Source organism: Litorivivens sp. (assembly GCF_057445395.1).
Map to the genome: position 1 here is coordinate 1 of NZ_JBVBUV010000022.1, position 53,338 is coordinate 53,338.

54 protein-coding genes are annotated in these 53,338 nt (G+C 54.0%); 44 read left to right on the forward strand and 10 right to left on the reverse strand.

The genetic code is table 11. The features are described from left to right. The coding region (gene icd / locus AC222A_RS08525) for an NADP-dependent isocitrate dehydrogenase (protein WP_486774853.1) at positions 1-1,236 on the forward strand (1,236 nt) is incomplete at its 5' end. Between the two features lie 81 nt (positions 1,237-1,317). On the opposite strand, the gene cspD is transcribed toward icd, so the two are convergent. Beyond that, a complete protein-coding gene (cspD, locus tag AC222A_RS08530) occupies positions 1,318-1,560 on the reverse strand; it encodes a cold shock domain-containing protein CspD (RefSeq protein ID WP_372749711.1) in 243 nt (80 codons plus the stop codon). A gap of 237 nt (positions 1,561-1,797) precedes the next feature. Between cspD and clpS the strand changes: the two genes are divergently transcribed. After that, the gene (clpS, locus tag AC222A_RS08535; RefSeq protein ID WP_372809856.1) at positions 1,798-2,133 is read left to right on the forward strand and encodes an ATP-dependent Clp protease adapter ClpS; all 336 of its coding nucleotides are present in this window, start codon (positions 1,798-1,800) and stop codon (positions 2,131-2,133) included. Between the two features lie 15 nt (positions 2,134-2,148). Continuing rightward, positions 2,149-4,422, forward strand: a complete 2,274-nt coding sequence (gene clpA / locus AC222A_RS08540; protein ID WP_372782777.1) for an ATP-dependent Clp protease ATP-binding subunit ClpA — start codon at positions 2,149-2,151, stop codon at positions 4,420-4,422. Here the strand turns inward: clpA and infA are convergent. From infA to trxB, 4 genes are all read right to left on the reverse strand, one after another. Beyond that, on the reverse strand, positions 4,419-4,637 hold the full coding sequence (gene infA, locus AC222A_RS08545) for a translation initiation factor IF-1 (protein WP_183409099.1): 219 nt from the start codon (positions 4,635-4,637) through the stop codon (positions 4,419-4,421). The genes clpA and infA overlap by 4 nt on opposite strands. Before the next feature lie 150 nt (positions 4,638-4,787). After that, positions 4,788-5,495, reverse strand: coding sequence for an arginyltransferase (locus tag AC222A_RS08550; protein WP_372749599.1), 708 nt, complete (start codon positions 5,493-5,495; stop codon positions 4,788-4,790). A 28-nt stretch (positions 5,496-5,523) separates the two neighbouring features. Further along, entirely contained in the window at positions 5,524-6,216 is a 693-nt protein-coding gene (aat, locus tag AC222A_RS08555) for a leucyl/phenylalanyl-tRNA--protein transferase (protein WP_372749598.1), read from the reverse strand. 21 nt (positions 6,217-6,237) lie between these two features. Beyond that, positions 6,238-7,185, reverse strand: a complete 948-nt coding sequence (gene trxB, locus AC222A_RS08560) for a thioredoxin-disulfide reductase (protein WP_372749597.1) — start codon at positions 7,183-7,185, stop codon at positions 6,238-6,240. Positions 7,186-7,348: 163 nt separating this feature from the next. On the opposite strand from trxB, the gene AC222A_RS08565 reads away from it, so the two are divergent. From AC222A_RS08565 to gorA, 7 genes are read left to right on the forward strand one after another with little or no spacing between them, the layout of a single operon-like run. Next, positions 7,349-9,673, forward strand: a complete 2,325-nt coding sequence (locus AC222A_RS08565) for a DNA translocase FtsK (protein ID WP_372782779.1) — start codon at positions 7,349-7,351, stop codon at positions 9,671-9,673. 13 nt (positions 9,674-9,686) lie between these two features. Further along, entirely contained in the window at positions 9,687-10,295 is a 609-nt protein-coding gene (gene lolA / locus AC222A_RS08570) for an outer membrane lipoprotein periplasmic chaperone LolA (protein WP_372758441.1), read from the forward strand. Positions 10,296-10,321: 26 nt separating this feature from the next. Continuing rightward, positions 10,322-11,584, forward strand: a complete 1,263-nt coding sequence (locus AC222A_RS08575) for a replication-associated recombination protein A (protein ID WP_372758444.1) — start codon at positions 10,322-10,324, stop codon at positions 11,582-11,584. After that, on the forward strand, positions 11,584-11,952 hold the full coding sequence (crcB, locus tag AC222A_RS08580) for a fluoride efflux transporter CrcB (RefSeq protein WP_372750054.1): 369 nt from the start codon (positions 11,584-11,586) through the stop codon (positions 11,950-11,952). Before AC222A_RS08575 ends, crcB begins: the two co-directional genes overlap by 1 nt. A 20-nt stretch (positions 11,953-11,972) precedes the next feature. Next, positions 11,973-13,268 (forward strand): serine--tRNA ligase, encoded by a 1,296-nt coding sequence (serS, locus tag AC222A_RS08585; protein WP_372750055.1) that lies wholly within the window; start codon positions 11,973-11,975, stop codon positions 13,266-13,268. A gap of 2 nt (positions 13,269-13,270) precedes the next feature. Continuing rightward, on the forward strand, positions 13,271-14,674 hold the full coding sequence (cysG, locus tag AC222A_RS08590) for a siroheme synthase CysG (RefSeq protein WP_486774854.1): 1,404 nt from the start codon (positions 13,271-13,273) through the stop codon (positions 14,672-14,674). Between the two features lie 39 nt (positions 14,675-14,713). After that, the gene (gene gorA / locus AC222A_RS08595) at positions 14,714-16,078 is read left to right on the forward strand and encodes a glutathione-disulfide reductase (protein WP_372750089.1); all 1,365 of its coding nucleotides are present in this window, start codon (positions 14,714-14,716) and stop codon (positions 16,076-16,078) included. Between the two features lie 36 nt (positions 16,079-16,114). Here gorA and AC222A_RS08600 read toward each other — a convergent pair whose 3' ends face one another. The 5 genes from AC222A_RS08600 to flgA form a co-directional block, all read right to left on the reverse strand. Then, complete coding sequence (locus AC222A_RS08600) at positions 16,115-18,217, reverse strand: carboxy terminal-processing peptidase (RefSeq protein ID WP_372781412.1); 2,103 nt, start codon at positions 18,215-18,217, stop codon at positions 16,115-16,117. A gap of 160 nt (positions 18,218-18,377) precedes the next feature. After that, positions 18,378-21,416 (reverse strand): ATP-binding protein, encoded by a 3,039-nt coding sequence (locus tag AC222A_RS08605; RefSeq protein WP_486774855.1) that lies wholly within the window; start codon positions 21,414-21,416, stop codon positions 18,378-18,380. Between the two features lie 62 nt (positions 21,417-21,478). Then, positions 21,479-21,952 carry a flagella synthesis protein FlgN gene (locus tag AC222A_RS08610; RefSeq protein WP_372749669.1) on the reverse strand — a complete coding sequence of 158 codons (474 nt, stop codon included), beginning with the start codon at positions 21,950-21,952 and terminating at the stop codon, positions 21,479-21,481. A gap of 35 nt (positions 21,953-21,987) precedes the next feature. Beyond that, a complete protein-coding gene (flgM, locus tag AC222A_RS08615; protein WP_372758757.1) occupies positions 21,988-22,302 on the reverse strand; it encodes a flagellar biosynthesis anti-sigma factor FlgM in 315 nt (104 codons plus the stop codon). Positions 22,303-22,381: 79 nt separating this feature from the next. Beyond that, positions 22,382-23,092 carry a flagellar basal body P-ring formation chaperone FlgA gene (gene flgA, locus AC222A_RS08620; protein ID WP_372799310.1) on the reverse strand — a complete coding sequence of 237 codons (711 nt, stop codon included), beginning with the start codon at positions 23,090-23,092 and terminating at the stop codon, positions 22,382-22,384. 256 nt (positions 23,093-23,348) lie between these two features. Between flgA and flgB the strand changes: the two genes are divergently transcribed. From flgB to AC222A_RS08790, 34 genes are all read left to right on the forward strand, one after another. Beyond that, positions 23,349-23,753 carry a flagellar basal body rod protein FlgB gene (gene flgB, locus AC222A_RS08625; protein ID WP_372747598.1) on the forward strand — a complete coding sequence of 135 codons (405 nt, stop codon included), beginning with the start codon at positions 23,349-23,351 and terminating at the stop codon, positions 23,751-23,753. Then, positions 23,750-24,151, forward strand: a complete 402-nt coding sequence (gene flgC / locus AC222A_RS08630; protein WP_372747599.1) for a flagellar basal body rod protein FlgC — start codon at positions 23,750-23,752, stop codon at positions 24,149-24,151. The genes flgB and flgC overlap by 4 nt, the downstream gene beginning before the upstream one ends. A gap of 12 nt (positions 24,152-24,163) precedes the next feature. Beyond that, entirely contained in the window at positions 24,164-24,823 is a 660-nt protein-coding gene (locus tag AC222A_RS08635; protein WP_372747600.1) for a flagellar hook assembly protein FlgD, read from the forward strand. A 35-nt stretch (positions 24,824-24,858) separates the two neighbouring features. Then, on the forward strand, positions 24,859-26,079 hold the full coding sequence (gene flgE / locus AC222A_RS08640) for a flagellar hook protein FlgE (RefSeq protein ID WP_372747601.1): 1,221 nt from the start codon (positions 24,859-24,861) through the stop codon (positions 26,077-26,079). Positions 26,080-26,099: 20 nt separating this feature from the next. Further along, positions 26,100-26,840 (forward strand): flagellar basal body rod protein FlgF, encoded by a 741-nt coding sequence (locus AC222A_RS08645; RefSeq protein WP_372747602.1) that lies wholly within the window; start codon positions 26,100-26,102, stop codon positions 26,838-26,840. Between the two features lie 24 nt (positions 26,841-26,864). Continuing rightward, positions 26,865-27,650: a flagellar basal-body rod protein FlgG gene (gene flgG, locus AC222A_RS08650; protein ID WP_372747603.1), complete on the forward strand. Its 786-nt coding sequence runs from the start codon at positions 26,865-26,867 to the stop codon at positions 27,648-27,650. An 8-nt stretch (positions 27,651-27,658) separates the two neighbouring features. Further along, positions 27,659-28,330: a flagellar basal body L-ring protein FlgH gene (gene flgH / locus AC222A_RS08655; protein WP_372747604.1), complete on the forward strand. Its 672-nt coding sequence runs from the start codon at positions 27,659-27,661 to the stop codon at positions 28,328-28,330. 9 nt (positions 28,331-28,339) lie between these two features. Next, on the forward strand, positions 28,340-29,437 hold the full coding sequence (locus AC222A_RS08660; RefSeq protein ID WP_372747605.1) for a flagellar basal body P-ring protein FlgI: 1,098 nt from the start codon (positions 28,340-28,342) through the stop codon (positions 29,435-29,437). Then, positions 29,437-29,796 carry a rod-binding protein gene (locus AC222A_RS08665; protein ID WP_372747606.1) on the forward strand — a complete coding sequence of 120 codons (360 nt, stop codon included), beginning with the start codon at positions 29,437-29,439 and terminating at the stop codon, positions 29,794-29,796. The genes AC222A_RS08660 and AC222A_RS08665 overlap by 1 nt, the downstream gene beginning before the upstream one ends. 46 nt (positions 29,797-29,842) lie before the next feature. Continuing rightward, the gene (gene flgK, locus AC222A_RS08670; protein WP_372747607.1) at positions 29,843-31,732 is read left to right on the forward strand and encodes a flagellar hook-associated protein FlgK; all 1,890 of its coding nucleotides are present in this window, start codon (positions 29,843-29,845) and stop codon (positions 31,730-31,732) included. A gap of 15 nt (positions 31,733-31,747) precedes the next feature. Next, positions 31,748-32,941 carry a flagellar hook-associated protein FlgL gene (gene flgL / locus AC222A_RS08675; protein WP_372747608.1) on the forward strand — a complete coding sequence of 398 codons (1,194 nt, stop codon included), beginning with the start codon at positions 31,748-31,750 and terminating at the stop codon, positions 32,939-32,941. Positions 32,942-33,131: 190 nt separating this feature from the next. Next, positions 33,132-34,604, forward strand: a complete 1,473-nt coding sequence (locus AC222A_RS08680; protein WP_372747609.1) for a flagellin N-terminal helical domain-containing protein — start codon at positions 33,132-33,134, stop codon at positions 34,602-34,604. Positions 34,605-34,735: 131 nt separating this feature from the next. Then, positions 34,736-35,116: a flagellar protein FlaG gene (locus AC222A_RS08685; RefSeq protein WP_372747610.1), complete on the forward strand. Its 381-nt coding sequence runs from the start codon at positions 34,736-34,738 to the stop codon at positions 35,114-35,116. Positions 35,117-35,236: 120 nt separating this feature from the next. Then, positions 35,237-36,640: a flagellar filament capping protein FliD gene (fliD, locus tag AC222A_RS08690; protein WP_486774856.1), complete on the forward strand. Its 1,404-nt coding sequence runs from the start codon at positions 35,237-35,239 to the stop codon at positions 36,638-36,640. Between the two features lie 70 nt (positions 36,641-36,710). Beyond that, the gene (gene fliS, locus AC222A_RS08695; RefSeq protein ID WP_372747612.1) at positions 36,711-37,133 is read left to right on the forward strand and encodes a flagellar export chaperone FliS; all 423 of its coding nucleotides are present in this window, start codon (positions 36,711-36,713) and stop codon (positions 37,131-37,133) included. Between the two features lie 9 nt (positions 37,134-37,142). Next, positions 37,143-37,511: a flagellar protein FliT gene (fliT, locus tag AC222A_RS08700; protein WP_372747613.1), complete on the forward strand. Its 369-nt coding sequence runs from the start codon at positions 37,143-37,145 to the stop codon at positions 37,509-37,511. 149 nt (positions 37,512-37,660) lie between these two features. Further along, entirely contained in the window at positions 37,661-38,782 is a 1,122-nt protein-coding gene (locus AC222A_RS08705) for a sigma-54 interaction domain-containing protein (RefSeq protein WP_486774857.1), read from the forward strand. 454 nt (positions 38,783-39,236) lie between these two features. Then, complete coding sequence (locus AC222A_RS08710) at positions 39,237-40,559, forward strand: sigma 54-interacting transcriptional regulator (protein ID WP_372809770.1); 1,323 nt, start codon at positions 39,237-39,239, stop codon at positions 40,557-40,559. Positions 40,560-40,561: 2 nt separating this feature from the next. Then, entirely contained in the window at positions 40,562-40,912 is a 351-nt protein-coding gene (gene fliE / locus AC222A_RS08715; protein WP_372758248.1) for a flagellar hook-basal body complex protein FliE, read from the forward strand. A 33-nt stretch (positions 40,913-40,945) separates the two neighbouring features. Then, positions 40,946-42,556: a flagellar basal-body MS-ring/collar protein FliF gene (gene fliF / locus AC222A_RS08720; RefSeq protein ID WP_372758247.1), complete on the forward strand. Its 1,611-nt coding sequence runs from the start codon at positions 40,946-40,948 to the stop codon at positions 42,554-42,556. Further along, positions 42,546-43,559, forward strand: coding sequence for a flagellar motor switch protein FliG (gene fliG / locus AC222A_RS08725; protein WP_372748073.1), 1,014 nt, complete (start codon positions 42,546-42,548; stop codon positions 43,557-43,559). The genes fliF and fliG overlap by 11 nt, the downstream gene beginning before the upstream one ends. Before the next feature lie 32 nt (positions 43,560-43,591). After that, the gene (locus tag AC222A_RS08730) at positions 43,592-44,257 is read left to right on the forward strand and encodes a FliH/SctL family protein (RefSeq protein WP_372748072.1); all 666 of its coding nucleotides are present in this window, start codon (positions 43,592-43,594) and stop codon (positions 44,255-44,257) included. Then, on the forward strand, positions 44,254-45,612 hold the full coding sequence (gene fliI, locus AC222A_RS08735) for a flagellar protein export ATPase FliI (RefSeq protein ID WP_486774858.1): 1,359 nt from the start codon (positions 44,254-44,256) through the stop codon (positions 45,610-45,612). The genes AC222A_RS08730 and fliI overlap by 4 nt, the downstream gene beginning before the upstream one ends. Then, positions 45,609-46,082, forward strand: a complete 474-nt coding sequence (gene fliJ / locus AC222A_RS08740) for a flagellar export protein FliJ (RefSeq protein WP_372748070.1) — start codon at positions 45,609-45,611, stop codon at positions 46,080-46,082. Before fliI ends, fliJ begins: the two co-directional genes overlap by 4 nt. A gap of 90 nt (positions 46,083-46,172) precedes the next feature. After that, a complete protein-coding gene (locus tag AC222A_RS08745; protein WP_372758245.1) occupies positions 46,173-47,381 on the forward strand; it encodes a flagellar hook-length control protein FliK in 1,209 nt (402 codons plus the stop codon). 144 nt (positions 47,382-47,525) lie between these two features. After that, positions 47,526-47,996, forward strand: a complete 471-nt coding sequence (locus AC222A_RS08750; RefSeq protein ID WP_372764021.1) for a flagellar basal body-associated FliL family protein — start codon at positions 47,526-47,528, stop codon at positions 47,994-47,996. 20 nt (positions 47,997-48,016) lie between these two features. Continuing rightward, positions 48,017-48,997 carry a flagellar motor switch protein FliM gene (locus AC222A_RS08755; RefSeq protein ID WP_372748067.1) on the forward strand — a complete coding sequence of 327 codons (981 nt, stop codon included), beginning with the start codon at positions 48,017-48,019 and terminating at the stop codon, positions 48,995-48,997. 13 nt (positions 48,998-49,010) lie between these two features. Next, positions 49,011-49,343: a flagellar motor switch protein FliN gene (gene fliN, locus AC222A_RS08760; protein WP_372758244.1), complete on the forward strand. Its 333-nt coding sequence runs from the start codon at positions 49,011-49,013 to the stop codon at positions 49,341-49,343. Next, positions 49,343-49,870, forward strand: coding sequence for a FliO/MopB family protein (locus AC222A_RS08765; RefSeq protein WP_372758243.1), 528 nt, complete (start codon positions 49,343-49,345; stop codon positions 49,868-49,870). The genes fliN and AC222A_RS08765 overlap by 1 nt, the downstream gene beginning before the upstream one ends. Further along, complete coding sequence (fliP, locus tag AC222A_RS08770) at positions 49,867-50,604, forward strand: flagellar type III secretion system pore protein FliP (protein WP_372748064.1); 738 nt, start codon at positions 49,867-49,869, stop codon at positions 50,602-50,604. The genes AC222A_RS08765 and fliP overlap by 4 nt, the downstream gene beginning before the upstream one ends. A gap of 7 nt (positions 50,605-50,611) precedes the next feature. Beyond that, the gene (gene fliQ / locus AC222A_RS08775) at positions 50,612-50,881 is read left to right on the forward strand and encodes a flagellar biosynthesis protein FliQ (RefSeq protein ID WP_372748063.1); all 270 of its coding nucleotides are present in this window, start codon (positions 50,612-50,614) and stop codon (positions 50,879-50,881) included. A 2-nt stretch (positions 50,882-50,883) separates the two neighbouring features. After that, positions 50,884-51,669 (forward strand): flagellar biosynthetic protein FliR, encoded by a 786-nt coding sequence (gene fliR, locus AC222A_RS08780; RefSeq protein WP_372748062.1) that lies wholly within the window; start codon positions 50,884-50,886, stop codon positions 51,667-51,669. Continuing rightward, positions 51,662-52,798 (forward strand): flagellar biosynthesis protein FlhB, encoded by a 1,137-nt coding sequence (gene flhB / locus AC222A_RS08785; protein WP_372748061.1) that lies wholly within the window; start codon positions 51,662-51,664, stop codon positions 52,796-52,798. Before fliR ends, flhB begins: the two co-directional genes overlap by 8 nt. A gap of 57 nt (positions 52,799-52,855) precedes the next feature. Further along, positions 52,856-53,338: FHIPEP family type III secretion protein (locus tag AC222A_RS08790; protein WP_486774859.1), on the forward strand; the 483-nt coding region annotated here is incomplete at its 3' end.

Consider the following 53,338-nt stretch of genomic DNA (forward strand, 5'->3'; position numbering starts at 1 on the left):
GTGCCTGCAGAGGGTGAGAAAATTTCCGTGAATGCGGATCTTTCCCTTAACGTCCCCGATCGGCCAATTATTCCTTTTATCGAAGGAGATGGCATCGGTGTCGATATCACTCCGGTCATGATCGATGTTGTCGATGCGGCGGTTGAAAAAGCCTACGGTGGCAGCAAGAAAATTAGCTGGATGGAAATCTACACAGGCGAAAAAGCCGCTGAGCTGTATGACGGCGACTGGTTTCCGGCCGAAACGCTGGACGCAATTAAAGAATATGTTGTCGCAATCAAGGGTCCCCTGACGACTCCAGTTGGTGGTGGTTTCCGCTCGCTGAACGTAGCGCTGCGCCAGGAACTCGATCTCTACGTTTGTCAGCGTCCGGTTCGCTGGTTTGAGGGTGTGCCTTCACCCGTTAAAGAGCCCGGCAAAACTAACATGGTTATCTTCCGTGAAAACTCCGAAGACATCTATGCTGGGATCGAGTGGCAAGCGGGCACGGATGAGGCCAATAAAGTTGTTAAATTCCTGCAGGAGGAGATGGGGGTTACCAAAATCCGCTTCCCGCAAGAAGTCGGTATTGGTGTGAAGCCTGTATCTGAGGAAGGAACCAAGCGTCTGGTGCGCAAGGCCATCCAGTACGCAGTTGATCAAGACCTGCCTTCAGTGACGCTGGTTCACAAAGGCAACATCATGAAGTTCACCGAAGGTGCCTTCAAAAACTGGGGCTACGAACTGGCCCAAAAAGAGTTTGGTGGTGAGCTGCTGGACGGCGGCCCTTGGGTAAAAATCAAGAACCCGAACACCGGCAAGGAAATCGTCATCAAGGACGTGATCGCCGATGCCATGCTGCAACAAGTTCTGCTGCGCCCTGACGAGTACAGTGTAATTGCCACGCTGAACCTGAATGGTGACTACCTCTCTGACGCCCTGGCCGCACAGGTTGGTGGTATCGGTATCGCACCGGGCGCCAACATGAGCGACAACGTTGCGCTGTTTGAGGCCACTCATGGCACTGCACCGAAGTACGCAGGCCAAGACAAGGTGAACCCCGGTTCGCTGGTGCTGTCAGCCGAAATGATGCTGCGTCACCTGGGTTGGAATGAAGCTGCCGACAAGATCATCGACGGTATGAATGGTGCGATTCAGGCGAAGACAGTCACATACGACTTCGAGCGTCTGATGGAAGGTGCCACTCTGCTGAAGTGTTCGGAGTTCGGTAAGGCTATCATCCAGAAAATGGATTGATTTAAGCCCTGGCGCAGTCTGGAAGGGCTGCGCTGAGAGGCTTTTTCGTAAAGCGGGTTGGGCTGTCAGTAGCGTGTTTATTCAGGCGCTGGCGGCTGATTCGCTTTTTTTATGGGCTTCTTCCACGCATTGAATGTTAGTGGCGTGAATGCCTTTTGGCCCTTGTTCAAGATCAAACTTAACGCTTTGTCCGGCTTTCAGCGTTTTATAACCATCCATGTCAATTGCGCTGTAGTGTACGAAGATATCTTCTTCTGAATCCTCGGTTACTACAAAGCCGTACCCCTTGGCATTATTGAACCACTTCACGACGCCAGTATTCATAATAGCTATTCCGAATTGCGTTTTTGATATACTGCTACTCCCTGTCACTGAGGCTCTGATAGTGTGATTTTGTTAGAACTTCCTTGGCTATCAATGCCTTAGTTAGGTTAAGTTATACAGGTAAACGCTGATCAGTCAATATACCCCTTACATCAGTAGTAAAATTCACGGATATCCAAACCACGTACGATGATGCAACGTAAGCTTGAAAACAGCGCCCTGTCAGGCATTCAGGCCATGGCAGGGGGATCTGATGAGGATGAAGACCGCTATGGAAGCGGCATTTCGGTTCAGGAATCTGAACCGGAGGTTAAATCGCCACCACTTTACCAAGTGGTATTGATAAACGACGACTATACCCCCATGGAGTTCGTTGTGGAGGTATTGGAAGTGTTCTTCAACAAAGACAGGCAAACCGCGACGCATATTATGTTGACGGTGCACACACAAGGCAAGGGCGTGTGTGGGATCTATACTCGTGATATAGCGGAAACTAAAGTGGCACAAGTGAATCAATATGCCAGGGAGCATCAACATCCGCTTCTGGCTGATATTGAAGAAAGCAGTGATTGAGAGGTAGCAGCGCTTATGCTCAGCAGAGATCTTGAAGCAACACTGGGTCAGGCTTTTAAAGAAGCCCGAACCAAGGGCCATGAATTCATGACGGTTGAGCATTTGCTTCTGGCCTTGCTCGATAACGATTCGGCAAACAAAGTGATGGTGTCGTGCGGTGCCGATATTGGTCAATTGCGCTTTGATCTAGTGGAATTTATAGAGGCAACCACGCCGCTGATTCCTGAAAATGATATGGAGCGAGAGACCCAGCCGACCCTGGGCTTTCAGCGGGTGCTGCAACGCGCGGTGTTCCATGTGCAGTCATCGGGCAAGCAGGAGGTGACTGGCGCAAACGTACTGGTGGCGATATTCAGTGAGCAGGAAAGCCAGGCTGTTTTCTTCCTAAAACAGCAGAATATCGCCCGGCTCGACGTCGTAAATTACCTATCACACGGCATTTCTCGGGTGGGCGATGACGAACATCGCAACACCGCTGAAAAAGTCGATGAGGAGGCTGCTGAAGGGGCGAGCGATCGGCCGCTGGATCAATTTGCCGTCAACTTAAATGATGAGGCACTGGCGGGGCGCATTGATCCGCTGGTAGGGCGCATCGACGAAGTGACGCGCGTGGCTCAGATATTGTCGCGCCGACGCAAGAATAACCCGCTGCTGGTTGGCGAAAGCGGCGTTGGCAAAACCGCTATTGCCGAAGGTCTCGCCAAACTTATCGTCGATGGCGAAGTGCCCGACATTCTCAAAGAAAGCGTGGTTTACTCGCTGGATCTGGGGGCGTTGCTGGCGGGCACCAAATATCGCGGCGATTTTGAAAAGCGGTTCAAGGGGTTGCTGGCCGATTTGAAAAAGCGCGAAGGCGCTATTCTGTTTATCGATGAGATCCACACCATTATCGGTGCAGGCGCCGCCTCTGGCGGTGTGATGGATGCCTCCAATCTGCTCAAGCCGCTACTGGCATCGGGCCAGATGCGCTGCATTGGTTCGACAACATTCCAGGAATACCGAGGTATTTTTGAAAAGGACAGGGCGTTGAGTCGTCGCTTCCAGAAAATCGATGTCCTCGAACCGACGGTAGAAGAAGCCCATGGTATTTTGAAGGGGCTGAAATCGCGCTTCGAGAAATTTCACGAGCTTGAATACACAGATGCTGCACTTAAGGCTGCCGCCGAGCTCTCACATCGGTATATCAACGACCGGTTCTTGCCAGACAAGGCGATTGATGTGATCGATGAGGCGGGCGCCTATCAGCGTTTGCAAAAGGGCGAGGCCCGAAAAAATCTGCTCGATGTGGGTGATATTGAGGAAATTGTATCCAAAATTGCGCGCATTCCGCCGAAGTCAGTGTCCTCTGATGATAAGGCGACACTGGCGAAGCTCGAAGACAATCTGCGCATGGTGGTGTTTGGACAGGATCGCGCCATCAGCACGCTGTCTTCTGCGATTAAGTTGGCGCGTGCAGGTCTGAAAGAGCCACAAAAGCCGATTGGTTCCTTCCTTCTGGCTGGGCCGACCGGTGTGGGTAAAACAGAAGTGTGCCGACAGCTGGCCAATTTGCTCGGCCTAGAACTGATTCGTTTTGATATGTCGGAATACATGGAGCGCCATACGGTGTCTCGTCTCATCGGTGCGCCTCCAGGCTACGTTGGCTTTGATCAGGGGGGGCTGCTCACTGACGCCGTAACGAAGGCGCCGCATTCTGTTGTGCTGCTGGACGAAATTGAGAAAGCCCACCCGGACCTGTTCAACCTGTTACTGCAGGTGATGGATCACGGTGCGTTGACCGACAACAATGGGCGTAAAGCCGACTTTCGCAACGTTATTCTGGTGATGACCACCAATGCTGGCGCTGAGTCCATGAGCAAGCGTTCGATCGGCTTTACCGAGCAGGACAACAGTACCGATTCGCTGGAAGCCATCAATCGTCTGTTTACACCGGAGTTTCGCAACCGGCTCGACAGTATCGTTCAGTTCGATCCACTCGACACCAGCGTGGTGCTGACGGTGGTCGACAAATTCCTGATCGAGTTGCAATCGCAGCTGGACGATAAGCAGGTTACCCTGCATATCGATGACGAAGCACGGGAGTGGCTGGTGGAACACGGCTACGACAAAACAATGGGGGCTCGCCCAATGTCGCGCATCATCCAGGAGAACATCAAAAAGCCGCTGGCGGAGATGGTTCTGTTTGGTGAGCTGGCCGAGAAGGGTGGTGTGGTGCAGGTGTCAGTGGAAGATGGCAAGTTAATCCTGACAGCCCAGCAGGACGCTGAGCTGGAGGCGCCCGTTCATTAACGGGCTCGGTAGGTTATGCGGCCTTTGGTCAGGTCGTAGGGCGTAAGCTCTACCTTGACCTTGTCGCCGGTCAGAATGCGGATGTAATGTTTGCGCATCTTGCCGGAGATATGGGCAGTTACTACGTGTCCATTTTCCAGCTTTACACGGAAAGTTGTGTTCGGCAGTGTGTCGATCACTTCACCTTCCATTTCAAATTGGTCTTCTTTCGCCATTCGGCGCTACCTCGAAATTTCTTCTGCTATGGGTTTGTGGCGTATCAAAATAAAGCGTACGCCATTTTGGCTGCGCGCATTTTGCCTTAAATCGGGGCGAAGCGCAAAGCGCCTTGCTTGCAATTAGCAGGAGGTTGGTCGACTAAGGGGCTATTTCAGCGTTAACCAGCGCTGCTCAATAAGTAGCTGCAATGGCCGGAATTTTATTTTGTAGTTCATTTTGCGACAGTTGCGTATCCAGTAGCCGAGATAGACGTAGCCCAGGCCCAGCTGTTGTGCGCGCCGGATCTGCCAGAGAATGGCAAAAGTGCCAAGGCTGCGCTTGTCGGCTGTAGGCTCAAAGTAGGTGTAAACCGCGGACAGAGCATCATCAAGCTCATCGTAGACGGCCACCGCCAGCAGCTGATCTTCGTCATACAGGCGGGCAAAACGGGTTACTCCCCATTCGGCGCTGAGAAAACTTTGAAATTGGTCTCGACTGGGCGGGTACATGTCGCCATCAACGTGGCGCTCGCGGATATAGCGTTCGTATAGCGGGTAATCTAGCTCGAAATCTGGGCTGTCACCAATCTCTACTCGCAGATCCTGATTACGTCGCTCAATACGCCGTTGGGAGCGGTTGGGTGTGAATGCGTTCACCGCTACGCGGGTTAGAATACATTGCTGGCAATGCTCGCAGCGCGGGCGGTAAAGGTGCTCGCCACTGCGGCGAAAGCCATTGCGAGAGAGTTGCGTATATAGGGTTTTGTCGACAGATGCTTCCGGATCAATAAATACGGTCGTTGCCTGCTGTTCGTCAAGGTAACTGCAGGGGTGCGGATGGGTTTGGTATAGCTTGAGGTCTTGAATGCTGGCCATGGAATCAGCATCGCATAACTGACGGGAGTTAGGAAAGTCCCCATTGCTGAGGTTTTGGCGTAGTGCCAATGAGGCGCTGCAGATGCTCGGCAAACAGCTGGCGAGAGATGTTTTCGGCACCCATGGAAAACAGGTGCGGATTGCCCACCTGGCAATCGATCAGCTCAACCCCCAGCGATTGCAGCTTCTCGCACAGCGCTACTAAAGCTATTTTTGAGGCGTTGCTTTCGCGGCTGAACATGGACTCACCAAAAAATACACGCCCGATGCCAATGCCATACAGGCCGCCAACCAGCGTTTGGTCGCGCCAGACCTCTACCGAATGCGCCCAGCCCAGTTCATGCATCTGGATATAGGCATTGAGCATTTCGCGGGTAATCCAGGTGCCGGTACGGCTTTGGTCAAGGGTCGAGCAACCACTGATGATGCGTCGAAAGGCCGTGTCGACGGTAACGCGCAATTCGCCGCGTTTGAGCACCTTGCGCAAGCTGCGCGAGACGTGGACCTTGTTTGGAAACAGCACGGCGCGTGGATCGGGTGACCACCAGAGCACAGGTTGGGGGTCTTCATACCAGGGGAAAATGCCGGATTGGTAGGCCGCCAGCAGGCGCTCTGGACTTAGGTCGCCACCGACTGCAAGCAGACCATTGGGTTCCTGCAGAGCTGCCGATAACGGCGGGAAATCGGGCTTGTCAGGATCGAGCCAGTAGACCGAACTCATCACAAGCCCTTGCGTAAGGTGTTAGAGGTTGTCGAGATACTTTTCGGCGTCCAGCGCGGCCATGCAGCCGAAACCTGCCGAAGTGACTGCCTGGCGGTATACGTGATCAGCGACATCGCCTGCAGCGAAAACGCCGCTGACACTTGTTGCAGTGGCATTGCCTTCAGTGCCTGAAGTGATTTTCAGGTAGCCGTCTTTCATGTCGAGCTGGCCCGCAAAAATGTCGGTATTGGGTTTGTGACCGATGGCGATGAACACACCCGCCAGGTCCAGCTCTTTGGTGTCGCCAGACTGCGTATTCTTGATTCGCAAGCCGGTTACGCCGCTATCGTCGCCGAGCACTTCATCCAGCGTGTGATTCCACTCAATGGTGATATTACCGTTCTTTTCCCGGTCAAACAGTTTGTCCTGCAGTATCTTCTCTGCCCGCAAGGCATCGCGACGGTGCACCAGGGTAACCTCGGAAGCGATGTTTGACAGGTATAGAGCTTCCTCCACCGCTGTGTTGCCGCCACCAATGACAGCAACTTTTTTGCCGCGATAGAAAAATCCGTCACAGGTTGCGCAGGCGCTAACACCCTTGCCCATGAACGCCTGTTCTGAAGGCAGCCCCAGGTACTGGGCTGATGCGCCAGTCGCAATAATCAGCGCGTCGCAGCTGTATTCACTGTTGCCGGTAAGGCGAAAAGGGCGGGACGACAGATCTACAGACTCAATGTGGTCAAACACGATTTCGGTTTCGAAGCGCTCGGCATGTTTTTGCATGCGCTGCATCAGTTCGGGTCCCTGAACGCCATCGTTGTCGCCGGGCCAATTGTCAACGTCAGTGGTGGTGGTTAACTGGCCGCCCTGTTCCAGGCCAGTGATGACAACCGGCGACAGGTTAGCGCGAGCAGCATAAACGGCGGCGGTGTAGCCGGCAGGGCCGGAGCCGAGAATGATTAATTGGTGGTGTTTGACATCTGACATGTGAACAAATCCTGAAAAACAAAGTGACTGTAACGGGCGCTGGGTCGCACATGATAGGGTAAAAGCGCGGTGCCAGCAAAAGCTATTCCACTGGCGCAAACTGGCCCCATGAATGATAAGATGGGGGCGTTTTTTGAAATCAAAAGAACAGGTTGAGAGACTTTTGAAGAATTCGGCACAACGTCGCGATGGTGAAACGCGGGAACAGCTGTCTACCCGCTTGCGAGAGGGCGCATTAATCGCTCTGGCGGCTATCAGTCTGTTCCTGTTTTTGGCCCTGGTTTCCTATAGCGCAGACGATCCAGGTTGGTCGCGTACCGGCACGGGCAGCGATATTGATAATGCAGTGGGGCCGGTCGGCGCTTGGGTTGCTGACGTGTTCTACGCTTTGTTTGGCTATATGGCCTACCTATTTCCGTTAATGCTGGCGTTTCAGGCCTGGCGTGTGTTTCGCGATCGCTTTTCTGCCGCAGGCGTAGACCCGGTCATTTTGGGGCTGCGACTGGTTGGTTTTTTGCTGGTCATGCTGGCGAGCACAGCGCTGGCCGCAATCGGCGCAAGCGTCGCAGAGATTCCATTCGGTGCTGGCGGGGTGCTGGGTGCCTCCGTTGGTGAGGCTTCAATAGAGGCCTTCAGTGTTATTGGTGCGCGTCTGATCCTGGTCGCCATTTTGCTGTTCGGCTTAACTATTTTTACGGATCTGTCGTGGATAGCCCTGATGGACAAAACTGGCGCTCTGGCCCTGAGCACGTTCGACAACGTGCGTGATCGCCTAGAGCAGTTTCAGCAGCGCCAGCGTGAACGAAAATCAGTCAAGCAAATGCAGACTCAACGCCGTGAAGCCGTAGTAAAACAGATCGCCCGGCAGAAAGATCGGGTGCCGCCCAAGATCGAGGCGCCTAAACCCAAGGCCCCGGCACCCAGTAAACGAGTTGAAAAGGAGCGGCAGAAATCACTGTTTGATACGCCCGTTACAGGCGATCTGCCTCCACTGGAAATACTCGATGAAGCAGACCACCACAACAAGAAAGGGTTCTCGCCCGAAACGCTTGAGGCGATGTCACGCCTGCTGGAACTGAAGCTGGCGGATTTCAATGTCATAGCCAAAGTGGTGGCGGTCTATCCCGGCCCGGTGATCACCCGGTTTGAAATCGAGCCAGACGCCGGTGTCAAGGTGAGCAAGATCAGCAACCTGGCTAAAGACCTGGCCCGCTCGCTGGCGGTAATCAGCGTTAGAGTGGTGGAGGTTATTCCCGGCAAACCCTATGTTGGTATCGAAATCCCAAATGAAGACCGGGAGGTGGTGAACTTCCGCGAAGTTCTCTCCTCAAAGGCGTATGAAGACAACAAATCTGCGCTGACCTTGGCGCTAGGACACGATATCTCCGGCGAGCCCGTGGTTGCCGATCTGGCGAAGATGCCTCATCTGCTTGTGGCCGGCACCACCGGTTCGGGCAAGTCGGTCGGTGTTAATGCCATGCTGTTAAGCCTGCTGTACAAGGCCGGTCCGGATAAAGTCCGCCTGATGCTGGTTGACCCGAAGATGCTTGAACTCTCGGTGTACGACGGTATTCCACATCTGCTGGCGCCGGTCATCACCGACATGAAGGATGCCGCAAATGGTCTGCGGTGGTGTGTCGGTGAGATGGAGCGCCGCTATAAGTTGATGGCATCGCTTGGCGTGCGAAATCTGGCTGGTTTTAACCGCAAGGTTCAGGAAGCCGCCGCCGCAGGCGAGCCGTTGAAGGATCCGCTCTGGGTTGCGGCAGAGGAATTTGTGCCCGGCGAGGAGGAAGCGACTGCACCAGATTTGCAGACGCTACCTGCCATCGTAGTGGTAATAGACGAATTTGCTGACATGATGATGATTGTCGGCAAAAAGGTGGAAGAGTTGATCGCGCGCATCGCGCAAAAGGCGAGGGCGGCGGGAATTCACCTGATACTTGCCACCCAGCGCCCCTCGGTCGACGTGATCACCGGGTTGATTAAGGCCAACGTACCAACCCGGATTGCCTTCCAGGTTTCGTCCAAGGTGGATTCACGCACCATCCTTGATCAGGGCGGTGCCGAGCAATTGCTGGGCCACGGTGACATGCTCTATCTGCCACCCGGCAGTGGTTTGCCGGTACGTGTCCATGGGGCCTTTGTCTCCGACGATGAGGTGCACCGGGTGGTGGCAGATTGGCAGCGTCGCGGACAGCCGGATTATATCGATGGCTTGCTGGAAGAAGGCAGTCAGATTGATGCGATTACCGGCGCCCCGTCCACGGGCGACGACGATAACGGAGAGGGCGATGAGCTATACGACGAAGCCGTGCGCTTTGTCACCCAAAGCCGGCGCGCATCCATTTCGTCGGTGCAGCGAAAGCTACGCATCGGCTATAACCGCGCCGCCAGGTTGATTGAAACCATGGAAGCCGCTGGTGTCGTCAGTGAAATGGGCACCAACGGGTCACGAGAAGTACTGGCGCCGCCGCCAGTTGAATAGAAGGTTCGACTTCATGATGCGAATGTTATTGCGAGTGTGTTTGGTGTCGCTGCTTCTGGTTTCTGGTGCTTTGCGCGCTGAAACCGCAGCGGACACGCTGTCAGCCACACTCGGTGAACTGAAAAACCTGGCCGCCACCTTTGAACAGACCGTACGTGATGACGAGGGTGAAATTCTCGAAACGTCATCCGGCACACTGCAATTTCAGCGGCCACACCACATGCGCTGGGAAGTTGCTGCGCCATATCGCTACCTCATTCTGACGAACGGTCAATCCCTGTGGCGTTATGATCCAGACTTTGAACAGCTCACCGAAGAACCCTTCAGTTCTGTTTCGCAGACACCGCTTATGATACTCGCTGCCACCGCAGATGAGCTGGCATCGCAGTACGACATCAGTCTGGTGAGTGGCAAGGAGACGCGCCAGTATGTGCTCAAGCCGCGCCAGAAACAGAGTGAATTCTCCAGGTTGGTGTTGACCTTTACCGAGGGCAAACTCGCGCGAATGACCCTGCGCGACAAGCTCGGACAGGAAACCAGTATTGCCCTGAAGAACGTGACGGCCAATCAGGCGCCGATAGCGGAAAGCCGATTTATCTTCACGCAGGAAGGGGCGTCGTGAGCGACTCCCAACCGCTCGCGGCGCGCATGCGTCCACTCGATCTGGCGGGCTTTCTCGGGCAGGAACACCTTATTGGCCCCAACAAGCCGCTGCGTGAAGCGCTCGATTCCGGGCAGCTGCACTCGATGATTTTCTGGGGGCCACCGGGAGTAGGGAAAACCACGCTGGCGAAATTGATTGCCCAGCTTTGTGATGCTCACTTTATCACCGTCTCAGCAGTGCTTGCTGGCGTGAAGGAAATCCGCGCCGCCATTGAAGATGCGAAAAATCAGCAGCTTTTGGGCCGGCAAACCGTTCTGTTTGTTGACGAAGTGCATCGCTTCAACAAAGCGCAGCAAGATGCCTTTTTACCCTTTGTCGAAGACGGCACAGTGATATTTGTAGGCGCGACAACAGAAAACCCCAGCTTTGAACTGAATAACGCACTCCTTTCACGCGCACGTGTTTACCGCCTCCAGTCGCTATCGACCGAAACCCTGCAGGCTATCCTGCGCAGCAGTCGCGACAGATTGAATGTCGCCTGCGACGACACCCTGTTGGAACGCCTGGCCCGTGCTGCCGACGGCGATGCTAGGCGCGCCCTGAATTTCCTTGAGCTGGCGATGGACATGGCTTATGCCGCCGGGCATCCAGAGCAGCTGACCGACGCAATTATTGAGGAAATTCTTAGTGGCCAGCCACGTCGCTTCGACAAGCAAGGGGATGATTTTTACGACCAGATATCGGCTCTGCACAAGGCTGTTCGTGGCAGCTCTCCCGATGCGGCACTGTACTGGTTTGCCCGCATGATCGATGGTGGCTGTGATCCACTATACGTCGGACGCAGAGTGGTGAGAATGGCCAGTGAAGATGTTGGCAATGCCGACCCCCGCGCGCTGCAGATTGCACTGAATGCGTGGGACGTACAGGAACGCCTCGGCAGTCCCGAAGGGGAATTGGCTCTGGCGCAAGCCGTGGTGTATATGGCGTGCGCACCGAAAAGTAACGCTGTTTATAAAGCGTACAAAGCAGTGCTGAAAGACATCCAGCAACAGGGTAGCGAGCCCGTGCCGCTGCATTTGCGCAATGCGCCCACCCGCCTGATGAAAGAGCAGGGTTATGGTGAAGAGTATCGCTACGCCCACGATTATCCCGATGCCTACGCCGCTGGAGAGAATTATTTCCCCGAAACGCTTAAGAATACGCGCTATTACGAACCGGTTGGACGGGGCCTTGAAAAGAAAATTGCCGACAAGTTGGAGTATCTTCGGCAATTGGATAACGGCAGTAACTGGAAGCGTTACTCCTGATGTTACAATACCTGCTGGTGGCATTGGGTGGCGCGCTGGGCGCAGTCAGCCGCTTCGCCATCGGTCGTGCCAGTTTTAGCTGGTATAGTCACGACTGGCCATGGGCAACCTTTGGGGTTAATACCTTGGGGTCGTTTGCCATTGGTTTGCTCTATGTACTGATCGCAGAGCGTGGCGCCGTGCATGCAGACAACCGCTATCTACTGATGGTGGGTTTTCTGGGTGCGTTTACAACATTCTCAACCTTTGCCCTGGAAACCGTCGCCATGCTTGAGGGCGGGCGTTGGGTACTGGCGGTAGCTTATGTGACCGCCACCATAGCAAGCTGTGTTCTTGGCTGCGGCTTGGGCATTTTACTGATGCGCTGATTAACGGAGATTCTTTTTCGATGCTCGACCTGAAACTGGTAAGGCAAAACCCACAGGCAATTGCCGACCAACTGTCCAAACGCAATTTCCAGTTTGACGTTGCCGCGTTTGAAGCACTGGATCAAGCCCGGAAACAGGCCGATATCGACAGTCAAAACCTTCTGGCTGAACGCAAACAGGCCTCGAAAAAAATCGGAGAGCTGGTTAAAAGCGGGGTTGCTATTGATGAGGCAAAAGCCACAGTCAATGCGACGCTTGAGAAAATCGAAACCCAGCTGGGTGAACTGACTGCCAAAGCCAAAACGGCCCAGGACGAGCTCGATAATCTGATGCTCGGTGTCCCCAATATCCCGCACGCGGATGTGCCCGAAGGGGCTAGCGAAGAAGACAATCTTGAGATAGCGCGCTGGGGCGAACCAAGGAGCTTTGACTTCGAGGTCAGGGACCATGTCGACGTGGGTGAAAATCTCGGCGGGCTTGATTTTGATGTTGCTGCCAAACTTACTGGCAGCCGTTTCAGTGTAATGCGTGGTGACATTGCCCGCATGCACCGGGCGCTAATACAGTTTATGCTCAACACCCATATCGGCCAGCATGGCTACACTGAAGTTTATGTGCCTTATATGGTGAACAAGGATTCGCTGCGCGGCACCGGCCAGCTCCCTAAATTTGAAGAGGACCTGTTCAAGCTACAGGGCGATCAGGAGTACTACCTGATTCCAACCGCCGAAGTGCCCGTTACCAATCTATTGCGTGACACCATCGTCGACGCTGCGGATCTTGAGCAGGGCTTACGCTTTACCTGCCATACCCCATGTTTTCGCAGTGAGGCGGGTTCCTACGGTCGCGATACCCGCGGGATGATTCGCCAGCACCAGTTTGAAAAGGTCGAGCTGGTGCAGCTGGTGAAACCCTCAGAGTCCGATGCCGCGTTGGAGACCCTCACTGGGCACGCTGAAGCCATATTGCAGGCCCTTGAATTACCTTATCGCAAAGTGTTGTTATGCGGCGGAGATATCGGCTTTTCAGCGCAAAAAACTTATGACTTGGAAGTGTGGTTGCCCGCGCAAAATCAATACCGTGAGATTTCTTCCTGCAGCAACTTTGGCGATTTCCAGGCGCGGCGGATGCTGGCGCGCTGGCGTAATCCGGAGACAGGTAAACCTGAATACCTTCACACACTAAACGGTTCTGCGCTGGCAGTAGGGCGCACGCTGGTCGCGATCCTCGAAAACTATCAGCAGGGGGACGGCAGTGTTGTGGTACCTGAGGCACTACGCGCGTTCATGCAATGTGATGTGATCAAGGCGGGCTAGCCATGGACTATTTGCCACTCTTTACACGTATTGCCCAGACTCACTGTCTGGTGGTAGGGGGTGGCACGGTCGCTCTGCGCAAGGCCGGCGCGCTAACGCGGGCAGGCGCCAGGGTCACGGCGGTGGCGCCGAGCATTGAGGCGCAGCTCAAAACCCTGTGCCGCGACAGTGGCGGTGCGTTTCATGAGCGCGAGTTCGCAGAGAGCGACCTTGAAAACGCCATGCTCGTGATTGCCGCTACTGACGATGTTGACATAAACCGGGTGGTGTCAGAGGCTGCGAAAGCGCGCAATGTGCTGGTAAATGTAGTGGATCAGCCTGAGCTGTGCACTGTGATACTGCCTTCCATTGTCGATCGCTCACCGCTAATTATCGCTGTTAGCAGCGGTGGCCGCAGCCCGGTGCTGGCGCGGTTGCTGCGGGCTCGGCTCGAATCCACCATACCAGCGAGTTACGGCCGCCTGACCGAGCTCGTGGGAAAGTTTCGCGACAGGGTTCGTCGACGTATTCCTGACTTCGATCTACGGCGCGATTTTTGGGAGCACATTCTGCAGGGGCCAGTTGCTGAGTTAATGTTCGCCGGTCGTCGGCAAGCTGCGGAAGATATGCTGGAAAGCGAGCTGCGTGATGCCAAGCCAGCGCCGCGCGGTGAAGTCTACCTGGTGGGGGCCGGTCCCGGTGATCCTGATCTGCTGACCTTCAAGGCGCTGCGCTTGATGCAGAAAGCCGACGTTGTCTTGTATGACCGTCTCGTGGCGGACGAAATCGTCGATCTGTGTCGCAAGGATGCGGAGCGCGTTTACGTTGGAAAGGCCCGCTCCCAGCACACCATGCCTCAGGAAGACATCAATCAGCTGCTTATCCGTCTGGCAAAAGAAGGCAAGCGAGTATTGCGCCTGAAAGGCGGCGATCCGTTTATTTTTGGTCGCGGCGGCGAGGAACTAGCCGGTCTGGCGCAGGAGCGCATCCCATTTCAGGTTGTGCCGGGTATCACAGCTGCTGCCGGTTGTGCCAGTTATTCCGGGATTCCACTGACCCATCGAGATTATGCCCAGTCCGTGCGTTTCGTTACGGGTCATCTAAAAGATAACACCATGGACTTGCCCTGGCAGGAGCTGGTTCATACCCAGCAGACAGTGGTGTTTTATATGGGCCTGCAAGGCCTGGCCATCATCTGCCGAGAGATGATCGCCCACGGGCGACATGCGGACACGCCGATGGCGCTGATCCAACAAGGAACAACTCCCAATCACAAGGTCTTGGTGGGCACTCTGGCCACCATGCCGGAACTGGTGACACGCGAGGAGGTTGTTGCGCCAACGCTTATTATCGTCGGTGAAGTGGTGAGATTGCGTGAGCAGTTGGCCTGGTATGAGTCGCCGGCTCAGCTCGCACAGGATCCGTAAGCGCCGCGCTCGTCTGCAAAAGGAAATACAGGAAACACCATGGATTTTGACTACGATCTTTTTGTTATCGGCGCCGGCTCCGGCGGGGTGAGAGCGGCGCGCATGGCCGCTGGTTTTGGCGCCAGAGTCGCTATCGCTGAAGAGCGCTATTTGGGCGGCACCTGCGTGAACGTGGGTTGTGTTCCCAAAAAGTTGTTCAGCTATGCTGCACATGTGGCTGGTGATATTCGCAATGCGGGCTCTTTTGGCTTCACCGCAGACAATCTGCGGTTTGACTGGCCGACCTTGAGGGACAACAAAACCCGTGAAATAGAGCGCTTGAATGGTGTATACGGCAACATACTCAGCGGCGCTAACGTAGAAATCATACGCGGCCATGCCGCACTTAGCGGTCCACACCAGGTTGTGATCAACCAGCAGACCTTTCGCTGCAAGCATATCTTGCTTGCGGTCGGGGGCTGGCCTTTCATCCCCGAGATACCCGGCCGAGAGCACGCCATCTCATCGAATGAGATTTTTTATCTCGACAAACTGCCAGAAACTGCGGTTGTTGTTGGTGGCGGCTATATCGCCTGTGAGTTTGCCAGCATCCTCAATGGTCTCGGCGTGAAAACTACCCAGCTGTACCGCCGACAATTGTTTTTGCGTGGCTTCGACGAAGAGGTACGACAGATTCTGGCGGAAGAGATGCAACGTGAAGGGGTTGATATCCGGTTTGAGTCCAATGTTAGCCGGATCGATTCAGAGGGTGACGGCTATCGCTTGACGCTTGATGATGGCTCGACAATTGAGACCGGTTTGGTGCTGTACGCCACGGGTCGTAAGCCGCTGCTAGAAGGGCTGGGGCTGGATACAGTGAATGTGGCGCTTGATGACAAGGGCTTTATCGCGGTGAACGACAAATTCGAAACCAGCGAGCCCGGCATCTATGCACTGGGCGATGTAACCGGTGGTATTGAATTAACACCGGTGGCCCTGGCCGAAGGTATGACGCTGGCAGCGAACCTCTACAACGGTGAACAGCGCAGCGTAGATTACAGTAATATCGCAACCGCGATCTTCAGCCACCCCAATGTAGCCACCGTTGGTTTGTCAGAAGAAGAAGCACTTTCACGCTATAGCAAAATCAAGGTTTTCACCTCGCGTTTTCGCCACCTTAAACACACGCTGGGCGATCATCAGGGCAAGGTCTTTCTCAAGCTCCTGGTAGACGCGCAAAGCGATCGCGTGGTTGGTGCACACATGCTGGGCGATGAAGCCGCTGAAGTGATTCAGGGGATTGCTATCGCTATAAAAATGGGGGCGACTAAGGCTGACTTTGACGCCACCATAGGCATTCATCCATCAGTGGCAGAAGAGTTTGTCACCATGCGTTCGGTCACGCGGGAGAGGGTAGAAGCTTAACCTCAGTACGGCCCGCGCGGCGGGCCGTTTGCGAGGTTACTTGATCGCTTCCGCCATCTGCGGTCTGGCAAAAATCGGCATGCTATCCACCAGTATATGGCTGGCTTCAATCAGCAGTGGGTCAGGTGTTTCTTCCTTTTCTTTGCCGTCAGGGGCTGTTTCTTCAGGCTCTTCGGTGTCATCGTCCGTGAGTGAGGCGAGGGGTTCTTCGCCCTTTGCGACACGACGCTTGTTTTCCATCATCAGCTGCAATTTGCGCCGTTCATCACGCTGTTTTCGACGCACCTCTTCGTTTAAAGACAGCGTTTTGACATTGCGGAATTCTTCCATCTGATCCAGCTGAGAACTCATAAACTGGAAGTCGGGATCTTTCGCGGCGCGTTTGCGGTGGCGTTCACGCAGCTCGGGCAATTCGGCCTGCAGGTCAAAATAGGTATTGTGGTACACCGGGGCAATACGATCCCAGGGCAGGGCGTTATCGAGGGTGCTCTCGCCCACTAGGTCTTTATCGTAGATAGCCGGAAATTCGATATCCGGCAGCACCCCATTGTGCTGTGTGCTTTCACCGGAAATCCGGTAAAACTTGGATTCAGTCAATTTTAGCTGCCCGTGCTGCAGCGGGTTGATCGACTGCACGGTACCTTTACCGAAAGACTGATTGCCAATGACAATTCCGCGCTGATAATCCTGAATGGCACCAGCGAAAATTTCCGAGGCTGAGGCGCTCATGCGATTGATCAGAACGGCCAGTGGGCCATCGTAGTAATCGCTACTGCGTCGCTTACCTTCGCGTTTCACCCACGCATTGGCAAAGCGTATCTGCACGGTAGGGCCGGATTCGATAAACAGGCCGGTGAGGGCATTGGCCTCGGCCAGTGAACCACCGCCGTTGTCGCGCAGGTCAATCACAATGCCTTCGGCGCCATCGGCCAGCAGCTCATTGAGCAGCCGCTGGGTGTCGCGGGTAGAGCTGCGAAAATCGGGGTCGCCGCGACGCAGAGCCTCAAAATCCAAGTAAAACGCAGGAATGCTGATAACACCCACTTTTACCAGCCGTCCCTCTTGGTAGACCTTGATCATCTTTTTCTTAGCGCTCTGTTCCTCGAGTTTTACCTCGTTGCGCTCAATGGTTACGGTCTTTCGCACTTCTTCACTTTGGGCCGCAGCGGGAATCACCTGCAAACGGACAATAGTCCCTTTGGGGCCCCGAATCAGGTCGACCACGTCGTCCAGACGCCAGCCGATCACATCTTTGAACTCGCCTTTACGTCCTTCACCGACCGCAATGATGCGATCTGCCGGGTGCAGCTGGCCATTCTTGTCAGCCGGCCCCGCCGGAACCAACCGCACCACTTTGGTGTATTCGTCATCGGCCTGTAATACGGCGCCAATACCTTCCAGTTTCAGACTCATATTGATCTGGAAATTTTCAGATAAGCGCGGTGAAAAATAATCGGTATGGGGGTCATAAAGCGCTGCCAGCGAATTCATGTAGTACTGGAAAACATCTTCGCTGGTGGATTGGGAAACCCGGCTTAACTGATTCTGGTAGCGCTTGAGCAACAGCTCCTGTATGTCCTTGGTTTCCTTGCCCGACAGTTTCAGCGACAACACCCGGTTTTTGATTTGCTTGCGCCACAGATCATCGGCTTCCTTGGCGGTGGCAGGCCAGGGCTCCTTTTCCCGGTCCACGACCAAATCTTCTTCTGCCGTAAAATCGAAGGATTTGATCATCGCCGGAAGGGCGCTGACAATTTTATTCAGACGATCTGTCAGTCGCTGATGATAGCGGTTGTAGATTGCGAACCCACTTTTTAGCTCACCCTTCTTCAGCTCGTCATCGAGCTGACTGCGAAGCCGCTGGAATTCGTTGATGTCTGATTGCAGAAAGAACACTCGCCCTGGATCGAGGGTCCGAATATAGGCATCAAGTAACAAGCCGGAGGTTTTGTCATCCAGCTTCATGTTGACGTAGTGTTCCTGCTCCAGCTGCTTGACGATCATTTTCGCCGTCTGGGTCTGTATCGGTGTGGGTTGCAGGGGCGATTCGAGCTGGGTGGCAGCCTGCGCGCAGGCTGAACCGTAGAGCAAGGCGACGACTGTCAGTGTACAGCGCAGGAGGGTGGATACGGACTTCATTGGCATCATTATTGGCGTCATACTTCGAAAGCAAAGGGTTATAGTATCGTTACTTACCATTCGGGTCACCCGTCGTACGGCGTGCGGTTTGCCGGCGCATGATTGGCGCGGGCGCTTTTCCTAATCTACATTCTAGGTAGGTCATGTAACTAACTGTTTCCTAAATAATAGAACGATTTAGTTTCACGTAAAATATGCTCCCATGCCCCGGTTCCGACTTCACCCAGATACTGCCTTTATGTACCTCAACCAGTTTTTTGACGACAGCTAATCCAATTCCGGAACCTTCATATTCATCAGCGTTATGCAGCCGGCGGAAGGCACCAAAAATATGGTCTAGGTATTGTTCTTCGATACCTATCCCATTATCTGATACTGCAATAGTTACGGAGTTCCCGTCAGTTCCCGACACGTAGACCTCTATTTTGGGCGGCGTTGCCTCACAATAGCGGATGCTGTTCTGGATCAGGTTCTGGAAAACCCTAATAAGACTGTTGCGCTCACCCTGTACAAAGGGCAGTTCGTCGCTGACAGTGATTACCGCCTGTCGTTCACGTATCAGCAGCGCCAGGTCTTTCTGTACCTGAGCCAGACAATCGGTAAGGTCAACGGGTACCAATTCAAGGGATGCCCGACCAGCCCGAGAATAAGCCAGCATGTCGTTGATCAGACGGCTCATGCGCCGTGAGGCCTGCTTGATATGTTCCAGATCGGTGGCAGCAGCCTCCGGCAGATCGTCGCCTAGGTCTTCTTCGAGGAAATCGCAGAAACAGGTAAGCGTGCGAAGGGGTTCTTGCAGGTCATGGCTGGCTACGTAACTGAATTCCTCCAGATCTTCATTGGCCTGTTGCACGCGCCGGGTTTGCTCAATTTGCAGGCGCTCCACAGTGAGACGCTTGGAAATATCGCTAAATACAATCACTGCACCAGCGATATTGCCGCCTTCGAATATTGGGCTGCACACAAACTCCACCGGAATGGACATGCCGTCGCGGTGCCAGAACACCTGGTCGTCGAGCCGGCAGCCTGTACCCGTAATTAAGGTGCGCAGGATGTGGCTTTTATCCTTGGGAAAGGGGCGGCCATCGGCGTAGTGATGCTGGAACAGCGCATGCGCGTTCTGCTGCAGGAGGTCATCCTCGCTGTAGCCGAGCAGGGTTTGCGCCGCAGGATTAACAAAGGTAATCGCGCCAGTCGTATCGATTCCGACCAGGCCTTCACCGATGTGCTCCAAGATAAGGCTAAAGCGCTCTCGCGCTTCGCTGATGGAGCGCTCTGCATTGCGCTGGCCGGTGATATCCTCTGATAACCCCAGAATATATCTAACCTGCCCGGTATCCGGGTCTTCGATTGGTACTTTAATGTTGTTAAACCAGAGCACCTCATCCCGATGCTCAAAGTGGGTTATGTCCTGCACTGTGGCTTTTTCAAAAACCACTTTGTCGTCAATTGTGCGGCTGCTTTCCCCCATCTGACTCAGAAAGAGCTCTTCCTGGGTGCTGTTAACGGGGTCTGGTGCCTCCTCCCGCATCACGTCATACCCAGCCTTGTTTACACGAACATACTGCCGTGTTTTTGCATCTTTGATGTAGAGAATCATCGGGAGATTGTCGATGATGGTTTCCAGAAATTCCCGTTCTTGACGCAACTCCCGGGTTTTAGACGTAACCAGTTTCTGTGCCGACTCTTGGGCGCCAGTGGAATTGATCAGTAGCAGGGCAATGGCGCCGATTATAAAGAAGCCGCCGACCACCAGCGGCGCCATGCGCTCATTGATGGTCTGGGCAACATGAGCATTGGTAACCCAGCTTTCCAGAATGAGTGTTCGATCAAGGAATTCAAGGGGCTGGCTCTGGTTGATCGCACTTCTGAACGCTGCACTGTCAGCACTGTAAAGTGCTTCGCCCGTTTCCATGTCCAGCAAGCGGTAGCCGATTCTGTCGCCACTGATGGCATTGACGAGTGGCTTAACCAGCTGCTCAATCCAGATAATCGAAAGCACCGCGTCCCCTGCGTCGGCCGCCAGTGAGCGGGTCAGCACATAAACCCACTGCGGGGCCTCGCCGCCAACAATGTACAGCGGACCGGCAACCGTAATGCTGTCCGTCACTTGTGCTTTTTTTATGGCTGCGCGGCGCATGCTTTCCGATAACAAGTCAAATCCGAACGCCTTGGGGTGTCGCGCAGATGGCTCGATGTAAAACAGTGGCTGGTAGATATCGCGTGCCGTGATTGGCTGGGGCCCGTCTGCACCCATTTCAAAAAGCCGAAAGTCCTTGAGACCTTCATTGGTTGCCCGCGCTACTAAGCTGTCCACTTGGTCTGGTGTAATTCGGGGTGCCCAACCCAGGGTCGGTGTGTGGTCGAGGGTTCGCCCCACGTTGTTGTAGAACCGACGAAATTCCTCCCGCGACACATGTTCTGAGGCTTCAAACAAACCGGCGAGGCTGTGCAGCATGCCCGTTTTCCGGTTGATGTGTTCTTTAAAAAAAGTCGCCTGCAACTGGGTTTCGCTGTCGAGTGTGGCGCTTAACTGTTCTTCGTAGCGATTCTTGCCTGTCAGATACAGCAGGTTCAGAAACAGATACATAAACACTAAGGGCAGACATATCACCAGTTTGCGGCGCGAACTGATAATCTTCTCGGGCTGCACGAGCATGACAAGAATAGGGGCAAAGACCAGCACGCCCAGAGCATCGCCAACCCACCAGTTAAACCAACTGTCGGAAAATCCGCCGCCTTCGAAGCGTCCCATCATGAATAAGATTGAGTTGCCGACGGTAGTTGATACAAGACAGGCCAGTGGGCCACCCAACAGGATGATAAAGAGCGCCTGGCGTAATTGCAGAAAGCTCCAGGGTGGCGAACTGTAACGGGTAATCAGAATTCGGCCCACACTGGCCTGCAACGCAGAGCCTGCAGCAATGCCGGCTGGCAGCAGCAAAGCATTCATGGCGCCAATCCCGGTGAGCCATGCATTGACCAGAAATGAGCCAAGAAACACGCCAAGGGCTGCCCAATGGCCCCAAATCAATACGGCTGCCAGGGCCAAGCCTGAGGGGGGCCACACGGCAGTCGCGTAGCCCGGTGGAATGGCAAAACGCAGCCCCAAGTGAGCCAGCGCGGCGTAGGCCAGTGCAACGAGAAGTATGCGAGGTACGGTATGGCGCCAGACGCTAGGGGGCTGCGATAGATTCACTCTTGCTCCAATGGGTTGAGTGCCGCTGCAGGGCCCAGTGCAGCGATAGATGTGCTCTGGAGTCAGGCAGTACCCAAATTCGTTGCCAGCCCTTCATCTTCATAATAGCCGTTTGCGCCATAGCTGCGGTGTAAGGGCTTTCCACCGAGCACTTCAAGACCGCGGCGCACATAGTGCGACTGTACCTGAATGTCGACTCCGGCGCGCGAATTCATTGTTTCGCACTCCTGCAGGGTGGTCATCGCGCTATGCCAGTCGCGGTCGATCAAATGTACCTGACCGCAATCGTTAAATAGGGATTTTACCGCGTCATCGTCGGATTCATCGATACCCAGTGACGAAAACATTTTAGCGCGGGTTTTGACCAGCTGATCAAGATGATCGGCGTAGCGTACTTTGCGTTCGGCGATTTCGAGCAAGGCAGTCTTATCGGTTTGCACCAGCGCGTTGGCTTCTTCTATCAACACACCTTTGAATTGGTGAATTGCCGCGATAATATCCCGCGTGATGCTGATGATGTCGATTTTTCTTGTCATCTGAAAGTCCTCTAGTGCAATACAGTCGCTGGGGCTCAAGCCCGCAACAACTGCTCAAGATCTACCACCGCACGCGAAATCCGCTGCGCATCGATGGCATAGTCGCCACGCTCTATCGCCGACTTTATGGCCGACACCTTGCCCATATCAATCTCGGTACTATTGGCGACATTGGCCTGTAACTGCTCAAAAGTTGAGCGTGCTGCCTGCTCAGGCTGGTTCGCAGATGTGCCCTGTAATCCATTGTCATTAATGGAGATTTCTCTGGAGCCTTCCTGTGTCGCTCGCGCGTTTCCCGTCTCGGGCCGGCGCGACGGAGGGGGCGTGGGGCTGTTGATCTTGTCTACCATGGCAATGCCTGCTGTTAATTCGTCGTACGCGTAAAAGAGTTATCGGTTAATGTCTAGAAATCTTTAGTGGCGATCAGCGTCATAACAACACTTCCACCATCTCTGACGAGCGAACAATACCTTCCACAGTTTTTCCGGATTTCAGATTCTTTACACTGATACGGTTGCCAAGACTGGCATCGCTGGCGGCAACGCCCGTCATGGACACCCCAACAGAGCCGTAACGCGCAAACAGTGTGACCGTTTGGCCGCGTTTGATCATCACCGCTGATTCGACCATGTTTGGGGTTATTACCGCTCCAGCGCTTATCGATCGGCTGGCGCGATATCCGCCCGCTATTTGCAGATTATCGATATAACCGTAGCCGAGCGCTGAAATATTGCGTTTTACGGAGCGGACAGAGCTTTCATCCAGCACGCTGCCACGCGGCAGGGGGCGGGTGGCAACCAGGGCGTTGGCGAAGGCATTCACGGTTACCGGCAGATAGATTGTCCAGCTGCTGCCGGCGGTACAGCGCACACCGACCGTTGTGCGCTGCCTAATCACAGCACGCGGCGGAGTGAAAGCCTCCAGTGGGCCGGCGCAACGCGGCAGACGACTGCGGCTATCAAGGCGCCCAGCCACCACCTCGTGGTCCAGATGTTTCCAGGGGTGGCGAGCCGCTATGTGATGTTTGGCAGCGTTGCGGATACTGCGCTCCGATTGCAGGGGGTCAGCACTGGCCACCATTGGCAGCGCCAGCAGAGCAAGCGCCCAGAACTGTCGTATCGTGTTAGCGGTGGTTGCCATCCTGTTATGACCCGTCAAAAATTTGTCGTTCTCCCTCCAGGCAGCAAGTAGCGTGCCAGAAAGCCATGGTGGTGAGCTTTGCCGCCACCGGCAAGCATGTGCACACAAGCGGCAAACCCTTGCCGCATTCCTACATTCGGCACGGACAGTTTTTTGGCCTGAAACTGTAACCCTATGAAAGTATTGGCTAAAAAATCATGGCACGGCTGTTGCAGAAGCTCTGTCGGCAACCACTGACAAAACTTTAGGATTTTTTATGCCCATTAACTTTGATACCGCACTCGGTGTTCACGAACAGGCGCTTTACTCGCGTGCCCGTCGCGCAGAGGTTTTGGGTTCCAATATCGCCAATGTCGACACCCCTGGATATAAAGCACGCGATATTGACTTCAGAGAGGCACTGGGCAAAGCCCAGCAAAATCGCAGCATCTCGTTAGCCAATACTCAGAGCGGACACATCAGCGCCGCCGACAACCAGCGTCACATTGAAGCAGGGGTCAAGTATCGCAACCCCTACCAACCCAGCCAGGATGGCAACACGGTGGAACTGCATATCGAGCAGGCACAGTTTGCCGACAACGCAATTCGTTATCAGTCCACGCTGACTTTCCTGGGTAGCAAATTCAGTGGGCTTAAAAATGCCATTACCGGAGGACGTTGAGCATGTTCAACATTCTTGATATCGCGGGCAGTGCAATGAATGCCCAGATGCTGCGGCTTAATACCACTGCCAGCAATATGGCTAATGCCGATGCCGTCGCTTCTTCAGAAAACGAAGCCTATCGAGCCAAGCAACCGGTGTTTTCGACCGTGCTAAAAGGACTCGATAGCGCAGGGGTGGCAGTAAGCGGGGTTACGGAGAGCACCGCACCCGTTGCCCGCCGTTACGAACCCGGCAATCCCCAGGCTGACGGCGAAGGATATGTCTATGTATCGAATGTTAACGAAGTGGAAGAGATGGCCAATATGATCTCCGCTTCGCGCTCCTTTCAGAACAGCGCCGAGGTCTTCAATACGTCGAAAGACCTGATGATGCGAACTCTGCAGTTAGGAAAATAAGGATTACCGGCGATGGAATTAAGAACAATCAGTGATATTCAAGCGCAACAGGCCGCCACCAGTAAAGGTGATGAAAATCTCGGTCAAAACGATTTTATGAAACTCATGCTGGCGCAGATGAAACATCAAGATCCGTTCAAGCCGCTAGATAACAATGAGTTTCTTGGTCAGATGGCACAGTTCAGCACGGTCAGTGGCATCGGTGAGATTAACAAGTCCATGAGTACACTGGCGGACTCACTTAAATCGTCCCAAATGCTAAATGCTGCAACGCTGGTAGACAAACAGGCGCTAGTGGCTTCCAACCAGGCAAGGTTCGATGGCGCAACAGCCGTGCGCGGCCAGGTTGACTTGCCGACGGCGAGCACCGGGGTACAGGTAGAAGTAGTCAGAGCCAATGGCGAGGTCATCAAGCGTATCAACCTTGGTCCGCAGTCGGCAGGGGCATTGGATTACAGCTGGGATGGTCGCGCTAACGATGGCTCGCTGGCGCCTGCCGGCAAATACCAGATTCGTGCCAGTTACTTTACCGGCAAACAACAGGAAGCCCTGCAGAATCATATTTACGCACCCATCAACAGTGTCAGTCTGCCGTCCGGCGGCGGCAGTGCCACGGTGGAATTGAAGGGTTTAGGTAGTTTCCAGCTGTCGGATGTGAAATCCATCAGCTGATTTGTCAGGCCCCTGGGCCAGAAGGAGAGCAAACCATGAGTTTTGATATTGCATTGACCGGCTTGAATGCTGCATCCAGGCATCTGGATGTTACCGCAAACAATATTGCCAATGTGGGTACCACCGGGTTTAAGCGGTCGAAGGCCGTATTTTCTGATGTCTTTGCCAGTTCATTGACTGACGCCAGCAACACCCAAACCGGGGCCGGTGTGAAACTGGCAAAGATCAATCAGCAGTTTTCGCAAGGCAACGTAACCCTGACCAACAACAACCTGGATTTGGCCATCAATGGCGATGGCTTTTTCACTCTGTCCAGCGTTGACCAGGGATTGGTCTACTCGCGAGCCGGTGAGTTCAGTCTCGACAAAGAGGGCTTTGTGGTGAATACCGATCTGAATCGCCTGCAAATCTTTCCGGCGACCACCGGCGGTAACTTTGCCACAGGTACCCTGCAGGACCTGCAACTGAAGAACACGGCGTTCCCACCCAAGCCTAGCAGTACCGCCACCGTCGGGCTGAACTTGCCCTCCGGCGCTATTGCACCAGCAGTTGCGCCCTTTGATCCGAGCAACCTGGATACTTTCAGCCACAACTCGTCAATGACGGTCTATGACTCGCAGGGCGCCTCCCATTCTGCCTCGATGTATTTTGTTAAAGATGCCGCGCCGAACTCCTGGTCTCAGTATCTGTTCATTGACGGCAACGCCGTCGGCGGTGCCAATACACTCCAGTTTGACGGAGCCGGCTTACTACAGGCGCCCGCCAACGGACTGGTAACCCTTCCTCCGTACACACCGACCAACGGTGCGGGGCCCATAAATCTGAGTATTGATTTCAGTGATTCGACCCAGTACGGCAATGATTTTGTCGTGAATAACCTGGCACAGGACGGCTTTGAATCGGGCATTCTAAGCGGCTTGGCTATCGATTCTAACGGCGTGGTTTCCGCTCGCTACAGTAATCAGGCGTCTGAACAACTGGGCAAGATTGCGTTAACGGGCTTCAACAATCCACAAGGATTACAGCAGCTCGGCGCAAACACCTGGGCGGAAACTTTTACCGCCGGTGATCCTCGATTGGGCGAACCCGGCACCTCAAACTTTGGTTTGATTCAATCGTCCGCACTGGAAAGCTCGAATGTAGATCTGTCTGCGGAGCTGGTTGAAATGGTCACCGCGCAACGAAACTACCAAGCCAACGCTCAGGTGATCTCGACCTCCGATCAGATCACCCAGGCCATTCTCAACATCCGCTAAGCCTGAAGGAGTAACCGGTTATGGACAAAATGTTGTATCTCGGCATGACTGGCGCCAGACACACGGCGCTCGCCCAGGCCACTAACGCCAATAATCTGGCGAACGTGTCCACAACCGGTTTTCGTGCAGATTTCAATTCACTATTTTCACAGCAGATAGAAGGGCCCGGCCACGCCACACGTACCAATGCGCTCAGTGGCGATGACGGTATAGATCTAACGCCGGGGGCTATTCAGCACACAGGTCGCTCACTGGATATCGCCATGGGCGGCGACGGTTGGTTTGTGGTGCAGGATGAAAGTGGCCGCGAAGCGTATAGCCGTCGCGGCGATCTGAACCTCACAGCCAACGGTCAATTGGTACTGGGTAGTGGTGAGAGCCTGTTGGGCGAAGGTGGCCCTATCGCAGTACCCGAGCATCGAAGCCTGAGTATCGGAGGTGATGGCAGCGTGTCAATTGTACCGCTGGGGCAAGGCCCGGAAACACAAGTGGTCATCGATCGGATACGCATGGTTACGCTGGATAACAACCAGATAGTGAAAGGCGAAGATGGCTTGATTCGACAGCGCAACGGCGCTGGCGGCACACCCGATGCAAGTTTGAAACTGGTGTCGGGTTCGCTGGAGAGTTCCAACGTAAATGCGGTCGACGCCATGGTGCGGATGATTCAGCTCGCGCGGCGTTACGAAATGGATGTGAAAGTGATGAGTACCGCCGGCGAAATGGCCGATGCCGGTAGTCGTCTAATGCGTCTTAGTTAACAGGTTAGTGGAAGGAGAACAGCCATGAATCCGTCTCTTTGGGTCGCGAAAACCGGCCTTGATGCACAACAAACCCGGATGCAGGTAGTGAGCCACAACCTGGCGAACGCCAATACGGTCGGGTTTAAAAAGGGCAGGGCAACCTTTGAAGACCTGCTCTATCAGAACGTAAAACAAGTAGGTAGCCAGACCTCACAGCAAACCCGTTCTGCGACCGGATTACACCTGGGAACTGGTGTGAGAGTTGTGTCCACCGAAAAAGTATTCAGCCAGGGTACGGTGGCACAAACCGAAAACTCGCTGGATATGGCAATTGATGGTCGCGGCTTTTTCCAAATTACCATGCCCGATGGAACAGCAGCCTATACCCGCAATGGTGAATTTCAGCTCGATGATCAGGGGCAGATAGTCATGGCTGCCGGTCATGTCTTGGAGCCAGGCATTACCGTTCCCCAGGGGGCGCGGGCGATCAGTATCGGCAGCGATGGGGTGGTCAGCGCTCAGGTCGCTGGGCAGTCCGCTCCGATACAGGTGGGCAGCATACAGTTGGTTGATTTTGTGAACCCGGAAGGGTTGGAACCCATCGGTGCCAATTTGTACTTGGAGTCTGCCTCAAGCGGCACGGCAACAACAGGGACCCCTGGGCTAAGTGGTCTCGGAACAGTAATGCAGGGTGCGCTTGAAACCTCAAACGTCAATGTAGTGGAAGAGCTGGTCAATATGATTGAAACCCAGCGCGCTTACGAGATGAATTCAAAAGCTATCTCAACCAGCGATCAGATGCTGCAGTACCTGAACAACAACCTGTGAGAACGCTGATGAAACGTCTGCTGCTGATTACCATACTGGCCACCCTGGCGGCCTGCAGTTCTGCACCAGATAAGGAACCCGTGGCGGACAATGCGGAAATCATGTCAACCGTGCGTGAGCAGCGGGCCGAATCAGCAGGCTCAATTTATATGGCTAGCCGCGGTCTGAATCTGTTTCTTGATCGGCGGGCCCGTCAGGTCGGTGATTCTATTACCGTAACCTTGCTGGAGCAGACAGATGCATCGAAACAATCCAGTACGTCTACCGCGAAAGAGCAATCCAATTCCGTGCCCGGCGTAACGCTGTTCGGGCGTGGGGTTACCAAAGACGGCATTCCCATCCTGGAAACATCAATCGATGCCGATCAGGAATTTTCCGGTCAGGGATCTTCCAGTCAGAGCAATAGCCTGACTGGCAGTATCACGGTCACGGTCGGCGAAGTGCTGCCTAACGGCAATCTTTTGGTACGCGGGGAAAAGTGGGTAACGATCAATCAGGGTGAAGAGTTTATTCGCGTCACCGGCGTTGTCAGGCCCGAAGACATTGGTGCCGACAATTCTGTACCGTCCTTCAAGCTCGCTGATGCCCGTATTACCTACAGCGGCAAGGGCGCGATAGCTGATGCCAATCGTATGGGATGGCTGGGACGCTTCTTTCAATCTGTTTTATCACCGTTCTGAGGTGAAATTATGAAACCGTTAATTGCTCTGATTGTTTTAGTACTTGGTTCTGGTGTAGCACAAGCCGAACGGGTCAAGGATCTGGTCAACGTGGCCGGGGTGCGCACAAATCAACTGGTCGGTTACGGTCTAGTGGTCGGCCTGAACGGTACTGGCGATCAGACCAGCCAGGCTCCGTTCACCATTCAGAGCATCAAAAACATGCTATCCAATTTTGGCGTGCGCGTTCCGGACAACGTCAACCCGCAGCTTAAAAATGTAGCGGCCGTCTCTCTGCACGCCTCACTGCCACCTTTTGCCAAGCCGGGGCAGGCCATCGATGTGACGGTGTCCTCGATTGGGAACTCCTCGAGCTTGCGCGGTGGCTCATTGCTGATGGCACCGTTGATGGGCGCCGACGGGCAGGTCTACGCCGTGGCACAAGGGAGTCTTTTGGTAGGTGGGCTGGGGGTACAGGGCAGTGACGGTTCGCGGGTCTCGGTAAACATTCCCAGCGCCGGCCGTATCCCGAACGGCGCCACGGTAGAACGTGAATCTCCGAGCTCCATGACGGCAGATGGCTCGATCTGGCTAAACCTGAAAACACCGGATTTTACGACCGCGCATCGCCTGGCCAAGCAGATAAACGAGGCCTACGGCCCCATGGCCGCACAGGCTGTTGATGCCACATCGGTAAGAGTGGCCGGGCCGAAAGAGCGCTCGCAGTACGTTACGTTTATTTCTATGCTGGAAAACCTGGAAGTCACTCCCGGTGAAGCAGCAGCGCGCGTCGTGGTTAACTCGCGTTCAGGTACGGTGGTGATCGGCGGTAATGTTCGGGTTATGCCGGCAGCCGTCAGTCACGGTTCGTTGACAGTTTCCATTTCGGAAGGTGCAACCATTAGTCAGCCAGGCCCCTTTTCCAGCGGCGAAACCGTGGTCATCCCGGATTCCGGTATCGAAGTGGATCAGGCGGAATCGCGAATGTTCCTGTTAGAAACCGGCGTTACTCTCGAAGATATCGTCAAAGCAATTAACAACGTTGGTGCCGCACCGGGAGACCTGGTAGCGATACTGGAGGCCCTCAGTCAGGCTGGGGCGCTGCGCGCAGAGCTGGTGGTGATCTGATGAATCTTTCCGGCACCAGTTATCACGATTTCTCCGGCTTTGCTCAGATGCGAGCGCAGGCTAAACAGGCTGATGGCCAGGCCACCCAATCTGTGGCTAAACAATTTGAATCGTTGTTTGTGCAGATGATGCTTAAAGAAATGCGTGACACCTTGCCAGAGGGCGGATTGTTTACCGATCAGAACCTACGGTTTTACCAAGACATGCTCGACAAAGAACTGTCGCAATCCATGGTTGAGGGAGACGGCATGGGGTTGGCTCCGGTTATAGAGCGGCAGTTGGGCTATACACCCGAGGCATCAGCGCTAGAACATACGCTGCACCGGCAAGCCTCAAGTTCTTCTCTAAACAGTCGATAACGGGGTATCGCAATGATTAACGCGCGCGATTTTCGAGGTTACCACCATGGCTGATATGTTGAATTCGGCCCTTTCCGCTATTGTCACTTATCAGCGCGCGTTGGCCACCACCAGCCACAATATCGCCAACGTGAATACCGAAGGCTACAGTCGACAAACGGTGTCGCTGTCGACCAACACGCCGCAATACTCAGGTTTTGGCGCGATTGGTAGCGGTGTGGGTGTTTCTGGAATTGCGCGCCAGTTCGATCAATTCGTGCTGGATCAGATGCGTAGCAGTGCCAGTGCCTATAATCACGCGCAGGCCTACACCGATATGTCTTCGCAGATTGATAACCTGCTATCAGATACCACCAACGGTGTATCTGCGGCATTAACATCCTTTTTTAACAGCCTGCAGCAACTGGCGGACGATCCCGGCAGTTTGTCGGCGCGCCAGGCTGTGCTGGCTGAAACCGATACCCTGGTCAGTCGTCTCGACTCTGTTACGGCACAATTTGGCCGTATCGAGCAGGAGCTGAACACACGAATGCGTTCTTCGGTCGAAGAGATCAATGGCCTTACCGCACAGATTGCCCAGCTCAATAAAGATATTGCGGCTGCGCGCATCAGTGCGGGCGGGCAAGCGCCCAACGATATGCTCGACGAACGCGATAAGGCACTGTTTGAATTGAGCAGTTACCTCGATATTAAGGTAGTGAGCCAGGACGGCGATACCACCAACGTATTCACTGGCAGCGGTGACGCGCTGGTGCTCAACAAAAGTAATTTTGAGCTGGGTGTTACGCGCAACGAGTATTATCCAAACCGTCTGGATGTCAGCGTGGAAACCACCGCCGGGCAATTGAATCTCAGCGAGCGTATCAGTGGTGGCAGTCTCGGTGGCGCGCTGGATTTTCGTGAGCAGGTGATGGATCCGACCCTGTCAAAGCTCGGACGCATGACCTATGGACTGGCAACTACGATAAACCAGCAACATGCTGGCGGCATGACACTCAACGGATCGCTCGGTGGTGATTTTTTCCGAGTGGGCGGGCCCGAAGTCGTGGCCTCTGCCAACAATAGTGGCGGGGCGCTGGTCAATGCAAGCATCGCCGATACGGCGGCGCTGGGTCTCGACAACTACAGGTTGGAATACGACGGCAGCAACTACCGCTTGATTAATGGCACTACCGGGTCTCTGCAAACCATGACTGGTTCGGGGTCGGCCGCTGATCCCTTCCAGGCAAATGGTGTCTCGATTGTCGTGAGCGGCAGCGCCGCAGCTGGTGATCGATTCTTGATACAGCCAACCGCATCGGTATCAGGTTCACTGGAACGAGCGATAAACAGCGCAGCCGATATTGCTGCGGCCTCAGCAACCCGGGTCAGCGCCAGCATCACCAATAGCGGTTCAGTTCAGATAGCAAACGTGCAGGTTAGTGATTCAACGGATCCAGCACTGCTTGCGAGCGCATCTATCCAGTTTTTGAATGCGAATACTTATCAGATAAACGGTGCCGGTAGTTTCGCCTATACCAGTGGTAGCACGATTTCTATTAATGGCACTGATCTGATCCTGCAGGGTGAGCCTGCGGCGGGAGACAGCTTCAACCTTAGCGCCAATAGCGGAGGGGTTGGCGATAACCGTAATCTGCGCGCCATGCTGGGAATACAGGACGCGGGCATGTTCAATAATGGCAACACGTCTGTGATGGAATCGGCAGCTACGGTTCTTGGTGACGTCGCTGTGGCAACACGTTCGTCGTCGATCAGAGCGAATTCTCAGTTATCGCTGCTGAACCAGAACGTAGCGCGACGTGAATCCGTTTCAGGCGTCAATCTGGAAGAAGAGGCTGCCAATATGCTGCGCTATCAACAGGCCTATCAGGCCGCAGCGCAGGCGGTGAGCACATCCAACACCATTTTTCAGACGCTGATTAACGCGTTCAGGTAGGTAGGGGATAAACCCATGCGCATTTCTTCAAGCCAGATTTTCCAGCTGGGTCTAACCGGAATAGCGAACAATCAGGCTAAACTCAACCGCACTCAGCAAGAAATTAGCTCTGGGCAGCGTCTGCTCAATGCCTCCGACGACCCAGTAGGTGCGGTTAGGGCTGTGGGTATTGATACTGCTATTGCCAAGGCAGAGCAGTACGTCGAAAACGGTAACTATGCGCGAACCCGGCTGAGCAACCAGGAAAGCACGGTGTCCAGCGTCATTAACGCGATGCAGCGGGTTAACGAACTGACTATTCAGGCTAACAACGCCTCACAATCCAACGAAACCCGTGCGGCGATCGCGCGGGAAGTACGAGAACAGTTCGACAATATTCTTCAACTGGCGAACACCCGCGCCAGCGATGGCGCCTATCTATTTTCGGGCTATCAGGAACAATCCCAACCCTTCAGTTTTAGTAACGGCACCTTGCAATACCATGGGGACGACGGTCGCCGTGAATTGCAGCTCGGACCGTCGCGCAGTGTGGCGGATGCTGACCCTGGGTCACGGGTTTTTACGGGCATTCGAACCGGAAACGGTCACTTTACTACTAGTGGAGCAGCCACAAATACGGGCAGTGTCGTGATAGATAGCGGCTCCGTAACCGACTATGGCGTCTGGGACCAGCGCAATTACACACTGCGTTTCAGTGCCGCAGATAGCTGGGAGGTTCTCGACGATACGGCAACCGTAATCGCCACCGGCAGCTACGATGAACAGACCGATATAAGCTTCGCGGGCGTTACTATCGCGGTTAGTGGTCCGGCAGCGGCGGGAGACGAATTTGCCATCGCGCCCAGCGCTCGTGACGATATTTTTTCCATTGTTGACCGTCTAGCGCAAGCCTTGGAAACGCCGGCAAACAGTGGCGCAGCCCGTGCGAGTACGAACAACGCACTAAATCAGGAAATGAGCAATATCGCGCAAGCCCTGGACCACCTTGTTGAGATACAGACCAGTATCGGAACGCGGCTGAATGTCATTGATCAGGAAGAAGACATTAATCAGAACGTGAAACTGCAACTGCAGGAGTCACTCTCAGGCATTCGCGATGTAGACGTCGTCGAGGCTGCGACCCGTTTCAATCAGACGCTGGTAGCCCTGCAGGCGTCGCAGCAGGCATTCGCCAAAGTTCAGCAACTCTCGCTCTTCAATTACCTGTAACTATCAGCAGCAATTCTGGGCTGCTGAGCAGTCTCTTCGACGACCTGTAGCAAAAAATTCCCCAGCTACGTACATCTACTTACTCAACTGCCTCATCCACGCGCCGATAACTTACGTGACAGCGCGACAAGGCCTGCATGGCTGATGTCCCGAAACGAGCAAAGCTCTTACTCATTGAAGGAGTACAACCATGTCTCTGGTTATCAACACAAACGTTGCCTCACTGAATGCTCAGCGCAACGTTGATCGGTCCCAATCTGATCTGAACACGGCCCTGCAACGCCTATCCACGGGTTTACGCATTAACAGCGCCAAGGATGATGCCGCAGGCTTGGCCATCGCTACCCGCTTTACTACGCAGATTAACGGCTTGAACCAGGCGGTGCGCAATGCCAATGACGGTATTTCGCTGGCGCAGACTGGTGAGGCTGCATTGGACGAAATCACCAATAACCTACAGCGCATCCGTGAACTGTCTGTGCAATCAGCTAACGCCACCAATTCAACCTCTGACCGAGCCGCGCTCGATGCAGAAGTGCAGCAGCGGCTGGCGGAGATTGACCGGATCGCAGGCCAAACGAGCTTTAACGGTCAGAAAATACTCGACGGATCTTTCGGTACAGCCAAATTCCAGGTCGGCGCCAACGTCGGCGAAACCATCAGTGTGAACCTGTCCAGTGGAGCCCGCGCAAGCCAAATTGGTCAAATTGCAACCGCGACGACCGACGTTTCAGCAACTGCCTTTGACGGTCAGCTGGAAATTGCGGTAGGCACCAACTCTGCAGTAACCGTGGCATCAACTACCGACTATACGACCAGTCTGGGTACGGGTTACGATGACACCAGCGCATACTCCAAAGCCCGCGCGATCAATGAGGCATCTATTCCCGGCCTGACAACCACTGCGAACACCTCTGTCAGCGATACGTTTACCACGATTACTGCAGGTGATACTGCCGGTGACGAATATGCATTCAGCATTAACGGCGTCGATATCTATGGTGGTACTGCGGCAGCCTACGACCTAAACGGCAACACCTTAACGGCCAGCACGCTGGCTGCGGCAATTAACCAGCGCTCAGATGACACTGGCGTAACCGCCAGTCTGTCAGGCACAACATTAACGCTGTCGGCTGCCGATGGTCGAAATATCGTGACTGCGGCGACCTTGACTGACGCCGGCGGTACCGCTCCAACAGGTGGCTTTGGCGGCACAACTGTTGTCGCTGATCAGGCCGGCACTTCGCAGACCAACCGCGGTTCGCTAACCCTGACGGCCTCGCAGGCGATCGATGTGACTGATACTGGCGGCGTTACCAATCTGGCTGATATCGGTATCGACAGCACCACCTCGCTGGCCTCGGCTAGCGTTACCACAGTTGATAATGCGAACACCACTATCAGCCGTATAGATGCTGCACTTGAGTCCATCAGCAGCCTGCGCAGTGATTTCGGTGCGGTACAAAGTCGCTTCGAATCGACCATCGCTAACCTGCAGACCATTTCTGAGAACCTGTCTGCGTCTCGCAGCCGAATCCAGGATGCAGACTTTGCGGCAGAAACCGCCAAGCTGACCCGGGCTCAGATCTTGCAACAGGCTGGCGTGTCCATTCTGGCGCAGGCCAACTCGGCACCGCAAAGTGTGCTGGCCTTGCTCCAGTAAGTCGCTGATGCGACAGAAATCCCCGTTCGATAGCGGGGGTTTCTCAATGTCGAAAAGGGGGATGGCCAACGGTCATGCCCCTTTTTGGCTTGCAAAAAAAAAGTCGCCACGTTGCAGACGAGGTTAGGCGCATGGACATTTTGACAAACAAGGCACCCGCATCCCCGGCATTACCAATCGCGAGCGGCAAAAGTTTGCCGCCCGCAGAAGCTGACCGCGCGATTGTTTTACCGTCAGAGCCAACACAATCTGTTGCTACCATGGAGGATGACAAGCAGAAACCGATCGAGATTTCGCTATCTGACGAAACCATCGATGCGATGAATGACATCCTTCGGGAACGCGCGCGAGAGCTGGAATTTACGGTAGATGACAGCAGCGGACACACTATCGTACGGGTTATTCACAGCGAGAGCGGCGAAGTGATACGCCAGCTGCCACCGGAGGTTGTGTTGCGTTTCGCGGAGGCATTCACCAAAGGGGCAGCGAGTTTGGTTGAAGACTTCGCGTGATTGGCCCGTAGATTGCATTCATACAGTGAAAGTTGAGTTTTAATGTTAGCCGACAACAGCGACTGCCATGCCCTGATGTCAAAAAAACCCGGAATGCCTGGCTAGGCGGGAGCGACTACTGTGGCACAAATTACTTCAAGCGGTATTGGATCAGGTCTGGATATCAGTGGCCTGGTCTCGCAACTGGTACAGGCTGAGCGAACGCCCCAGGAAACCCGCCTCAACACCAATGAAATCCGGGCCCAATCACGCTTGTCGGCATTCGGGGGTTTAAAAAGCAGTTTGAGCTCTTTTCAGGGTGCACTGACTAAACTCCAGGAAGCGGGGCTCTACCAGGGGCGCGAAGCCAGCGTATCCGATGAAGCCCTGTTCAAAGTAAGTGCAGACAGTGATGCCGCAGTTGGCAGCTACAGCATTCAGGCGGAAAAGCTTGCGTCACGCCACAAGCTGGCTTCCGTTGCGTTTATCAATGATGACGCTGCGATTGGCACCGGCACACTATCAATTTCGGTGAACGGAAAGAGTTTTTCGGTAGACATTGCCACCGGCAGCGACAGTCTTACCAGTGTTAGAGATGCCGTTAATTCAGCTTCAGACAATGGAGTCACCGCCTCAATCATTCGCGAACAAAATGGTAGTCGTCTGGTGTTCACTGCGGCGGAGACTGGTGCAGCCAATGCCATAACAATTACGGCAAGTGTTGACGGCAGTGATACGGGCGACCTCACACAACTAAACTTTGATCCGGAAGGTTTGCCTGCTGACAACAAACTTCTGGAGCAACAGGCCGCGGCCGACGCTGAGCTTACCATTGATGGATTTACCGCTGTGAGTCCGAACAACGTGTTCAGCAGCGTGGTCGACGGTGTAACGATCACATTGCTCGATACCAACCCCGGCGTCTCGGAAAGTCTTGACGTTAACCTGGATACAGACGCTGTACGCAATGCGGTAACGCAATTCGTCAACGCCTACAATACGTTGCGCACTAACCTGAATAATCTGACCGCCTATGACCCGGAAACCGGCAAAGCGGGCCTCTTGCAAGGAGATTCCACAACCTCCCGCCTGTCAAATCAGTTGCGCCAGATGCTGAACGAAACCGTCAGTGGTGCTGATGCAGATCTCGATACATTGGCGGAGATAGGAATAACAACCAACTTCGAAACTGGGCGATTGGAGACGGATAGCGATAAACTCAATGGCCTGATCGCTTCCAATTTTGATGATTTCGCGGCGCTGTTCTCCGGTGACAATGGCATCGCCGCGAGACTGGACGCAGTCGCAGATGTCTATACCCGGTTCGAAGGCATTTTAGATACGCGAACCGACGGCTTGCAGAAACAAATTGACCGTATGAGCGATCAGCGAATAACGCTAGATAAGCGATTGGCGGTGATTGAGGCGCGTTACTTGCAGCAGTTTACGGCGCTCGACGCTCTGTTGGGTGAACTGAATCAGACCAGTAGTTTTCTGACCAGCCAGCTCGCGAACTTGCCGGGCTTCACCAGAGAGAAGAAATAGTTAAAGAATTTGGGTTTGTTGCCGATATCTGATGTAGGCCAGATAGACGCAATAGCAAGAGGACAACACGATGACATATTCCGCCGGTAACGCCATGCAGGCCTACAATACGGTAAGTGTGCGCAGCCGGGTAGAAGGGGCCAGTCCTCACCGTTTGATTAGTCTATTGCTTGATGGCGCACTGGAGAAAATTGCCGTGGCAAAGGGCAGTATTCAGCGCAACGAAATACCCGGCAAGACCCAGGCCATTGGCCGCGCTATTTCAATTGTCGAAGGGCTAAGAATGAGCCTCGATCACACGGTCAAGAACGACTTGATCGACAATCTCGATGAACTCTACAGCTATATGGAGCGTCGATTGCTGCTAGCTAACCTGAAATCGGATGAAAAGGTGTTAGACGAAGTCAGTTACCTGTTGCGTGAAATTCAGGAAGCCTGGAATGCGATAGGCAGCGAGGCCGCACCGCAGGGCCCGTTAGCGGGTGTGGAGTAGGGGGCAGCAATGAATCAAACGCCGGTAATATCCATTCAGCGTCGTGCATTGGCTGCCTGCCAGGTGAGTGTGGACCGTTTGCTAGAAATGAGCCAGGCGATTAAAACTGCTGCCGAAGCAGGCGATTGGGAGCTAGCGCTTCACAATCAACGTATTCGCAGTCGTGAACTCGAAAACTTTTATTCTGACAAGGACAATATGCCGCAAGAAGTGGCGGAGCTGATCGCCGCAGCAATACGTGAAATCCTTGCCATCGACGCCCAAGTGACAGAGCTGGCCTGCGATGGCAAAGCCAATCTCGCTCAAGAAGCAGCTCTCAAACTGCGGCAGGGAAAAGCCGCCAAAGCTTACCTTTCTCAGGACGCAGGTACCCGGTAATCCGGGTTTGTGCGTATACCACTTTCGCCTATCCCCACATATCCTTCTCGTCAGATCCTCAAGTAGTGAACTGCCCGGTGGCAAAAGAGTAACAAACCAGCAGGCATGGAAGCGGTAACCCAGCTTAATCAGACGAGTGAGAACATCAGATGGTGAATTCCACCCTCCGAATCAGACCTGTTGATTCGTCGAATTGTGGTCCCATTGGCAACTCTAAAATTCAGCAACTAGTGCGTGAGCAGGTCTCGCAAGTTGCTGAGTTCGATACGCTGGTACTGATTCAAGGCGAATCTGGTAGTGGCAAAGAGGTGGTAGCTCGAGCCGTTCACAATGCCTCCCCTCGACATGACAAACCCTTTATTCCAGTTAATTGCGGCGCAATACCTGCGGATTTGCTCGAAAGCGAACTCTTTGGTCATGAAAAGGGCGCTTTCACGGGCGCTATTTCGGCCCGCAAAGGCCGTTTTGAAATGGCCGAAGGTGGCACGCTGTTTCTCGACGAGATAGGCGACATGAGTTTTAACATGCAGGTGAAACTCCTGCGTGTACTGCAAGAACGCTGCTTTGAGCGCGTTGGCAGTAATCAGACCATTCAATGCAATGTACGGATCGTAGCCGCCACCCACCGTGATTTGCCTAAAATGATCGATGAGGGGAGTTTTCGACACGATCTGTATTACCGGCTTAATGTCTTCCCCATTACCGTTCCCCCCCTGCGCGATCACCTGGCGGACCTACCGGAACTGGTGGCCCATTTAAGTGAACGCTTCAAGCAACGGGGTATGGCTATTCCACGCTTTACCCGCACAGCGTTGGAAGCTTTGCAGGGTTACAACTGGCCCGGTAATGTACGCGAGTTAGAAAACATCCTCGAACGCCTCGCTATCACCCACGGCGGCAAATTGGTCAGCGCGAAAGATCTACCGCAACCAATGGCCCAGGACGCTCTAGGGCAGGGCAGTCAACCGATCGATAGCGATGATGAAATCAGTTTTCTGCTGCGCGGAAACAGCGAGGATTGTGAAGAATCTGAAGCGCAGGGATCGCCCCATTCATCAGCTGACTTTGACGCTGGGGAATCCGAGCAATTGATCTGCGCTGCTGGTCTTACTGAAGGCTTTGACCTGAAAGCGCATATGCAAGAGATCGAAAAACAGTACATTGTGGAAGCGCTTCGGCGTGCCAATGGTACGGTCACTCAGGCGGCTAAAATTCTCGGTCTGCAGCGCACCACCTTAGCTGAAAAGATGAAGAAACTGCATATGGCCTGAGCGGCCTAACGGCCTGTTGTTTCAATCCCTCCTATACAACGTAACGTTTCCTCCTGTCCCCTCATTTAACGCGGCTTCCTGCTGCCACTACGCCTTCCTTGAAACCACCATACGGAACTCGGTTGCACGCCACTGGACCGGCTAGATCACGAGCACACCGGTCGAAGCTCGTGGTAATTAATTTTTTTTGCCGTGAACGCCGATGTACCGTATTTGAAGTGAGCTTTGATTGGCGGTCGGTCTGGTATTCGTAATTACATTCTTACGTTTTAACCTTTGTACATTTGCCGATCTGACCACACTTGCGTGAACAGCGTCACCTCGATCATTTGTCTGCCAAAATTTTGGCGGGGTATTTTTAGCTGGGCTATCTTGTTGAAATAAAACAAATATATTTCATGGCATAGGAATTGCTACGTACTGGTCAAGCAAAACACTATGAGTCTGATCGACAATGAATCGACCAAACCAGTCACACGCAGATGTGCTTATTCTGGATAAAGATCCGGCGCTGCGCGATAACCTTGAGCGGGTAGTTCTTCATGCTGGTTACAGTGCGGCTTCTGCCGCCACTGCACGCGATGCTGTTACCGCGGTTGAACATCACGCTGTCCGTCTTATTATCTGCGAGCGTGGCTTTCAGGATAACGCTGACTTTATGACAGCTCTGCGGCAACAGGCACTGCCGGTTCCGGTGATTGTTATTTCTGAAGAACAATCTGTAGACACCGTCGTAGAGGCCGTCAAGAACGGTGCTGCAGATTTTCTGGCAAAGCCAGTCGATAGCGCACTGTTACAAAAGCTTATCACTGAGTATTTGCCGAAATTGCCCATAGCGGATCAGCTGGTTGCGCACGATCCACTAACACAGCAGGTGCGCAATCTGGCCCAGAGAGTCAGTCATACCGATGCTACGGTGCTGGTATGTGGCCCCAGCGGTGTAGGCAAAGAAGTTATTTCTCGCTACATACACTGTCATTCTCCGCGCGCAGACCATCCGTTTATCGCTGTAAATTGCGCGGCTATTCCTGAAAACATGCTCGAAGCGATGCTGTTTGGCTATGAAAAGGGCGCATACACCGGTGCGGTGAACAACCATATTGGCAAATTTGAACAAGCTCAGGGTGGCACCTTGCTGCTCGACGAAATCAGCGAAATGGATTTAGCGCTACAGGCAAAGCTACTGCGTGTGTTGCAGGAGAAAGAGCTAGAACGCTTGGGTGGTCGTCGCACCATTCGCCTGGATGTGCGGGTGCTGGCCACAACCAACAGGGATCTACGCGATGCGGTTAAACGCGGTGAATTCCGGGAAGACCTGTTCTACCGGCTGAATGTATTTCCCTTGCATATTCCGCCCTTGGCTGACCGTCCTCGGGATATCCTGCCACTGGCTCAACATTTTTTGAGCCAGCATTCACGTGCTGACAGCGACACATTGTCTGCCAAAGCACAGCAAAAGCTTCTGTCTCATACCTGGCCGGGTAATGTGCGGGAACTCGACAACGTCGTGCAACGGGCGCTGATTCTCCAGTCCGATCGCATAATCCATGATCACGACATCTATTTTGAAATGCCTGATGTTGTCTTATCCACACTCGCCGAAAGTGATCAGGAACAGAAGCTTTCAGAGCACCTCCGATTGGAAGAAAAGCGTCAGATTCAGCACGCTATTGTGCAGGGCGGCAGCAAAAAAGAGGCCGCCGCAATACTGGGGATTAGCCCCAGAACACTGCGTTACAAAATGGCGCGTTTGCGCGAAGCTGAAATGGGAGTGTAACCATGTCTGATTCAATGCGCGTAGACCAGATTCTCAGTCAAATTCGATCCATACGTCAGGAAGCAACCGGTCGCATGCCGGGCGTTGCTGAAAAGATTGGCGAGAATCAAGCGGGCTCCAGCGTTAGCAACACGAGCTTTTCAGAGATGTTAACCGATTCTGTAAAAGCCGTCAGCGAAACACAGAAATCTGCCGCGTCACTGGCGGAATCATTTGAACGCGGTGACAAGAATATCAGTCTGGCTGAAGTCATGGTGGCCTCGCAAAAGGCGAATGTGTCATTTACCGCCATGGTTGAAGTACGAAACAAAATGATTGATGCGTATCAGGAAGTGATGCGCATGTCGGTTTAAGAAACCGGCAAGCGCCATACGGGAGCATATTGAATGGCAGACGCGGCAACACTTTCGGCAGGTACAATACGCGAAAGCATTGAAAACAAACCCTGGCTCCGCCAATTGTTGATGATGGTGGGAATAGCCGCCAGCGTTGCCGTCGGTGCGGCGGCCGTGCTGTGGTCTCAGGGCCCAGAATACAAGACGCTTTATGGCGCCATGCCGCCAGAGCGATCGGCTTCGGTGCTGGATGCCCTGTCAAGCGTGGGAATACCGTATCGGCTGCAGGAGCAGACCGGCGCTATCATGGTGCCTTCGGATCGATTGCACGATGCACGAATCAAATTAGCTGGTAACGGTGTTATCAACGACGGCTCAGGGCTTGAAATGCTGCGCGAGGAAAAGGGTTTTGGTGTCAGTGATTTCATGCAATCCAAAAAGTATGAGCACGCTTTGGAGACCGAGCTGGCACGCACTATTGAAAGTCTGCATCAGGTTCGCAAGGCTCGGATTCATCTCGCTATTCCCAAACAATCGGTCTTTGTTCGCGATCAACGTCAAGCCAGCGCATCGGTCATGCTTGATATCTATGCTGGTGGCGTTCTGAATCGCCAGCAGGTACGCGCCATAGTGAATATGGTCAGCGGAAGTGTACCTGGCTTAACTGCCGAAACAGTCACTGTAGTTGATCAAACCGGCACCTTGTTGTCGTCACTGGACGAGGGCGACGGTGTTGAGATTAACACCCGGCAGTTCGAGTATCGAAAAAAAGTCGAAAAGGAATACGAACAGCGCATTACCAGTTTGCTCACACCCATTGCCGGCATCGGTAAAGTCAAAGTACAAACCGCAGTACAACTGGATTTTTCTCGCGTCGAGGAAAGCCGTGAGAGCTGGAACCCGGATGCACAGGTACTGCGCAGTGAACAGGTAACCACGGATCGCAAAACCGGAGCCGGAGGCGCAGGTGGTGTTCCCGGTGCGCTGGCTAACCAGCCCCCAGGCGACGCCGGCAACCCAGACAATACCGCGGCCGAGAGCAGCTCAATCACGAGAAACTATGAGATAGAGCGTGTATTGAACTACACCGCACGACCCGCTGGTGATATCCAGCGGCTGTCGGTGGCAGTGGTGCTAGATGATTCCCTGCCAGAAGACGCTCCGGAGGGTGCGCAAAAACCCGAGTATTCGGAAGCTCAACTGGAAAAGCTTGCATCGCTAGTTCGCGATGCCGTTGGCTACAACGCCGATCGCGGCGACCGGGTAACCGTGATAGCTGCTAATTTCCAACCAACACGAGTGGAATCCACGGAGCTGGAATCTACCCCTATCTGGGAACAGGACTGGTTTATCACGGTGGTTAAACAGGCACTTACCGGTATCGCTGTGATCCTGATTGTATTCAGTGTTATCCGCCCAAGCATCAAAACACTGATGCAGTCCCAGTTGCCTGCCACGGCTACTGCGGCGGCGGGTGCAGAGGGCCCGGATGGCGCAATTTACTCGCGCGGTGATATCAATCCTGCCGTTGCTGCGCTGGGAGGTCCAAACGCGGTAAAACGGATGGAAGATAGTCTCGATTCAATACGAGACGTAGCAGATCAGGACCCTAAACTTGTGGCTCAAGTCGTTAAAAATTGGATAGCTCGCGATGGAAAATAGTACCAACTCACTCAGTAATGGCAGTGAACAGGCAGCCGTGCTTCTCCTGATGATGGGTGAGGAGCGGGCCGCAAAAGTGCTGCAGCACATCGATTTTGAAAGTGTCGAAAAAATCGGTGTGGCTATGGCTGCAATTAAAAAGGTCGATTCCGGCGATGCTTACACCGTCTGTCAGCGCTTTCGTGAAGAAGTTAACAGCCATACCCCGCTCGGCATTGGTGTACCGGGCTATGTGCGTAACTTGTTAGTTAATACGATGGGAGAACAGACGGGGGGCACGCTTGCAGACCGCCTGCTCGGCGACGATTCACCGCGAGAGCTGGATTCTCTGCGCTGGATGGAGCCAGACGCCATTCTTCAGATTCTGAAAGATGAGCACCCGCAAATCGTTGCGATTACACTGGCGCATCTGGATCAGTCGATGGCTGCGAAAATCGTCGCCCGCCTGCCGGAAGGAATGCAGGAAGACATCATGTTTCGGATTGCCACTATGGATAAAGTGCCTGAAGCGGCAATGAAACAACTCCAAACCACCCTGAAAGCAAAGCTGGACGTTTCAGCCAACTTTAAGTCCAAGCGGGTAGACGGTGCAACGACCGCAGCAGCCATTCTCAATGGTCTCGATAGCGATGCGGAAGCCCGTATTCTGGAAACCCTGTCGAAAACTGATGAGACCATGCGCCAGCGACTTGAGGATCTGATGTTTGTGTTCGGCAATCTGGCAGACTTGGACAACAAGGGTATGCAGTTGCTGTTGCGGGAGGTAACCAGCGATCAACTTGCCATCGCGCTCAAAGGCGCTGATGAGATTGTCCGTAATAAAATCTTCAGCAATATGTCGAAACGCGCCAAAGAGCTTCTGGTAGAAGATATGGAATCGCGCGGCCCAACCAAGCTCAGCGATGTGGAAGAGGCGCAAAAAGCCATTCTGGAGGTTGCTCGACGGCTGGGCGAAGAGGGCAAGATCAACTTAGGTAGCAGTAGCGATGACTACGTCGACTGACGCTACCCAGGATTACTGAAACGGATGCCGCAATGACAGATGCGCAACCAGATTTAAATGAAGACGCTTTCACCCTTAGATTGCTTAACGAGCAAGAGGCTCAGGGTTGGATGCCACCGGAAATGGCTCAGTCCACTCCGACGCCTGATGACAATATGCCCAGTGAAGATCAGATACTGGCATTAGTTGAACAGGCGCGGCAGGAAGGGTACAGCCTCGGGCGTGAAGAAGGGCGTAAATCCTTTGACGAGGAGATCGCCCGATTACAGCAGATGCTCAACGCTTTTGCGGCACCCTTGAACGATATCGACGAACATGTGGAACACCAGCTTGGTGCTCTGGCGCTCTCAATTGGAAAACAACTGTGCCGCGCTGAACTCAGTCTTAACCCGACACATATACTACCCATCGTCCACGACGGTCTGGAACAGCTATCTGGTCAGCGTGAGCCTGTCACGCTGCGCCTCAACCCCAAAGATTGTCAGCTTCTGGCGGAAGAGGGTATTGCTGGCACAGGGGTAACCTTGCTCGAAGACCCCTCGATTACCACCGGTGGCTGTGTGATGACCGCGGGCAGTTCGCGAATCGACGAGCGTCTGGAAAGTCGTCTGGGCAAGCTCGTAGACCAGCTTTTTGACGAACATGCGCTCCATTCTGACGGTATTTCCCCACCGGATAAGGGTGACGAATCACTGTGACTACAACACCTGTTGCCTTGACCCGAAACCAACGCTGGGCCCGCAAGCTAGCCGCACTGGATACCGTCGCACAGGCGCCACAGCGCGCTCAGGTAGAAGGCCAGTTAAAACGCGTGGTGGGCATCACCCTGGAGGCCGAGGGGTGTTCAGCGCCTATCGGCGGCTACTGTCAGGTCGAAACTGCCGATGGCGGCTGGCTTGAAACCGAGGTTGTCGGTTTCGCCGGAGAGCGTACGCTACTAATGCCCACCGGGGAATTGCGCGGTGTCATGCCAAATGCCCGCGTGGTTCCCAGTCGCTGCGGTTCCCAATTGGAAGTGGGAGACGCGTTGCAGGGCCGGATTATCGACGCGGGCGGACGGCCTCTCGATGGTCTTGGCCCGATTGCGACCACTGAAAGCCGCTCGCTTCTGGCCACCCCGATCAATCCATTGCAACGCAACCCCATCCGAGAACCGCTCGATGTCGGCGTTCGCGCCATAAATGCCATGTTAACTGTCGGGCGTGGGCAGCGAATTGGCTTGTTTGCAGGAAGTGGTGTAGGCAAGAGCGTGTTACTTGGCATGATGACAAAATTTACCAATGCCGATGTGATTGTCGTTGGACTCATTGGTGAGCGCGGTCGGGAGGTAAAAGAGTTCGTTGATTCCATTCTTGGCCAAGACGGGATGTCGCGGGCGGTGGTCATAGCAACCCCCGCGGATCACCCGCCACTGATGCGTTTGCGCGGTGCCTGGTTAGCCACATCTGTCGCTGAATACTTCCGGGATCAGGGAAAGAACGTATTGCTTCTTATGGATTCTCTGACAAGATTTGCGCAGGCTCAGCGTGAAATATCTTTGGCTGTGGGAGAACCTCCCGCCACCAAGGGTTATCCACCCTCAGTGTTTGCCAAATTGCCACAACTGGTTGAACGCGCAGGCAATGGCGCCGCTGGCGGCGGGTCAATTACGGCCTTTTATACGGTCTTGGCCGAAGGTGATGATCAAAATGACCCGATTGTCGATTCGGCCAGAGCCATTTTAGACGGGCATATTGTGCTGTCACGCAAACTCGCGGAAGCGGGACATTTTCCCGCGATAGATATCGAGCAGTCTGTCAGTCGAGTGATGAACGAGGTTGCCGACAAGACTCACTTGGAAATGGTGCGATTTCTTCGGCAGAAATATGGTCTTTATCTGCAGAATCGAGATCTTATTACGATTGGCGCTTACCAGAAAGGGAGCGATGCCCGTCTCGACGAAGCGGTAAGACTGTGGCCGAAAATAAACCGGTTTCTGCAACAGGATGTGAACGAGTCTGTGTCCTTTGACGCCAGTCTTGACGAATTATTTTCAATAGGTAGCACTGCATGAAAAAGTCTGCACGCATTCAACCGGTTCTCGGGATCGCCGAGCGCGAAGAAAAGAAGGCTACAGATGCCTTTTTACGGGTTCAGCAGAATGCAACTCAAGCGCGACAGAAACTACAGGAATTGCGTGACTACCGCGCCGAGTACCAACAACGCAGTAATCTGGATGCCAGCGGCGGTCAGGATCTACTCGATCTGCGTCAGTTGCAGGACAACCGTGCTTTTCTGGCGAAACTAAACGATGTGATCGCGATACAGCAATCCATTGTCGAGCAGTGTGATGCTCAATTGGACACCGCGCGGGATCACTGGCTCAGCAAGCGCCAGAAAACCCATTCGTTGGGCCGTCTGGCCGGAGAGTATCGCCACCAGGAACACCGTGCTGCCCAGATTCTTGAGCAAAAGCAGAGTGATGAACTGAACGTGCTGAGGCACAGCTGGCAACTCAGACAGCGCCACGAAGAAATCTGCTAACGCTGGCACACGCCTTGCAAATAATCTATCAGGTAGCGCGGTAATCGCCGCTCTTTAGCGTTTGTTAGCCCTCAGGATCTCGTTAACACTATGGATAACGGTCAGTCTTTACCCCTTGGTGATCTCGCCGCGTCGCTGATGCCTTCCTCAGCGCTAGTTGCGGAAAAGATTAATAAGGCTACACAATCGACTGATTTTGCTAAAGTTCTTTCAGGCGCCGCGAATAACAAAAACACTGGCGAAGACGCCGCTGATGAATTGAATACCCAGCTCGACGGCACAACGGATACGTCGGCCATTAACTTGCTCACTCCACTGCCGAAAGCCATGATCTCCAAAGCTGGCGGCAATGAGCTTCCGTTGCAGCGGCAAAATCTTTCCGCTGCGGCTCCGCTAACAAATGCACCTAGCCGTGGCGTAGTGACAGAGGCGGTCGACAGTGAAGCCGGAGTGGGTTCAGCGAGCGAACACTCCCGAGATACGCTCGCGGCTGCCACGAAGAATCAGGCGTTCCGTACAGGACCAATACGCTCGGGGGACGTCACGGAAGCCGCACTGAACACACCGGCATCATCTGATAACAAAGCTCACGTAGCTGCCAGTGAGGTGTCGCGACGTCATACACAAACAATGGAGTTCACCAATACGCCGCTGGCACAGGCGAGCAGAGCGCTGGCTGAAACACCAGCGGTGCACGTCGAGCTGCCAACATCGCCAATCCAGCGTTTTGATCTGCGGCGCGAGCGCACCGAGGCGCTAACCTCGGTATCTGCAACAAGCTCGGACCCATTACCTCTCAATGGAATACTTCCGCAACCCTCGGCAACGCCGCTAACGGCTACGACCTCGGTACAACCCGGTGCACCGGTTTTGCACTCAGGGGAACCTCTGGTTGATAGTCTGGGCGAGAAAATCATCTGGCTGAGCCGACAGGATAACCAGCAGGCGACTTTGCAACTCAAACCCCTAGAGTTGGGCGCAGTGGAAATTCGCGTATCCATCTCCAATGCAGCTGCACAGATTGAGATTCACGCTCAGCAAAGCGACACAGGCGATCTGATAGAATCCATGCTGCCCAAATTACAACAGTCGCTAGAGCAACAGGGGCTGAAACTTGACGATGTTAAAATGAGCTCGTCACCGCTATTTGCAGATAACAACTCTGCCAAATCTGCGCAGCAGGAACACTCCCAGCGTAAGCTAGGGGCGAGTATGGCAGATGATGCCGAGGAGATGGCTGAAGAAGCTGAAGTCGTTGTTGTAAGCCGTGGCGACGCTTCTATCGACGCCTACGCCTAACCGCCAAAAAACTGTCACCCGTCAAACCGTTCGATATTAATTCTTAAAAAACAATGAGTTAAATGCTGGCACAAGCTTTGCTTTAGTTCGAGTATTGTCCGATTTTTGGCAGGAAACCCCTGCCTGGCAGGAGCTTACTCGAGCATGAAGAATATTCTTATCATCGCCGCTGCGCAGACAGTGCTTATTCTGGCGTCGGTCGCTGGTACCTGGTTTATGTTTCTCAGCACCATGCCAGCAACAGGCACCGATTCTGTAACAGAAGAGAGCGCCGTTGCTCCGAAATCAAAAAAGCCCCCTCTATATCTATCCATAGATCCGTCGCTGGTCGTTAACCTGCAAGGCAGTGGCAAGATGCGTTTTCTGCAAGTACAGCTGGAAGTGATGACCCGTGATGAGAGTGTTGCGGAGCTTCTGGAAACTCACAACACACGTATTCGCAATGACCTGATTTTCCAGCTGGGCTCTCTGACCGTTGACGATCTGCGCCAACCCGACGGCAAATCTACCATCCAGACCAACGCCAAAATGGCGATCAACAAAGTGTTGAACGAAGAAGCCGCGAAAAAGGATGCAATAGAAGCGGTGTATTTCACCAAGTTTGTGATCCAGTAGCCGAGCAGGGAGACAGCGAGATGGCAGGTGTATTGGACCAGGAAGAAATCGATGCCCTCATGGGAGGGCTTGAGACGGGTGAACTCGACACACAAACCAGTACCGACATCGGCTTCGGTACACGTTATAACTTTAACCGACACCACTACGCCTTGCAGCGCTTGATGGAACCCTTGCGTGAAGTTCAAGAGGCCTACGCTGAAGCGATTCGCGACAAGACGGGGCAGTTAGCCTCGAATAGCTGTGAAGTTAAAGTCGACGAAATGATTGTTACTGATCTCGCCGAGCTCGCACCACGCCTAGCAACACCCTGTAGCCTGACCGTACTGAATGCGGCGCCCATTGCCATGCCTATGCTACTGGCGATTGAATCCGATCTGGTGTTTGACATCGTCAACCGCTATTTCGGCGGTGGTAGCAGCCTGCGCAAGTCGCGAACCACCGAAAAATTTTCCGCCACCGAAGTTCAACTTAGCCAGCTATTTGTGGAAGACCTTATCGCAGAGTTGGCGCCGGCCTGGCACAACTTTCTGGATATTGCGCCAACGGTCATCGGGCGGGAATCTGATCCAAAACACGTTGATGTTCTTGACGACAATGAAACGCTGATAGCCACCCGTTTTGCGGTGACCTTTGATTCCAGCGAAGGTGGCATCTGGCTGTTGGTGCCGTGGAAAGGTCTAGAGCCTATTCGCGAGCAATTGAAAATTACGGCCAATCAGCAGGCCCTGCCATCGGACCCCAACTGGAGCGCTAATTTCGTCGACGGTCTGGAAGACGCCAAAGTAGAGCTGGTTGCCGTGGTCGCCGAGCAGAAGATCAAACTGAAAAATGCCCTGCAACTGAAGACCGGCGACGTAATCGCCATTAACGACCCGAAAAATATTGAGCTCAAAATTGGCGGTATCCGACTGATGCGGGCGCAATTTGGGGTGCACGACGGACAACTGGCCGCGCAGATTCTTGAGACTCTGCGCAGTCCCATGCAACGAATCAAGTAGTGAGGATGGCTCCATGAGCGACAACACACCTACAGAAGCAGCCGCGATGGAAGAGCTCACCGCATCACCGGCAGCCGGAGGCGGCGAAATCAACCTGGACATGCTGCTGGACGTAAACGTAGCGCTGTCGATTGAACTGGGCAGGGCGGAGTTAAGCATACGCGAACTGCTGCAATTGAATCAGGGTTCCGTTGTGGATCTTAACCGAATGGCTGGCGAACCGCTGGATGTCCTGGTTAACGGTACGCTTGTGGCGCGTGGCGAGATTGTCGTGGTGAAAGAAAAATTTGGCGTCAAGCTTACCGAAGTGGTCAGCCCGGAAGAACGTGTACGACGCCTGAACTGATGGCCCGAAACTATCGTTTGTTAGACGAGAATCTGCTGATGCCAGCTAATGCCATATCCTTTCCGACAACACACAAAGCGCGACTAATAGCCGCCAGCCTTGCGCTGCACTGCAGTACAGTGCTTGCGGAAGCCGCTGACTCCAGCGTCTTGGTCGCCGAGTCTGTCGAGAAAGTGCCGCTGGAACCCCTGTCTTATGGCAATGCGTTCAGTGTGATTTTCAGCCTCTTGGTGGTATTGGCGGTACTTTTCGCCTGCGCGTGGGTACTGCGTCGCGGCCGTGGCGTAATCGGTGTATCAACTCAGAAAATAGCTGTGACCTCTCAGCTATCGTTGGGTGTAAAAGAAAAGATTTTGCTACTCAGAGTTGGTGATGAAAATATTCTGGTGGGCTATGCGGGCAACAACCTGCGCACGCTTCACAGCTGGCAAGGTGACGCTCCCCCGGATATTGAGAATGCTCAAGTCGGTACCGGTTTTGCCGACTACCTGAGCCAGCTAACGACGGGCAGGGGAGGCAAGCGATGATGCGCTCGTTGTTGATGCTGGCTTTACTTGTGCCGTTACCCGTTTTCGCACAGCAGGCTGGATTGCCCGCGATCACCGTGGAAACCGGCGCTGGCGGCGCGTCTGAATATACTTTGTCTATCCAGCTACTGGCGTTGATGACTGTGCTGACGCTACTGCCCGCGATGCTGCTGGGTATGACCGCGTTTACACGCATCATCATTGTCCTGGCGATTCTGCGTCAGGCTCTGGGCACCGGGTCCGCTCCCTCAAATCAGGTGCTACTCAGTATCGCGCTGTTTCTTACGCTGTTTATCATGTTTCCGGTACTACAAACTGTGAACACACAGGCCTTGACCCCTTATCTCGCGGGGGACATGCCCTTTACCGAGGCCATTTCTGTAGGGTTTTCGCCGTTCCGTGATTTTATGCTTGCCCAAACACGTGAGGCAGATATCGCGATGTTCGCGGGTATCGCCGGAATTAACAGCCTGGAGTCACCTGAGGACGTGCCGTTTTTTGTCTTGATGGCGTCGTTCCTGACCAGTGAGTTGAAAACGGCGTTTCAAATCGGGTTTCTGCTTTTTATTCCCTTTGTTGTGATTGATCTGGTCGTGGCCAGCATTCTGATGTCGCTTGGCATGATGATGCTTTCGCCCATGCTGGTATCGCTGCCATTTAAAATCATGCTGTTTGTACTGGTTGATGGCTGGGTGCTGTTGATGGGCTCATTAGCGGCAAGTTTTACTACCTGAGGTAACCATGACACCGGAAACCGTTGTTGATTTGGGTCGGCAGGCCATGACCATTTCGGTACTGCTTGCAGCACCGCTACTGCTATCGGCACTGGCCGCCGGCATTCTGATCGGCATGTTCCAGGCTGCCACGCAAATTCAGGATATGACGCTGAGTTTTATCCCCAAGCTTGTCGTTTTTGTTATCGCATTGGGTATTGCGGGGCCCTGGATGTTGCGTCTGGCAATGGATTTTACGCTGCGCATCTTCGAATCCATACCCGCCATGGTTGGCTAATCATGATCCTTGATGAAGCCCAGATCGGCGCCTGGATTGCATCAGTCTGGTTGCCGTTTCTTCGCATTACCGGCGCAATGATGGCGGCGCCGCTGTTTGGCTCATCTTACGTGCCGGTACGCGTGCGTGTCGGCTTGGCATTGATGACCGCGCTGGTTGTTGCGCCGGTACTGCCCACACCCCAGCCGATCAACGCGCTGGGCTTTGAAGCGGTGCTACTGGCCGCAAACGAAATTCTGATCGGCATCTGTTTGGGGTTTCTGATTCAGCTGGTTTTTGAAGCCATTGTTTTCGCCGGACAAACAATTTCCATGGGCATGGGGTTAGGCTTTGCCATGATGGTTGATCCCCAGCGCGGCAATTCAGTACCCATACTCAGCCAGTATTTCCTGCTAATTACCCTGCTGATTTTTCTGGCTATGGGCGGTCACCTTGAGTTTTTAAAACTAGTAGCTAACAGCTTTCATATCTGGCCAGCCGGCCTCACGGCCTTCGGCCCCGAGACCATCGGGATTATCATTCAATGGAGCGCAGAGATATTCAGTGGCGCCATCCGTATCGCGCTGCCTGCAGTGATTGCACTACTGGTCGTGCAGATAGGTGTCGGTGTTATCAGCCGTGCCGCTCCCACGCTTAACTTGTTCGCGGTCGGCTTTCCCATTGCGATTCTGGTGGGGTATGTGGTTCTGCAGCAATTGATGCCATTGTTTGTGCCGGCACTTGAAACCCTCATCGAACCTGCTTTCGAAACTGCGAATGCCTTGCTGGCGGGAGGTCAGCGTGGCTGAAGACAGTGGTCAGGAACGTACAGAAGAACCCACCCAGAAAAAGCGCAACGATGCCAAAAGTAAAGGGCAGGTTCCCCGCTCGAAGGAATTGTCCACCACCCTGGTAACGTTGGCAGGAGCCTGCATGATGGCCTTTGCCAGCCAGGGCCTGGGGGAGGGTACACTTAGGTTGTTCTCGCAATCCTTTAGTGAAGATTACCTGACGATCTCTGATCCCGCGCAACTTCCGGGCCTGTTTTTTAACATGCTGGTAGAGGCGCTTATGCTTTGCATTCCGCTGATGGCTGTGGTTTTTGTGGCTTCGGCAGTGGCCAATGTAGCCCTCGGCGGCTGGACCTTTTCGCTTGCGTTTAAACCTGAACGCATTGACCCGGTGAAAGGGCTTGGCCGGCTTTTTTCACTGAAAAGCTTGGTTGAGCTGTTCAAATCTATCGGCAAGCTCCTGCTGGTGGGTGCCGCCGCCGTCTTGGGCGTGATGATGATGCAAGATCAAATCATAGGTCTGATCATGCAGGCCCCCGATAAGGCAATTCGCGATGCACTGGGCATTCTCGGCTGGTTTTTTCTGATTACCAGTTTGCCGCTCATTATCATTGCCTGTATCGACGTGCCATTTCAGAAGTGGAATCACCAGAAAGAACTGCGGATGACCAAGCAGGAAGTTCGCGATGAGATGAAGGAAACCGACGGCCGCCCAGAAGTAAAAAGCAAGCTGCGGGAAATGCAGCAGGCCGCTGCGCGACGACGAATGATGGCCGATGTGCCCACCGCCGATGTGGTTATAACCAACCCTACACACTACTCGGTTGCCCTGAAATATGACGAGGTACGCGGCGGTGCCCCGATCGTACTGGCCAAAGGTGCTGACCTGATAGCGGCCAAGATACGGGAGGTCGCGGGTGAAAACGATGTGCCTATTGTGGAATCGCCGCGCCTGGCGCGGGCGGTATATGCAACTACAGATATTGGTCGTGAAATCCCAGGCGGTCTTTATCTCGCGGTGGCCCAGATTCTGGCTTATGTATACCAATTACGCGACTACCAGGCGATCGGCGGCGAATACCCCGTGCAGCCGGAACCGGCAGTCGACGACGAATTTTTGCGTGGGTTACACCCGCGCGCCGAATAAAGGACAGCGACTATGGCTACCCTGAGCAACAAAATGCCGGTTTGGCTCGAAGGTTTTATGGAGCGCGGTTTGGGCGTGCTGCTGATGCTGATGGCCTTGTTCGGCATGCTGGTTCTGCCGCTGCCACCCTTTGCGCTGGATCTGTTTTTCACCTTCAATATCACACTCTCGCTGGTGATATTGCTGGCGGTAATCTACGTTGACCGACCCATCGATTTTAGTATTTTTCCCACGGTGTTACTGCTCGGTACGCTACTGCGACTGGCGCTGAACGTAGCATCCACGCGCGTGGTGTTACTGGAAGGCCACACTGGCCCCGGTGCAGCTGGACGCGTTATCGAATCATTCGGCGACTTTGTTATCGGCGGCAACTACGCTGTTGGTATCGTGGTGTTCATCATCCTGGTCATCATCAACTTTGTGGTGGTTACAAAAGGCGCAGGCCGGGTATCGGAAGTGACCGCGCGATTTACCCTTGACGCCATGCCCGGCAAACAGATGGCGATCGACTCGGATTTGAACGCGGGCCTGCTTACCGCC

Bases quoted from the DNA above. Each gene is read 5' to 3' on its own strand.
- trxB (WP_372749597.1), bottom strand. From the start codon at position 7,185: ATGTCAGATGTCAAACACCACCAATTAATCATTCTCGGCTCCGGCCCT.
- AC222A_RS08660 (WP_372747605.1), top strand. From the start codon at position 28,340: ATGAAACCGTTAATTGCTCTGATTGTTTTAGTACTTGGTTCTGGTGTA.
- AC222A_RS08765 (WP_372758243.1), top strand. From the start codon at position 49,343: ATGGCCCGAAACTATCGTTTGTTAGACGAGAATCTGCTGATGCCAGCT.
- fliJ (WP_372748070.1), top strand. From the start codon at position 45,609: ATGAAAAAGTCTGCACGCATTCAACCGGTTCTCGGGATCGCCGAGCGC.
- AC222A_RS08645 (WP_372747602.1), top strand. From the start codon at position 26,100: ATGGACAAAATGTTGTATCTCGGCATGACTGGCGCCAGACACACGGCG.
- AC222A_RS08750 (WP_372764021.1), top strand. From the start codon at position 47,526: ATGAAGAATATTCTTATCATCGCCGCTGCGCAGACAGTGCTTATTCTG.
- clpA (WP_372782777.1), top strand. From the start codon at position 2,149: ATGCTCAGCAGAGATCTTGAAGCAACACTGGGTCAGGCTTTTAAAGAA.
- AC222A_RS08665 (WP_372747606.1), top strand. From the start codon at position 29,437: ATGAATCTTTCCGGCACCAGTTATCACGATTTCTCCGGCTTTGCTCAG.
- clpS (WP_372809856.1), top strand. From the start codon at position 1,798: ATGGCAGGGGGATCTGATGAGGATGAAGACCGCTATGGAAGCGGCATT.
- flgE (WP_372747601.1), top strand. From the start codon at position 24,859: ATGAGTTTTGATATTGCATTGACCGGCTTGAATGCTGCATCCAGGCAT.
- flgH (WP_372747604.1), top strand. From the start codon at position 27,659: ATGAAACGTCTGCTGCTGATTACCATACTGGCCACCCTGGCGGCCTGC.
- fliP (WP_372748064.1), top strand. From the start codon at position 49,867: ATGATGCGCTCGTTGTTGATGCTGGCTTTACTTGTGCCGTTACCCGTT.
- fliT (WP_372747613.1), top strand. From the start codon at position 37,143: ATGAATCAAACGCCGGTAATATCCATTCAGCGTCGTGCATTGGCTGCC.
- AC222A_RS08745 (WP_372758245.1), top strand. From the start codon at position 46,173: ATGGATAACGGTCAGTCTTTACCCCTTGGTGATCTCGCCGCGTCGCTG.
- fliF (WP_372758247.1), top strand. From the start codon at position 40,946: ATGGCAGACGCGGCAACACTTTCGGCAGGTACAATACGCGAAAGCATT.
- cspD (WP_372749711.1), bottom strand. From the start codon at position 1,560: ATGAATACTGGCGTCGTGAAGTGGTTCAATAATGCCAAGGGGTACGGC.
- fliS (WP_372747612.1), top strand. From the start codon at position 36,711: ATGACATATTCCGCCGGTAACGCCATGCAGGCCTACAATACGGTAAGT.
- AC222A_RS08600 (WP_372781412.1), bottom strand. From the start codon at position 18,217: ATGAAGTCCGTATCCACCCTCCTGCGCTGTACACTGACAGTCGTCGCC.
- infA (WP_183409099.1), bottom strand. From the start codon at position 4,637: ATGGCGAAAGAAGACCAATTTGAAATGGAAGGTGAAGTGATCGACACA.
- flgM (WP_372758757.1), bottom strand. From the start codon at position 22,302: ATGGTAGACAAGATCAACAGCCCCACGCCCCCTCCGTCGCGCCGGCCC.
- crcB (WP_372750054.1), top strand. From the start codon at position 11,584: ATGTTACAATACCTGCTGGTGGCATTGGGTGGCGCGCTGGGCGCAGTC.
- AC222A_RS08705 (WP_486774857.1), top strand. From the start codon at position 37,661: ATGGTGAATTCCACCCTCCGAATCAGACCTGTTGATTCGTCGAATTGT.
- AC222A_RS08680 (WP_372747609.1), top strand. From the start codon at position 33,132: ATGTCTCTGGTTATCAACACAAACGTTGCCTCACTGAATGCTCAGCGC.
- flgA (WP_372799310.1), bottom strand. From the start codon at position 23,092: ATGGCAACCACCGCTAACACGATACGACAGTTCTGGGCGCTTGCTCTG.
- fliN (WP_372758244.1), top strand. From the start codon at position 49,011: ATGAGCGACAACACACCTACAGAAGCAGCCGCGATGGAAGAGCTCACC.
- fliE (WP_372758248.1), top strand. From the start codon at position 40,562: ATGTCTGATTCAATGCGCGTAGACCAGATTCTCAGTCAAATTCGATCC.
- AC222A_RS08550 (WP_372749599.1), bottom strand. From the start codon at position 5,495: ATGGCCAGCATTCAAGACCTCAAGCTATACCAAACCCATCCGCACCCC.
- AC222A_RS08755 (WP_372748067.1), top strand. From the start codon at position 48,017: ATGGCAGGTGTATTGGACCAGGAAGAAATCGATGCCCTCATGGGAGGG.
- flgG (WP_372747603.1), top strand. From the start codon at position 26,865: ATGAATCCGTCTCTTTGGGTCGCGAAAACCGGCCTTGATGCACAACAA.
- flgK (WP_372747607.1), top strand. From the start codon at position 29,843: ATGGCTGATATGTTGAATTCGGCCCTTTCCGCTATTGTCACTTATCAG.
- cysG (WP_486774854.1), top strand. From the start codon at position 13,271: ATGGACTATTTGCCACTCTTTACACGTATTGCCCAGACTCACTGTCTG.
- lolA (WP_372758441.1), top strand. From the start codon at position 9,687: ATGATGCGAATGTTATTGCGAGTGTGTTTGGTGTCGCTGCTTCTGGTT.
- gorA (WP_372750089.1), top strand. From the start codon at position 14,714: ATGGATTTTGACTACGATCTTTTTGTTATCGGCGCCGGCTCCGGCGGG.
- fliG (WP_372748073.1), top strand. From the start codon at position 42,546: ATGGAAAATAGTACCAACTCACTCAGTAATGGCAGTGAACAGGCAGCC.
- AC222A_RS08685 (WP_372747610.1), top strand. From the start codon at position 34,736: ATGGACATTTTGACAAACAAGGCACCCGCATCCCCGGCATTACCAATC.
- flgL (WP_372747608.1), top strand. From the start codon at position 31,748: ATGCGCATTTCTTCAAGCCAGATTTTCCAGCTGGGTCTAACCGGAATA.
- AC222A_RS08610 (WP_372749669.1), bottom strand. From the start codon at position 21,952: ATGACAAGAAAAATCGACATCATCAGCATCACGCGGGATATTATCGCG.
- AC222A_RS08575 (WP_372758444.1), top strand. From the start codon at position 10,322: ATGCGTCCACTCGATCTGGCGGGCTTTCTCGGGCAGGAACACCTTATT.
- AC222A_RS08730 (WP_372748072.1), top strand. From the start codon at position 43,592: ATGACAGATGCGCAACCAGATTTAAATGAAGACGCTTTCACCCTTAGA.
- serS (WP_372750055.1), top strand. From the start codon at position 11,973: ATGCTCGACCTGAAACTGGTAAGGCAAAACCCACAGGCAATTGCCGAC.
- AC222A_RS08635 (WP_372747600.1), top strand. From the start codon at position 24,164: ATGGAATTAAGAACAATCAGTGATATTCAAGCGCAACAGGCCGCCACC.
- AC222A_RS08710 (WP_372809770.1), top strand. From the start codon at position 39,237: ATGAATCGACCAAACCAGTCACACGCAGATGTGCTTATTCTGGATAAA.
- aat (WP_372749598.1), bottom strand. From the start codon at position 6,216: ATGAGTTCGGTCTACTGGCTCGATCCTGACAAGCCCGATTTCCCGCCG.
- fliQ (WP_372748063.1), top strand. From the start codon at position 50,612: ATGACACCGGAAACCGTTGTTGATTTGGGTCGGCAGGCCATGACCATT.
- flgB (WP_372747598.1), top strand. From the start codon at position 23,349: ATGCCCATTAACTTTGATACCGCACTCGGTGTTCACGAACAGGCGCTT.
- fliR (WP_372748062.1), top strand. From the start codon at position 50,884: ATGATCCTTGATGAAGCCCAGATCGGCGCCTGGATTGCATCAGTCTGG.